The sequence below is a fragment of the Acinetobacter amyesii genome, assembly GCF_002018365.1.
Classification (GTDB): Bacteria; Pseudomonadota; Gammaproteobacteria; order Pseudomonadales; family Moraxellaceae; genus Acinetobacter; species Acinetobacter amyesii.
The window spans coordinates 1-55,479 of the sequence record NZ_MVKX01000002.1; the positions used below are offsets into that span (position 1 = coordinate 1).

Sequence of the window (55,479 nt, forward strand, 5' to 3'; positions counted from 1 at the left end):
ATCTCTTAATGATCTTCTTGTTGGTTCGTCACCAGCAAGCTAGGTCGGCTATATTACTCTTTATTTCTAAAGAGTCAACCGGTAATTCAAATTATTTTAAACTTCCTTTCTAAAACCCAACTTAATCAATTCAACCAAGTTATTGTTTTATCAGAAGTTTTAATCTTCATCACCGCCGATGGATGTGCATTCTACAGCATTTCTGATCCAACGCAACACCCTTTTTCATTTATTTTTAATTTTTCATTACGTTTGTTTGTTTATTCTACTAAATTAGCGTTTTTTACTATTTTTTGAGCATAAAAGGGACAATATTTCCATATTTATCCGTTAATTTATCTTTTTCATTCTTTTCTTGCCATTTTAAAGCTCGACAATCGACATATTCACAGTATCCACCTTCCCCACACTCGATTTCGTCGTTGATTTTGATTTGATAGGTAAAGCTTCCTGCATAGCCTGCGCCGAGTCCAAATTTAAAATCCCCACGGCTCTGCGCTTGTACATGTATTTTCAGTTTGTCATTTTGGTAAATCCATTCAAATTCACGTGGCAAATACATTTTTTGCAAATTTGGGGTTTTAACCACAGGATAAACGCGCATGACTTTAAAGAACACGGCTTGGTCTGCCATGAACACTTGCTGCTGATTTAAATCTCTTAGATATAAACGTGAACTCAAAATATTGTTATAGCGGTCTCGCGTTTGCATAAAGATGATTTGACGCTGTCGGCTAAGGTTGATTACCTGATGGGTATAAAACGCTAAAGGTAAATATGGAAACTTGCGTATTTGTGCATAAGACAAAACAGCCAACTGATTTACATCATACATCTGGCCCTGAAATTTGATTTGACCTTCACATTGGCACATCACTGACCAATATTCAGCAAGACCTAATCTTAATTTAATTAAACAAGAGGAAATATCGGTAGTTTGCACGGACAAATCTAAACTGAGTTCAGTATCTGCTCGATGGATTTGAAATACCGCTCCATCCCAACCGATCTGCTCTATATCTCTAAATTTAAAGACGGTTTCACTCAGACTACAGTCATCTTTAATGGAATAGGATTGTAACTGCCCAACCATATGACCACTCACACTGGTCATTACTGTGGCAGTATTGAGTTCGTCTTGTTGAATGGACGCAGGATTTTGAAAAGCAGGAATCTGAGGCTGCCCGAGCCAACTCATAAAGTTAAGATAATGTAAGGGCGCAGGAAGATTCGGTAGACAAAGTCCATAATGGACTGAAGGATAAGGCGTATTCGGCGCATGTAGATTTATTTTTTTATGTTGTAAATCTGGAGCTTGATTCAGTCGTCTTGATTGATCCAAGAAATCTTGAAATATCTGCATATCAAGCTCCTTTTCATTTTTTATTTCATGCTTTAACTCATGCTTCTGCCTTTTTTGCCATTAAGGTTGTGACAAAACCAGACAATGCATAAATCACTGAAATAATTAAAATACCCATTGGAATATTATACGTTACAGCAGCTAAAACAAAGACGATTATTGGTAACACCGCAAATGGAACACGGCGACGATCCACCGTTTTAAATGAATAGTATTTCACATTTGAGATCATCAATAGCCCCACTGCAATAATTACTACCGCATTAAAAATCTGAATACCTGTTTCGCGTAAGTCAAAGACCGCAGGGATATCCATGCCTACCCATACCAATGAAATAATCATAACGGCTGCGAGTGGACTTGCAACACCAATAAAGTAACGTTTATCGACGACCCCGATTTGTACGTTAAAACGTGCCAAACGGAAGGCTGCACATGCGGTGTAAACAAAACATGCTGCCAGGCCAATACGGCCTAAGTCATTTAGACTCCAGCTATACATTAAAATGGCAGGTGCAACACCAAATGCTAGCAAGTCCGACAACGAGTCAAACTGTTCACCAAATGGACTTTGCGCGCCGATAGCACGTGCGACACGCCCATCCAAACCATCAAATAATGCCGCAAGGAAAATAGCATAAATGGCTTGTTGAAACTCACCATTCATACTGGCAATAATTGAATAAAAGCCGGATAACAACGCTGCAGTTGTAATCAAGTTTGGCCACAGATAGATCCCACGACGTTTCACTTTATGCCCTTCATGGGTGTGCTCCTCTTCTTCAACTTCAAATGTAATGCCATCAAATGCATTTTCATCCTTTGAAGAAATTTCCCGCTCAGGTTTATTTGTATTTGTCATTGTTCGATCCTAACTGTGACCTTTCTTTTTCAAGTTTAAAATTATTCGCCAACCAACCAACGTACGGCTGCATGACCACCATTTTCATTCATACGAAGATGTGGGAACAACCATTGTAATGCTTCGTCCGCATCTTCAGAGAATTTCCAAGGTGGATTAATCACCAATAAACCACAACCATTTAGACCGACTGGAGTGTCATCTGGCCATACGCAAATTTCGCAAACCAACTGACGACGAATGCCAGTTTTGTACATTTTCTTTTCAAAACGTTCAATCATCGCGCGGTCTTTAATTGGATACCATACCGCAAAAACGCCTGTCGGCCATTTTTTATAAGCAGCCACCAACAATTCTACAAGCTGTGGAAAATCTTTACGTTCTAATTCGTAAGGCGGGTCAATCATGACCAAACCACGTTTTTCTTTTGGTGGAATTACACCCAGTAAACCTTCGTAAGCATCACGCTCATGCAAGCCTGCACGTTTATCAAAAATATTGTGGCGCAATTGTTGGAATACATCACGCTGCATTTCAAAAATCGTGGCTTTATCAGTTTCACGCATGCCTTCAAGTGCAAACCATGGAGAGCCTGGATAAGCGCCTTTACCAAAGTTTTCACGCATTTTTTCAACAACTTTTAAATATTGTTGAACACCTTCAGGCGCATTACGTTTAATCGAATCATCGAGCTTAACTAAACGATGAATACCATTTAAAAACTCACCAGATTTCTGTGCTTCAGAGGTCGAAAGATCATATTTACCTGCACCACCATGTGTATCTACATAGCGATAAGGTTTATCTTTTGCATTCAGTCGACTTAATAACTGAAGCAGCAAAACGTGCTTCATCACGTCGGCAAAGTTGCCTGCATGGAAATGGTGACGGTAATTCATGTTTCTTTAATTCCTGATATCAACGGACATTTTAGCATGAAAAATAGTTTCATTCCGATGCTATTCTTGCTCTAGAATACGTCACCTTTTTTTCCACAACTTTATGGATCGTATATGGAAACAGCCTTTCTCCCAAAGTCTTGGCCCGTTGATCAAATCCTCGATGATTTAGATCAACACGGGTTTAGCATTATTGATGACGCTTATCCTGCTGAATATATACATGCACTTGTTGAAGAATGTATGTCAAATTTAAATAAATTTAGGGATGCAGCCGTACAAAATGGGGTCATCAGTAAAATTAGAAGTGATCATATTTTATGGATTAACGACACCTTAGATGTCGCACAAGAACACGTTCAAGCCTTAGAACATTTATCAGAACAATTTAATCGCGCATTTTTTTCTGGCATTCACGAAGTCGAAGCACATTTTGCCTGTTATAACGCAGGTGAGTTTTATGCTCTGCACAAAGATAATCCTCAAGGTAAAAATGGACGTGTCATTTCAGCGGTTTATTATTTGCATGAACATTGGCAAGCCGACTGGGGCGGTGAATTGCGCTTACAAGATAAGAATGATGTTTGGCATATTTTAGAACCTAAACCGAATCGCATTGCTTTATTCCAAAGTGACCTGTTACACGAGGTACTCGAAGCAAAACATCAACGTTTATCGATTACGGCTTGGCTACGTAATGACAACGCGATGTGGTAATTCGAGATTCATCCTTTAAATCCCTTAAATTATCCTCATATATGAGTCATTCATAGATGAGGATGTACCCGATGCGTCAAAACAGTCATAAAATCATTCAGCGTATTGGCGAAACTGATCAATTATTCCTACAAGGCAACAGCCCTGAACTTGCCCTTGAGCGTGCTGACTTACGCCTGCAATTGGTTGGCTTAAGCAAGAACCATCAAGAACAAGTATATTTTCTGCAAGAGGCCATTGTTCTACTTGAGCAAAGCCGGATTGAATTTGAAGAAATGCCGATTGAGCTATACATCGATTTATCTGTGCATTTAGCCAAAGCCTATATGGTATTTTTTGAAATCACCCAAGAGCAGCGCTATGCCCTGATTACCCAACAAATTATGAAACCGATGTCCAAAGCTGAACATGGCGACATCTACTTCTACTTGGCCTATGCCTCTGCGGTAAAACAGGAACCTGCATTAACCCGTCATTGGTTAAATAAATACTGTAAATCTCAAGAATTCAAACTGACCACATTGCTTGAGCATCCTGCATTTAATCCTTATCGCCAAGAAGATTGGTTTGCAGAATTACGTCAAAGTAAACTGCACTAAATAAAAAAACACCTCCGAAGAGGTGTTTTTTTATTTGCGGAGAAATGAAATCTATGCCGGCTGCAGCTTATATGCATCCATATGCAACTGTTGATTCAGCTCATCAATCCAAATAGCCCAATCATCATCTTGCACTAAATGACTGATTAGAAAATCACGCTGCGCTTTATTCCAAAACGGCGCATCATGTAAATTTTCACTTGCAGCAAGCTGATGCGTACGTACGTATAACTCGATCGCAGCTGGACTGCTGGCTAACCCCAATTGAGAAAATAATAAAGCTAAGGATGGTTTATTTTGATTGAGCATCTCGCCCTCCTTATCAACTAATCTGTCATTTATTATTTAATTAACTTATATGATGGAGATAAAAAAACCTAGCGTTAAAACTAGGTTTGTTGTTTCAAATTGTATTTAGATTTTGCATGATCCGGAAAGCTTATGTTCTGTATGCAATTGTTCATTTAAAATATCCACCACCATGGCCCAGTCATCATCTTTTTTCCAATGACTGATAATGAAGTCACGCTGTGACTTCGTCCAAAATGGCGCTTCATGCAATGGAACATCCATGGTGATTTGATGCGTTTCGATAAATTGATCGATGCCTTCCGGACTTGCATCCAGCCCCAATTGTTCAAAAAATAGTTCCAACGTCGGTTGTTGATCAAACATTGCCGTTCTCCTCAAGCCAATAACATTTCTCCCATCTTTATAATTATCTGTTTATTTGACTTTGTCAGTTGCAACAGCATCTCAACGTGTTATTTTTTGTTCAAAATTTAAGCGTGGTATTTTTCGCAGGCCATAAAAAAAGCACCCCAAATGGAGTGCTTTTTTATAATTTAATTTAAAAAATTAAATTATTTAACCATGTCAGCAACTGCTGCACGTTCTTCTTCAAGCTCGTTTAGAGTGAAGTTGATACGTTCACGGCTGAATTCGTCGATTTCAAGACCTTGAACGATTTTGTATTCGCCGTTTTCAGTTGTTACAGGGAAACCGAACATTACGCCTTCAGGAATACCATAAGAACCGTCAGAAGGAATACCCATAGTTACCCATTTGCCGTTTGTGCCAAGAGCCCAATCGCGCATATGGTCGATTGCAGCGTTTGCAGCAGAAGCAGCAGAAGAAAGACCACGCGCTTCGATGATCGCAGCACCACGTTTACCAACAGTTGGAAGGAATACGTCTTTGTTCCAAGCAGCATCGTTGATTTTGTCTTTTAAGCTTTCGCCGTTTACATTTGCAAAACGGTAGTCAGCATACATTGTTGGAGAGTGGTTACCCCAAACTGTCATGTTTTCGATATCAGAAACTGCAACACCCGCTTTTTGAGCAAGTTGAGTTAACGCACGGTTGTGGTCAAGACGTAACATTGCTGTGAAGTTTTTCGCTGGAAGATCTGGAGCAGATTTCATTGCGATGTAAGCGTTAGTGTTTGCAGGGTTACCAACAACAAGAACTTTAACGTCACGGCTAGCAACTTCGTTAAGTGCTTGGCCTTGACCGATGAAGATTTCACCGTTTACTTTAAGAAGGTCAGCACGTTCCATACCAGGACCACGTGGACGTGAACCTACAAGAAGAGCGTAGTCAGCATCTTTGAATGCAACTTTAGGATCATCAGTACCGATCATACCTTCTAAAAGAGGGAATGCGCAGTCATCAAGTTCCATCATTACGCCTTTAAGCGCTTGTTGAGCTTTCTCAACTGGAATTTCTAATAATTGAAGGATAACTGGTTGGTCTTTACCCAACATTTCACCGCTTGCGATACGGAATAATAAGCTATAACCGATTTGACCAGCTGCGCCAGTAACGGCAACACGAACTGCTTGCTTCATGTAATTATCTCCAATTGAGGAAGGTCATAATGATTAAATAGCTGTTCTATCTAATCTTAATAATCATAAACGGCAAAGATTGTACTCCAATCTTTTGACGCTTGCATGTAAAAGAGAATGCTTTTCAACAAAAGTATGATAGGAAATATAAATAAAATGCCGAAAAAAGCTTAGAAAGAACCTTTAATTATGAAAGTTGCAGGACAATTTCCAACGATAGTCGTAGGGCAACTTTTGTACTGACCATTGTTTTTATAGCAAATTTTAATCTCAGTCAGTAGGCTACCACCACGGGTTTGCATACAGTTAAATTCAATACTTTGAGATACCAATCCGCTGTTCATACGCAACATTTTATTACGCAAGACATTGGCTTGAATGGATTGGGTTTCTTGGCTAGTCAATTCATCTGGAATTTTTAGCTTATCTGCATGATTAATAATGGTTCTGAAATACTGGCTGGCATTCATAGGAACACAGCCACCGGTATTGTGCCAAAGCGCCACGCGAGCATTTTCATCAGGCATAATCCGTGCAACCACTTTGGCTTGCAGCGGAGAAAGTTTAGCGGAACTATTGGTGGTGCAATCACGGGTAGAAGTTTCTGGATATAGACCCGTGATATTGAGTGAATACCCTTCCAGACATTTACGCTTTTTACTTTTTAATGGGTCATAAGCACAAACAGCAGGCACCATTTGCACATCCATCACATAGCCATTGACCACGGGTGCTGCCGAAAGCACAGACATACCAAAGCATGCACCACTGCCGATGAGCAGTGATGTCAGTATTCGATAAGCAGGTCTAATGTCCATGTTCGGCATTCATTATTTACCCATATTGCACCTAAAAACAGGCGCGTCTTGCTTTAAGGTTTATTGCGCATTCCGTAATGGAATCATTTGCATTCGTTTTTCAATCGATTGCGGCCCTTGACCTAATAAAAGGCCGTAATGGGTTGCATTGGTCATCACATGTTTTACATAGTCTCGAGTTTCCGTTAATGGAATCGATTCCGTATATTGATCTGCTGCAATCGCCTGATATTCAGGCTGCCAGCGTCGAGCACGATTTGGACCCGCATTGTAACCTGCGGTCGCTAATACTGGACTATTACTCAATTGACGTTGAATCATCGATAAATAGAAAGTGCCATAACGAATATTGGTATTCATATCCGTTAATGCAGCGGGGTTATAACTCTCCCCCATCTGACGAGCCACCAATTTTGCGGTGTCTGGCATAATTTGCATTAAACCACCGGCACCGACATGTGAACGTGCGCTAGTGACAAACCGACTTTCTTGACGCATCAAACCATAAGCCCATGCAGGGTCAATGCCGGCATTACGACTATGACTCACCACATAATTTTGATGCGGCATGGCATAACGTAAAGCATAATTATGCTGTTTGGTGGTTCGATCTGCTGCATAAATCGCCCGATCATACCAGCCCATATCGGTTGCACGTTTAGCTGCGGCAAGAATCATGCCATCATCATGCTTTAAATAGGCTTGACGCACCGCCCAGTTCCATTCACGGTTAATATAGCTGTCAGATGCATTAATATTGCGCAATGCAAAGGCACGACTGAAGTGAATATCCTGACTGAGGCGTTGTGCATCTTGTGACGAAGGCTGCACATTTGACGGAATATTGTTATAAGACTGACCAATTTTGTCACGTGCTAACAAATTATGGTAATCATCACCAACGGCGAGCTTACGATAAATGTCTTGCGCCGCACGTTTTGATGAAGCATCGCCGCGTTGTTCAGAAGCACGTGCTAACCAATATTGCCAACGGTCTTCTTGCTTTTGCGAAACGCCCATCGCATCAATTGCACGAATGACACTTTCCCATGCGCCAAAACGAATGGCTTGTCGCGCATAAATTTCAGCTTCTTCTGCGCTAAAAGGCAGTCCATAACTTAAATCAAGATAATTTAGAACTTCACGGTTGAAATTGTTTTTCATTACCGTTGTACCACCGATATACCCGACACTACGGTATAGGGCTTTTTGTACATCGGCTGGTGTGCCTTCTGCTGCACGTTTCACCGAAGAAATCGCGCCATTTAAGTCGCTATCGGCCAAGCGACCCATCGCATAAATCAGATATGCATGATCTTCAGCTGTGGCTTTGGGTGCAGACCATAAATAATTCAGTGGATTGGCTTGAATGGTGTTGAGTTGCGATAAATTAATATTCACGCCAATGGTTTGCGCTGTCGCAATTGCTTGCCCTGACTGACCCGCTCTTAACTGCCCCCACATCCGTTGATGGCGGTCATCTTGAGTCATTAAAGGACTCGACAGCATCATACGGCCCAAGCCTGTACACGAATCAGGTTGTGAGTTTGTGGTCAACCATACATCTTTAAATTCTGCATAAACCAGTGGATCGCCCGACTTGGCACGGACTTGAGCCATGGCACAGGTTTCTGCACGGTCAGCATTAGTCACATATTGCAAGACAGGCTGTGCTGTAGCGAAATCGGCTTGTTTGACTTTTTCTTCGACATAATCTGCGGCTAATTTTTCTGCCATTGCCGAGTTTGGATAGCGCTGTGCAAAATTGGTAATCGCACTTGCAGGCTGTGAAGCCAAATTGTTATTGAGCAACCAATATTCTGGGTAATAACCCAAAACGTCATTTTGCATGGATGTTTGGTATTGTTGTAACAAACCTATATTGCCTGCATTCGCCGCACGTAAAGCATCGTTAAACTGCTCATCTGCCGCCTGAGCAAACGCAGAAATTCCGGAGAGCCCCACACTCAAAGCAAGTAATTTAGCGTAATTTTTCTGTTTAAAATTATGTTTTAACATCCACTTGCCTTCTTTCATGTCATTCCGCCCGGTTACAACACATCGAACTTTATTTAGGAATTAGTTTAATAATTCTAAACTCTGCATTGTGTTCTGTTATGTAACCTTATGATTAGCCAATATTAATTTTCAAACATTTTTACTTCATAAATCAATATGGCAGAGTTGTAATTTTAGGCTGTAAGTTTCTAGTGAATTACTGCTAAAATATTGCCCATTCTTAAAATCCCCTTTTTTGACCTCCGCAGCTGCACAATTCAACTGATTGAATTGTCTGTCAGCCACGTATGGTTATTGATTTTCATAAAATTCCTTTAGGAGCCTACATGACGGTTCAAACCTTCATCCCCAATAGTGCCCAAGCTGCCCCAGATAACACTGTTACCCAGCCACAGCACACCCCAGCTCAAGATGGAGCAGTGAAAAAACTGTACATCGAAACGCAAGGGTGTCAGATGAATGAGTATGACAGTCAACGTATGGGCGACCTTTTAGGTGATTCTCACGGCTATGTGCTAACGAACGATCCAAAAGAAGCGGATATTCTCCTGATGAATACCTGCTCTATTCGTGAAAAAGCACAAGAAAAAGTATTTTCTGAGTTAGGTCGTTGGCGCAAGCTGAAAGAAAAAAATCCAGACTTGGTGATTGGTGTTGGTGGTTGTGTTGCTTCTCAGGAAGGTGACAACATTCAAAAACGCGCACCGTATGTTGATATGGTCTTTGGTCCACAAACCTTGCACCGTTTACCGCAAATGTTGGATCAGCATACTGAGCAAGTGGTCAAACCGAAAAAAGAAAAAATTCAGTTGGTGGATATTTCATTCCCTGATATTGAAAAATTCGACTTTTTACCTGAACCACGTGTAGAAGGTTTTAAAGCGTTTGTTTCTATCATGGAAGGCTGTTCTAAATACTGTTCATTCTGCGTGGTTCCCTATACCCGTGGTGAAGAAGTTTCTCGCCCACTCGATGACGTATTGGCTGAAATTGCCACTTTAGCTGAAAAAGGCGTACGTGAAATTTCATTACTCGGCCAAAACGTGAATGGCTACCGTGGTGAAACTTTTGAAGGTAAAATCTGTACCTTTGCAGACTTATTACGTTTAGTTGCTGAGATTCCGGGGATTGGCCGTATTCGTTACACCACATCACACCCGCTTGAATTTAACGATGACTTGATTCAATGCTACCGTGACTTACCGCAAATGGTTTCTCACTTGCATCTACCGGTTCAAAGTGGTTCAAACGACGTACTACAAGCCATGAAGCGCAACCACACGATTGATGTTTATATCGATAAAATTGCCAAATTACGTCAAGTTCGCCCTGATATGCATTTATCGAGCGACTTTATTATTGGCTTCCCAGGTGAAACTGACCAGAACTTCGAAGAAACGTATCAATTTATCCAAGATATGGACTTCGATCATTCATACAGTTTCATCTACTCAAAACGTCCGGGTACTCCTGCTTCAGAACTTGAAGACACCACCCCTGAAGATGTGAAAAAAGAACGTCTTGCCAAAGTTCAACAATGGATTAAGCAATCGAGTATTGAGAAAACTGATGCCATGCTGGGCACCATTCAACGTGTCTTGGTTGAGTCTGTTTCAGACAAAGATCCGAACTTGCTGATTGGTACTGCTGACAATACTCGTTTGGTCAGCTTCATTGGCGATCCTGCATGGGTTGGGCGTTTTGCAGAGATTGAAGTGACCGATATTAAAACTTTGAAGTTTGTTTATGGTGAACTCTTGAATCTTGAGCCTGACGTGGCGTAATGTAAGCTTAATCGTCAGACCAATTTAAAGGAATTCTCTTGACTGCAGCGATTCGACGTACTGTAACTTTTGCTGGTATTCCACTTGACCGTTTACAAAGCATGCTCGGTGCCTATAACGGTCATCTCAAACAAATTGAACAACGTTTAGATGTCAAAATTTCTCATCGCGCAGATGCTTTTTTTGTCGATGGGGAAATCGATGCGGTTGAGAGAGCTGAAAGTCTCCTTCACCGTCTTTATGAAGAGTCCGAAACCAATCCTCAGATTAGTGCGGACATCTTACACATGATGATTCAAGGCAGTCAGACCGACCGCGAAATTCAGGAAGACTTTTCTGAAAATGAGCACACCGGTTTAGAGAATGTTTATCTACAAACCCGTAAAGGTCGGATCAACCCACGTGGTGCCAATCAAAAACGCTACGTGCAACGTATTTTACAAAGTGATATTTCTTTCGGGATTGGACCAGCAGGTACAGGTAAAACCTATCTCGCGGTCGCCGCTGCTGTAGACATGTTAGAACGCAACGAAATTCAACGCATTTTATTGGTTCGCCCTGCGGTTGAAGCCGGTGAAAAACTGGGTTTTTTACCCGGTGACCTCAGCCAAAAAATCGACCCTTACTTACGTCCGCTATACGACGCTTTGTATGAAATGCTCGGTTTTGAAAAAGTCGCCAAACTGATAGAACGTCAAGTGATTGAAGTAGCTCCTCTGGCCTACATGCGTGGTCGTACCTTAAATCATTCTTTTGTGATTTTAGATGAAGCACAGAACACCACCCCTGAACAAATGAAAATGTTCCTCACCCGTTTAGGTTTTGGCTCTCGTGCGGTAATCACCGGCGATATTACACAGGTCGATTTACCTCGTGGTCAACAATCCGGTTTGGCACATGCCTTACGTGTGATTGAAAAAATCAAAGAAATTCATATTACTCGCTTCCACTCTCGTGACGTGGTACGTCATCAATTGGTTCAAAAAATTGTTGAAGCCTATGAGGGATGGGACAGCGAACAACATCGCCTCACAGCTGAACAACGTGCAGAACGTAAAGCACGTCAGGAAGCCTTGGTGGCGGACAATGATGCTAAAGCTGATGGGCAGCATCAAGACGAAAACATTTAAGGATTCATTTTGAAACTTAATCTCTCCTTGCAGCAAAATTTTCAGTCACCTGAATTGGTGGTGAAACGTGCGCATATCAAAAAAGTCGTGGAAACGGCTTTACGTCATATCGATACACAAAGTGATTGTGAGATCGGTATTGCATGTGTGGACAATGACGAAAGCCACAAATTGAACTTGGAATATCGTGGTAAAGACAAACCGACTAATGTGTTGTCTTTTCCAAGCGATCTCCCCGATGAAATGGCAGCAGTTTTAGACTCATTTCCGATTGGCGACTTGGTGATTTGTATTCCTGTGGTTCTTCGTGAAGCACAAGAACAAAGCAAAGCACCCCTGACCCACTTTACACATATGTTGGTACACGGCACGTTGCACCTCATGGGCTATGACCATGAAACCTCTGATGAAGATGCTGAAGAAATGGAAGCTTTGGAGATCGAGATTTTAGCCAAATTGGGGTTGGATAACCCTTATCTGGAAAGAGATTAAGAACCCAAAAAGCGAGCTACGGCTCGCTTTTTTTTCGTCATAAAAACCAAGGAAGGAAAGATATGCAATATGTCGTGATTTTTAAAGCACGCATTCGTACGCTTGATGAGCTGTATTTTTCGACTGCACAGCAGCTTAGAGACAAAGCCTTGACACACTTTAACTGTCAACATTTTGAAGCGCTGACAGAGGGTGAGCATGAAATCGCCCTTTCCTACTGGAATACATTAGAAGACATTCGAGCTTGGCAACAAGATGCACAACATCTGGTCGCGCAGCAATTGGGGAAAAACCAATGGTATGCGAGTTTTAGCGTCGAAATCTGCGAAGTTTTGCGACGCTATCACAACTGAATTTTAACGCACTTCAAACTCTGCTTCTGCAGGATCGAAGCGCCAAGTACGTACAATACGAAGTTCTGAGATGTCTTTCATTTTGGCATCAAACAAACCAAAAGGTGCCGCCTTACGCACAGAGGTTTTTGCTGCTTCATCCAATAAGCTTGAACCTGAACTTTCGATCAAACGAATGGCACGAATCCCGCCATTACTGTTCAAAATAACCATTAAGCGTACTTCACCGCGGAGCTGCTGCTGTTTTGCCGCTTCAGGATAATAACGGTTGCCATAAAACTCGACTTTTTCGCGGAATTTTTCCATATAGGCCGCAGAAACATCTTGCTTGGCTTGAATACCATCAATGGTTTTAATTTTTTGCTGACGGCTAAAGTTTTGCTGACGTTGTAAATATTGAGCTTCGATACTCGCCACCATCGCAGCCTTGGCCTGAAACTGACTATTCAACTCCTCAACGGCTTTTTTGCGACTGTTTTCTTCCGCTTGTTTTTGCCAACTCAAAGTTGTCATCAACACTTTGTCTTCAAAGCTGAGTTCTTTCTTTTGTTGCAGTTGTTCTAAAGCTTCGCTTTTTTGCTCACCGGCTTTTTGTTCGATCATCGGTGCAGGCATGTCACTCGACATCCTATGCGACTCACGGAATGTTCCCGAGCCTTGCTGATCGGCTTGCGCTAAAAAGTCTGCATGTTCAATTTTTTCCGTCGTAGGACGTAAAGAAACTGCAATTTCTTTGGTGTTATAGTCAGCCTCTTGGGGCATGGTAAATTGCATGGTTAAAAATGCCAAATGCAACACAGCAGCAAACGCCAACGCAGTTGCAAATATAGGATCTTTCCACCACTCTTTCATCAAGGGCATGAACGTTATTTTTTTCAGCATCTCATTAAACCGACAATTTGCCGCATTCCCCAAACTGCTTAAAACAGTATAAAATAAAACTCGTATTCATTTTTTGATGAAAACGAGAAATCCATCAACACATCGATAATGCACAATTAAAATCATGAAAATGGTGCAATTTATTTTGCTAAACTGCAAGATCAAAACCTTGTGTTTTTATAGAAATCGACAAGATACACATCGTCAAAAAACATAATTTGTCAGGATGCACTTCTTATGCAAACGCTAGTTTCCAATATCGCTAAACGTATACGTCAAGTGTACCAAAAAGCTGAAGGATTTATTGAAGATGAGCGTGAATTCCCAATGTCTCAAGTGTTTTTAAATGCGACGTTTCAGCGCTTTGTGACCGATAATGTGAAAATGCTCAAAGACTTGCATGCTGACCTTCATGACGACTGGCTCAGACTGTATGCCACACTCGATTATAATGGACTCCTTATTACACTTTCCGTGGACCTTAAATTGGTGCAAATGGAGCTGAATAAAAATACCCAATTGATCGTGTTTGAACAAATCAGTGATACTCAAGTCATTGAAGCCAAATATCCAAATGTGTTTTATAAAGTCGGTGTTCGTGTGGCTTTATGGTTCTACCAAAAAGTCCTCGATAAAGATCCATTAGGCATGATCTTGGAAAAGCTCAATGTGATCAAAGTTAAAGATGATTTGCTATATCTTGATCTCAATCGTTGGCTGGGCAAAAGCCGCTCGATTATTGATACCTTAAGTAAAGTTCATGTGAACCATGCCGTTTTACGTGAGGCCGAATTGGTGGTGATTGGTAATGTTAATTTAACCGCATTGTTCACCAAGATGTCGCAAGAGCGAATTGAAGACTGGGATGACTCAGACTTACAAGAAGACCAAGTAACACCTATCAAGCAAAAGGAAAGTTAAAGTTTTCCTTGCTTTAGCAAACTCGGCGCTATAAATCGCTACACAACATATACATTTAGCTGGATTTTTTGACTTCATTCTCCACAATCCAGCACCATAATAATCCTAACGGGTGAAATCACTTTCACCTTTTTTATATTGAATAGGAAAACCATACTCATGGCACATTCAGTTTTGAAAAATTTAGGTCTTGTTGCTGGGGTATCGACTACACTGCTTTTGACTGGTTTCTCAAGTCAGTCATTTGCTATGAGCCCCTTCCAAGCCAACTACCAATTTAACTACAACGGCAAAAACTTGGGTTCTGCAACACGCACCCTAAAACAATCTGGGAATAACTGGACTTATGTTTTCGCAGCAAAAGCTGGTGCGATGGCATCCGCGACTGAAACCAGTCGTTTTAGTTTAAATGGCAGCCAAATTCACTCGAACAGCTTTAGCCGTAGCAGCAAAATTTTGGTGCACAACAACACCATGAATATTAATTTTAATGCTGGTGCAAAAACCATTAACACCAAAAAAGACGATAAAGCTCGTTCATTTGCGTGGAAGTCTGGTGTGTTAGATGAACTCAATGCTGAATTGCAAATTCGTGAAGATTTAAAAAATGGTGGTTTGAAATCGAATTACTACATTGCCGATGCCAAAGAGGTTGAAGGTCGTAAGTTCGTGAAACAAGGCACTGAAAAAGTGAAAACCACTTACGGCACTTTTGATACCGTGAAAGTTGTGATGCGCCATGACAAACCAGGCCGTCAAACGACCTTCTGGTTAGCACCAAAACTGGATTACCTCCCTGTCAAAGTTTCTCACCAAGACAATAAAACCTCTTACGGTTTATTGTTAACGGGCTATAAAGGTGCAACAAATTAATTGATTTGATCAATTTCGCTTGCATTTTTCACGGTGCTTTTTAAAATACGCTTTTGCTTTAAAAAGCACCTGCCCCCTCGAGGATTCTCCCGTGCACGCTCTGGAACAGAAAATCTTAGCTGAAGGTATCGTTCTCTCTGAAGAAGTTCTGAAAGTCGATTCTTTCCTGAACCACCAAATTGACCCTGTGATGATGCAGCAAATTGGTCAAGAATTTGCCCGTCTTTTTAAAGATGCTGGCATCACAAAAATCATTACGATTGAAGCATCAGGTATTGCACCTGCAGTAATGGCTGGTCTTGAACTTGGTGTTCCTGTGATTTTTGCACGTAAATATCAATCTTTGACCTTAAAAGATGATTTGTATCGCTCAAAAGTGTTTTCTTTTACTAAACAAACTGAAAGCACTATCGCGATTTCTAAAAAGCACATCAATGCTGAAGATAAAGTTTTAGTGATTGATGACTTCTTGGCCAATGGTCAAGCGGCTTTAGGTCTTGCAGATCTTATTCATCAAGCAAGTGCTGAAGTATTGGGTATCGGTATCGTGATTGAAAAATCATTCCAACCTGGTCGTGATATTTTGCTTGAAAAAGGCTATCGCGTTGAATCATTGGCACGTGTGAAATCACTGGCGAATGGTACAGTTGAATTTGTTCGTGACTAAGTTTGCGTTCAAAAGGAAAAAGAACACATCAGGTGTTCTTTTTTTTGCTAAAAATTTGCGATTAAGGTGACATAGAGCGCACTTTTTGGCGCCTTGGTTACAAGCAGACAAAACATCTGTGCGCAAAAATCGATAAAATTCAGGAAAATCGTTGCATTTGATCGAATGGGTCAACTACTCATCTGTCAAATTACTTTATGCTGCACCATAAATTCGGCCACTTTATTTTTTTAAGGCTACGGAAAGTTATGAATACAGAAGATCAAAACATGGAACCGACAGTTAAATGTCCAAAATGTGGATCAACCCATATTGAAAAGCGTAACCATGAACAAAACTTACAAAAAATTGGTGGGGTCTTACTCAGTGGTGCAGGAACTGCTGCAGGGACTGTTGGTGGTGCGGCATCTGGCGCATCTATTGGTGCTGCGATTGGTGGTGTGACTGCAGGCCCACTTGGCGTGATTATGGGCGGAACCATCGGGACTTTTGTCGGTGCGATTAGCGTCGGTATCACTGGCGGTTTTCTAGGACACCGTTTTGGTAAAAAAGCCGGCGTGATCGTCGATCAAAATATTTTTCTCGACTACCAATGTTTAGACTGCAAACAGCGCTTTGAAGTTGAGCAACAGCCTGAAGACGCTGCAAAGACTTCGGATCAAGACTAAATTCAATGTAAAAAAGAGCGCTTCAGCGCTCTTTTTAATGGGTTATTGTTTTTCTAGCATGGTTTTCTAGCCTATTGAAATGCTATTTGAAACCATGGGTAATAGATTATTTTGAAGCATCAGTTAAAGATTTTGATTCTGCTTTGACTTGATCTTGTTTCGCCAAAAATTCTTTTTCTTCGGCTTTTTTCTCTTGCGGGAAATCCATACTGTATAAAACTGGCATTGCCGTAGACAAGGAAGATGCAGCTAATGCGGAACACAGGAAAATCATTCGAAAATTAATAATAGACATCACACACCCCAAAGAAGAAATTTAAATACAAATCATGTAATCAAAAAATAAAAATAACGCGCCTAAAGAGACAGCAATTATCGACTCAAGGCCATCACTGAGCAGGCTGTATTTAAAAACTTTCAATATGTTATTGATATCACTTATTTTTGGTATTTTAAGAATAGTTCGACAGATTTATTTTTATATTTTGGGGCGCAAATACAACATCGTAAATAAAAAGAAATCACACGTAAAAAAGCAAGAAAAGTGCAATATTTAAGCCTTTTCTTGCCCGTTCGCTACAAAGTTTGCTTTATTGCCTTTATCAAGCACGTTTAAATCAACTTTTTGACCACTTCGCCTAGGCGTTTACCCTGCTCTTCACATAAGTTTCGCTCATCTTGACTCAATGACTGATCATGGCGCGGACCACTGACATGGCTTGCACCATAGGGCGTACCACCCGTTTTAGTATTCGATAATGCAGGATGGGCATTAGTTAAACCCATAACCATCATTCCATGATGAAACAAAGGCGGCAACATGGTCAGCAAAGTACTTTCCTGTCCGCCATGCATTGAACCTGAACTGGTAAACACACACGCTGGTTTGCCATGCAATGCGCCATTGAGCCAAAGCGCTGTGGTTTGATCCCAGAAATATTTCATTTCCGACGCCATATTACCAAAGCGTGTCGGTGAACCAAGGGCTAAACCTGAACAATGGGCTAAGTCATCTAAGCTACAGTAAATATCGCCTTCGGCAGGAATACTGGGCTGCACTTCGGTCACCACGGTGGATAAATTTGGAACGGTACGTATTTTTACCGCCATCCCAGAAGCTTCAATTCCATTGGCAATCAAATGTGCCATCTCACGTGTTGAACCATATTTGCTGTAATACAGCACCAGTACATAAGCTTGCGTCATTTTTATAAATTCAATGAAAAAAGAAAACTATACGGTATTTTTCCTATTTTTTGGTTAAGCTAAGTGATGAAAATTGCATAAACATGACTAAAATAACTCGAGACTTGAAAGCATGATCGAAGCATTTTTAAAAAAACTTCCCTTTTACGACAAGAAATGGTTTCAGTTTGTTTTATTTGTCATTCGACGTTTTGAAGCCGATCGCTGCCGTGAACAAGCAGGATCATTGACCTATACCACCTTGTTTGCAGTGGTCCCCATGTTGACCGTATTTTTGGTCATCATCTCATCGATCAATGCCTTAGAGCCTGCTCGTCAACAACTTCAACAATTGATTTATAGTAATTTTCTACCGAAAACAACGATTGCTTTCGATAAAGCACTGAATGCCTTCACCGATAAATCCAGTAACCTGACTGTGATTGGTGTGCTGTTTTTATTCATTACCACAGTCATGATGCTGACCAGTATTGAGACGGTATTTAACCGCATTTGGCGGGTGCGTGAGACACGTGGCGGCATTATTGGCTTTATGCGCTATTGGACCATTATTTCATTAGGCCCGATCTTACTGGGTAGCGCATTTGTTGTGTCATCCACCTTGGCCTCTATGAATGTCCTCAGCAATAATTTTGCCGGCTATGAACTGGATGGAGCTTTTCTGCTGTGGATCCTGTCTTTTTCATTGACCATTTTAGGTTTTTTCATTCTGTATTGGACGATTCCCAACCGTAGTGTGCCGATCAAGGCAGCGCTGATCGCGGGTGTCTTTAGTGCCGTGGTATTTGAATTACTCAAAAACCTCTTTGGTTTTGTCATGTCCAATTTCACCAGTTATCAAATCGTTTACGGTGCTTTTGCTGCGGTGCCAATTTTCCTACTTTGGATATTCCTTTCATGGAATATCGTGCTGATTGGGGTAGAAATTAGTTATGCACTGACCGCCTTTAATTCTGGTAAAGACCAAAAGCGCCATCCTGTGATTATGTTGATGGATTTGCTGGAATTATTTTATAAAAAGCAAAAACTCGGTCAGAGCGTGACAGAAAAAGAAGCGCTTGAGGTTTTAGGGCGTGATGAAATCGGTCGCCTGCCGAGCTATATTTTATTATTTGAAAAGCAACACCTGATTAAACGTACTGACGATGATCATTATGTTTTGGTTCGTAATTTAACCCAAGTGGATTTCTGGAGTTTTTACAGTAAACTTCCTTACCCACTCCCTAAACGCCAAGACCTAGGTCGCGTCGATCCAAATGATGTCTGGATGGAAAAAATAGGGCCGCAACTGGTCGAATCGGATGATTATCTTGCGGCCAAACTCTCGATTCCGCTTGCGACTATTTTTGAAGAAAAATAAGCGTAAATAAAAAAAGGAGAGCCGTAGCTCTCCTTTTTTTATTTATACATGATATTAGATCGCTGTGCGCTGATGTTCCATCAATTTAGCTAACCATCGATGCAAGGTTACCGTCATCACTCCGACCATTACTAAGGCCGTCCCCAAGATAAAATTCAGTTCAATCGTTTCGTTTAAGATCAATACGCCAAAGACCAGACCAAAGATTGGGGTGAGGAATGAAAAAACGCCCAGGCCATTGGCCAGATATTTACTTAACAGCCAAAACCACAGCATCAGACTGAAAAATGAAATAATGAGCACATGAAAAATCATGCTACTGATGGACAATACGGTCCAATGCACGGTCATTTGTCCTGTCAGCCATGCTACGGGTAATAAAAACACGCAACCACCGACTAGCTGATAAAACAAGGTCTGAGTCGGAGGTGCGTCTGACAGTTTGGTGAGTCTTAATGAAATGGTGGTCAAGGCCCACATCACCCCTGCAAGTAATGCCATCGCATCGCCCAACAGGGCTTGAGTGTTGACTGTAGTGCTACTTTCACGTCCCATAAACGACAGGACAATACCTGAAAAGGCAATAAAAATACCGACCCATTGGATCACTGTGAGTTTTTCTTCAGGCAACTTCCAATGTAAACCTAGTGCCACGAATATCGGTGCGGTATAGAGCAAGACAACCGTATGTGATGCAGAGGTATAGCGCAGGGATTCTGCCACTAAAATAAATTCGGCTGAAAATAAAAACGCCAACCAGATACCCGGCAGCAAGTATTCGCGTGTATATAAATGTGTTCCCGGCTTGAGACGAATCAGTGGAAAGACCAACAGCACAGCCAAACCCGATCGGATGGCAATTTGCATGATCGGCGCAATATCAACCGCGGCCAATTTCAAAATGACCTGTTGAATCCCTAAAATCATGCACAAAATAATCATCAAACCAGAAGCTTTTGCATCTAGCGCCTTACGCTGTTCCACACTATTTACTCGACAATACGATAAGCAACACTATAGAACTGTCAGAAATAAAATATATACTTCAAAATAGACAAGTGATCTTCTTATTCAGGCAAAATTTCTCATGCGTCATAAAGCTCGTGTAGATCATACGCAGTTCCAGCAACTTCCCACCAACGATGAAATTCAAGCAGCGCTGTGGATCAGTTTTCGTGACGATCCGGCACTGTCTGTTTATCCCGTTCATGGGCATGCTTGGGGCGAGTTTGTCTATGCCTTTAATGGCGTAATGGAAGTGAACATCAATCAGATAGACTATATTACTCCACCGCCTTATGGCATCTGGCTTCCCCCACATTTAGAACATAGTGGTTTAAATCGTACCGCGGTTTCACATGGAACCTTATATGTACATGAATCTCTATGCACCTACTTACCGAAACAACCGGGGATTTTACTCAGCTCCCCCTTAGTCACCGCGATCTTCAGCCATTTGCGTCTGTTGCACCAACAAGCCGACCTCATGGAAAATACGGCCGAATATCAACGCTTACTCCATGTGATTTTAGATCAACTGCATCAAGCTAAACTGGTCAGTAGCTATTTACCGCATTCGGAACACCCTGCCCTCAAACAACTGCTTGATTATTTACATCAACATCCTGCAGATCAGAGCGCGCTTGAGCAATTGGCACAGCGGATAAACATGACGGAACGTACTTTAGCGCGTTATTGTCAAAAAGAACTTGGGATGTCCCTGCATGAATGGCGACAACGCCTCAAAGTCATGAAAGCCATGTCGATGCTCAACGCAGGTCAAACGGTCGAAAATATTGCTTTAGAACTTGGATATGCCAATGCCTCGGCGTTTATAAATATGTTTAAAAAATGGATGCTTTGCACCCCAGATCAGTTTAGAAAATCTGCCTTAAAGCCCTAAATTTGTTTAAATTTAGCTATAAGGGTCTCTATAAAGTGATTCAACAATCCGCTAAGATCAAAAAATCCACGAAGAATGATAAAGACTCCATTTCGAATGAATAAAAAAACCATTTTAGCGCTGTGTTTATCTGCCGTATTTTTAACGGCTTGTAGTTCCAAAGAACAGCGTGAATTTAAATCTGCACTCAAAACCGCTCAAACGGGTGATGCGACTGCGCAAATGAAAGTGGGTGATTTATACCTCAGTGGAACGGGCACAGAACAAAATATCGAACAAAGTGTACATTGGTACAAAGCTGCTGCGGATCAAGGCACTACGGACGCATTCGCATGGTTGATGACACAAGCCTATCAAGGCAACCCGCATGCAGATCAAGTGATTCGAAAGATGCAGCAAGATGGCAATATTTTCCTTGCACACTGGGTGCTAGACCTTGCAAAAAAGACCCATGATCCTGCTGCTGAATATACTGTTGGTTGGATGTACGACACGGGAAAAGGCTTAATTCAAGATAAGCACCAAGCGCAAATTTGGTATGAAAAAGCCGCCAAACAAAAGAACGTCGAAGCGATCAAAGTCTTAGGAAATCAACACTATTTTTCTAAACATCCTTCGTCTACACCCGACAAAGCAGCTGAATATTTAAGCTTTGCTGCAGAACAAGGGCAAGATGCTGACGCGGCGATGAAAATGGCACATTATTATCATTATGATATTCGAGATGGTGAAAAAGCGCGACAATGGTATGCCAAAGCAGGTGCATTGGGAGACACCGACTCACAGCATATGGCCGACACCTATGAAACATGGAAAGACACTGGTCCTTTACAACCAAATGAGCCACCGCCATCAAGTAGCACTGAATAAATCAATCAAAAAAAGGCTGCATTAAGCAGCCTTTTTTGTATTTCGTTCACAGTTTATTTGACAAAAGTTGTCCAGATATAGTCCTGATTTTTTCCTTTTAGGGTCATTTTCAACTGCTCACCTGACTGTAGTGCCGCGACACCTGCAGGCGTACCCGTCATGACCACATCACCCGCTTCAAGACTAAACACTTGGCTAATATCTGCCAACAAAGTACCCACATCAAAAATCAGCAATGCAGTATCACCGTTCTGGCGCAGTTCATCATTGACATGCAAGGTGTAATGCACATCTTTCCAATCTTGAACCACCTCTTGAACATCGACCCAATCCGCAAGGATGCAAGAACCATCATAAGCTTTGGCACGCTCCCAAGGCTGACCTTTTTTCTTTAAGTCATCTTGTAGATCACGCAAAGTCAGATCTAGGCCCAAAGTCACAGCTCCAACTGCTTCTAAGGCTTTGAGAGGATCAGTTTCAGCCGATAAAGGACGATCAATACGTAAACTTAATTCGCATTCATAGTGGCAACTGCCCCATACAGGATTCCATGAGATGCCTTGCTCTAATGCGGTTAATGCACTTGGCGGCTTCATAAAAAGCACAGGACGGTCAGGAATTGCATTGCCTAATTCTTTGGCATGATCTGCATAACTACGACCGACGCAAACAATTTTAGATGGACGTGACTGCATACTACTCCCTCTTTTGTTATGAATAGATTGTCTTAGTGCTGAAAAGTATTGCTAAAAATCGCTTGGTCCGCAGTATCTTTAAATGCACTTTTCGGCACAATAATCACGGTTTTATTTTTCAGCTCAAGCATATAGGTCAATTTGCCTTCAGCAAAATTTGCCACTTCAGCATAATGAAAGACATTCTTACGACCATTGGCATGAATTTCTGCATAGTCTTGAAATAAATCAATACCTTGTTCACTTTTGCCCAATTGGTATTTTACAAACTGGCGTTTAAACATCATCGGTAAAAACCAATAACGCATGATGCCTTGAAGCAGTAAAAAGAAAGCACCCAGCCCAACATAGTAGGCACCGACACCATCTACACCCAAATAAAAACCCCAGATGATAATCCCAAGGCTAATGGCTGGCGTTAAAAAACGTGTAAATTGCTTTTTGCCAAAAGTAGCTAGTGCAAAACCATCCTGTGATTCTTCTAGATTTAAAAAATAGCGCAGCGATAATGCAGGTAGATTTTCAGACATAAGCGTATGAATATTTAAAAATGAATTGCGCTAAATACTACACCACAATTCAAACTTGCTTCATGCTTTTTAATGGTCGGTTGTAACACTTCACTACTTCCCTTCCATCTAGAAATACGTTAAAAACAGCAACAAATAAAAGATTGCATACGCAGGATGTGACATGCAGATAACAAAAATAATCATGGTACTGGTGTTTCTGAGTGGACTGAGCATATCGACCAGTTGGGCCAAATTCGTTCAATGGCAACCCCAGATCCCCAGTAGTTTGGACTTATTTAATGGCAATGCCAAAGCCTTGGCAAATCTTACCGGTGATCACATCGTGATTTTTGCACATCCTTCACAGCAAATTAGTCTACCCACGATGAAAGCGGGTCAAAAAGTCGTTGGTAAATTTCAAAGTGCCGCGGTGGTTGTCCCAACCAACAGCAAAAATGTGGCGAGATTACTCAGTAATTATCCAAACTATGCAGGCTTATTTCCCACACTAAAATCTGCTGAGGTTTTGCAACAGCAAGGTTCAACCAGCCAAGTTGAATATCGCATCCACATCCCGACGCCGATTCCGGTTTTAAACTTTAAAGAAACTGTGGTGATGCAGCACCAAATTGAGCACAACAGCATTAATAGTTTGGTTCTGCAAGCACCGGTGCCCTTTGGTGCAGGAAAAATTGAATGGTTTGAGATTGACGCACAACACACCTTGATTAGTGTGACCCAATGGGGCGATTTAAATCAGCCTAAAGGTTTTTTGTTTAGCAAAATATTAAATGCCTTACCCGATGCCAAATTAGGGATTCCTGCGGGAACCAATGGTTTTTTACTCGAATCATTACAGCGCCGATTTAAAGCCTTTAGCAGCGAAACTCTCGCTGCAAATCAATTGCCTGAACTCAAATTAAATGCCTCTCAACTCGACAAAGTCACCCAATTAAGTCAAAGCTCAAAAGAACCTGTGTCCTTTATTTTGACAGCGCAACGCGTTCCCTTTGGGCAAAATTATGAATTGATGCGCTTTAGCACCAGTTTTCAATATTATGCACAAGAGCCTTCGAGCTTACAGCGCTGGATTAATGTGTCTTCGTTCAAGCACTTATTTCCAAGACAAGTCAAACACATGCAAGTGCAGAAAATTAATCCGCACCTGATGGATGCCGACTATAAAATTTCGGTGGGTTTAGGCGTGATCAATATTCCCTTTGATTTTAAAATGCGTTTTAACTACCCAGACTTACTGCAAAATCAATACACCGCGACAGGTGGGGACTTAAAGTTTGTCCGAGGTGCTATGCATATTCGCCCCTTACAACAAGGGTCATTATTACAATTGACCAGTGCGGTGAAGATTGATGACAAAGCACCGTTTTTACTTCGTGCTATGCGCAGTATGCCGTATCACGACATGTTACCGGCTTTAGGCGGAAATACGGTCTTTGCACTCAAAGTTAAACAGAAGTTAAGTTAGAACCTTGATTGATGAGCTGAATTTATTGGTTTTAGCTATATTTCAGACACAAAAAAACCGCAACATGTGCGGTTTTTTCAATCTTGATCAAGTTGGTGCGCTCAGAGAGATTCGAACTCCCGACCCCTTAGTTCGTAGCCAAGTGCTCTATCCAGCTGAGCTATGAGCGCGACGTCTTGATGAGGCTCATTATACGTGATTTTTATTTTTTGTTAAGAGCTTTTTCATATAAATTTAACCAAACGCACAGCAAATAAACAATTGCCATTTAAACACGCTAAAAATCAGCCAGATTTACTTTTTTTAATGGCTTTTACATCACAAGTTTGAAATCTACAGTTAGCTGTACTCACTTATAAATGCTCAAGATAGATAACAAATATATCGCCATCATTGAATCACGGCTTTAACTCACCCAACTTTTCTTTATCTTAGCTTTAAAAAAATGCATCGCCATGAACAACTGAAATGAGGGTTAATCTGTTGAAGAAAGCAAAATGAAATATACTGATGGTTTGTCTTATGAAATAGAACGCTTTATACAATCCAAGCAAAAGACAAAAGACAAAAGACAAAAGACAAAAGACAAAAGACAAAAGACAAAAGACAAAAGACAAAAGACAAAAGACAAAAGACAAAAGACAGGCTGCATCAAAACGATAAATCACAGGCACAAAAAAACCGCAACATGTGCGGTAATTTGTTCAAGTTGGTGCGCTCAGAGAGATTCGAACTCCCGACCCCTTAGTTCGTAGCCAAGTGCTCTATCCAGCTGAGCTATGAGCGCGTAACTTGTGTCGTCTTAAAAGACTACGTTTTCAGATTTACTTATTGGTGCGCTCAGAGAGATTCGAACTCCCGACCCCTTAGTTCGTAGCCAAGTGCTCTATCCAGCTGAGCTATGAGCGCGAATAAGTAAATCGTGGCGGTGAGAGAGGGATTCGAACCCTCGATACAGTTGCCCGTATGCATCCTTAGCAGGGATGTGGTTTCAGCCACTCACCCATCTCACCGTAACGTGCCGCCATAATACAAAGATCATGATACTACTGCAAGCACAGTCGTTATATTTTTTTCATTTTTTTACTCAATTAGATATTTTTTAAACGATTTTCAAAAAATTAGTGCAAAATTAGTTCAGCACACACTGCTGTCCCCTACATTTCAGCTTTAAACATTATAAAATATCGGCATAAAACACTTTATTGCAATCAATTGCGTGCAGTATCTGCTTGCATGACTTATGCTAATCCTAATCTTCTGATTTGAAGCCAAATACATATGAAAAACTGGGTCGACCCTGAAGCAAAAGCTGAAGCCGAACGTTATGACAATCCAATTCCAAGCCGTACTCTAATTCAAGAGACGATTGAACAGCTGAAAACTGCAATGTCGCATGCCGATCTTGTAGAACATTTTGAAATTGCCGATCAAAAAAGTATTGATGCACTGAGTCATCGTCTGATTGCGATGGTTCGAGATGGTCAGTTGATGAAAGATGGATTTAAGTTCCAGCTTGCAGCTGAGCAACCGACTCATGAAGCAACGGTTTATATCAACTCAAAAGGTTTAGGCACAGCCAATATTAGCGGTGAAGATGACCTCTTACTTCCTGAACGTGAGTTGCGTCAGGTGTTTAATGGTGACCGTGTTAAAGTCCGCCAAACGTCGGTAGACCGTAAAGGCAAGGCATGGGGCTTTATTACTGAAGTTCTACAGCATCGTGTCAAAGAAATTATTGGTAAAGTGTCTGAGTATGAAGGTGAATATTTTATTCAGCCGGCAAATCCCAATGCACACCAACCGATTACTTTAGAAAAAGAATTAATCGAGCATGCCAAAGTCAAACTCGGCGACTCTGTGCGTATTGCGATTGACAGCTACCCAACCAAAGAAGAATTTGCGACAGGTCATATTGTTCAGTCGATGGCTGATAAAACAGACACTGAAATTATTATTCCACAAACCATTTTAGAGTTTGGTTTACCTTACGAATTCCCTGAAGCGGTACAACAAGAAGCCGACAGCTTTAAAGAACCGTCAGAACAAGACCGTGAAGGTCGTGTCGATTTACGTGATTTAGCGCTTGTCACCATTGATGGTGAAGATGCCCGCGACTTCGATGATGCCGTGTATGCGGAAAAACGTCCGGGTGGTGGTTATCGCGTTGTGGTGGCAATTGCCGATGTCAGCCATTATGTACGTCCGGGTAAACCACTCGATGACGAAGCTCAAGAGCGTGGTACATCGGTGTACTTCCCTCATTTTGTATTGCCGATGTTGCCTGAAGCGCTGTCGAATGGTTTATGTTCTTTGAATCCACACCTAGACCGCTTATGTATGGTCTGTGATTTAAACTTATCTCGCGCGGGTCGTGTTACCAAGTTTGAATTCTATCCGGGTGTAATGCATTCAAAAGCTCGTTTGACCTATACCCAAGTTGCCGAATATTTTGAGGGTAATAGTCAAGCCATTCCTGAAGACCGTGATGTACGTAAATCGGTCAATACCCTATTCCAATTGTATCAAGTGTTGAAAGGCTTACGTGCTGAACGCCACGCGATGGAATTTGAAACTGTTGAAACTTATATGACCTTTGATGAGCTTGGCGGTATTAACGAAATCCTACCGCGTAGCCGTAATGATGCACACAAACTGATTGAAGAATGCATGTTGTTGGCAAACGTCGCAGCGGCAGAATATGCATTAAAAAATGAAATTCCGATGCTGTACCGTGTGCATGAGCCACCTGAGTTCTCACGTATTCAAAAGGTTCGTGATTTTGTGAAGTTACTGGGTCTGCCATTCCCTGAACAGCCGACTCAAGCTGACTATCAAGCCGTGATTGATGCGACGAAAGACCGTATTGATGCACCAAGCATTCATGCCGTTTTACTTCGTTCAATGATGCAAGCCTATTATGGCGCAAATAATGCAGGTCACTTTGGCTTGGCTTATGAAGCGTATACGCATTTCACCTCCCCAATCCGTCGTTATCCAGACTTGTTACTTCACCGTGCCATCAAAGCACAATTAAAGAAAAAACCTTACCCAATTTCTGGCGCTTCGCTGGATGATGCTGGTGAACACTTCTCTGCGACCGAGCGCCGTGCAGATGAAGCATCACGTTCTGTCACTACATGGTTGAAGTGCCATTACATGCAGCAACATTTGGGTGAAGAGTTTGTCGGTACCATCAGTGCAACTGCTGAATTTGGCCTGTTTGTAACGCTCAAGGACTTATATGTTGATGGCATGATCCACGTCAGCCAATTGGGTGATGACTTCTTTGTCTATGACCAACCAAGTCAGAGCTTAATTGGTCAATCTCGAGGTCAAGTTTTCAGTCTAGGCGATGAAGTGAAAATCAAAGTTGCTGGTGTAAATCTAGAAGAGCGCAAAATCGACTTTGAATTGATTCAACAATTGAGCCATGCAGGTCGCGCTATTCGCGCTCGTGCCCCTCGTGTTGCAAAACCCACAGCCAAAGAAGAAGTCTTTTCAGAGCGTAAAACTAACGTTGCTGAAGATGGAGAACAGCCCATACGACGCAAAAAATCGAAATCTAAGCCCAGTTCATTCGGTAAAAAGCCTGCTAAAAAATCTGCAAGCAAATCTGAAACAAAGGCTAAAGATAAAGTGAAGAAAAAATCTAAGCCGAAAAAGAAAAAATCCAATGCAAAATCATCTGCGGATTAAGGTTTAAATCAAGAGCGCTTCGGCGCTCTTTTTGATTCTTAAATTAAAATTAAATGTTTGACATTTCAACTAATATTGCTATCTTCTAGCCGTCTTTTAACGGGGGTTATTATGAAAACAATATTTACTGCACTACTAACATGTTCAATTTTATTCAGTACAGGGTGTGCAACCATGTTTAATGGTTCATCTCAAACGGTCAACATTCGCAGTAACGATGCCGATGCCAAACTCTATGTAAATGAAGAGTATATGGGTAAAAACAATGCTGTTTATACTTTTAAAAAGAAAGAAAACTATGTTTTAAAGGCTGAAAAAACTGGCTGTAAAACCACCACTGTCATTCCCACAAAAACATTTGACCCTACAACCCTTCTCGGGGTTTTAGTCGACTGGGGAATTATTTCTATTTTAGTGGTTGATGGTGCAGCAACAGGCTCATGGCAGAAATTCAATCAAACAAGTTTTGTGATTGATCCTGATTGTTAATTCATCATTAAGCCTGCATTACATGCAGGCTTTTTTATTTCATAATAAAGAATAAAAATATAAACCTTGATTTAACCCGCAACAAACCCTACATCTATAAATAACTCAGGATTTATATGAAGTAGAAAATATGACTTTAGAAAAGGCAACTTTGCCCGTTCCTCAATTTGATCAAATTACCTTAGATCAACTCAAAGAAAAAATTCAAAATGCGATTCAACACGGTCAACAATTTCTAAATGAACTGACGGTTGTTCCAGATTCTGTACAAAAACAACTGAATACTTTAGAACAGGTCGATGATCTTGAGAATAATATGAGTGAAGCATGGGGTGTGCTCTCGCATCTAAATGCTGTGATGAATAATGCTGAAACTCGTGAACTCTACCAATCTTTATTACCCGGCCTGAGTGAGTACTATACGCAGCTAGGTCAACACACAGCGTTGTATCAAACGTATCAGCATGTACATGACAACAGTGTATTTGACACGCTTCCTGCGGCACAGCAAAGCGCAATTAAACTTGCGTTACGAGACTTCAAACTTTCAGGCGTAGCCTTAGAAGGTGAAGCGAAAAAACGCTATGCAGAAATCTCTGCACGCCTTTCACAGTTATCATCAGACTTTTCCAATCACGTATTGGATGCCACCCAAGCCTACTTCAAACCCTTAACAGAAGCGCAGCTTAAAGGGTTACCTCAAGGCAGCATTGAACTTCTGAAACAATATGGTCAGCAACGAGAACTCGAACAGGCTGTAGCAACACTCGACTTCCCGTCTTATATTGCCATTATGACCTATGCCGAAGACCGCGAAGTCCGTGAAGCACTCTATAAAGCCTATACCACACGCGCTTCTGATCAGGCAGACTCTGCTGAATTTGACAATACAGCGGTCATGGAAGAAATCTTGAAGCTACGTCAGGAAATGGCAAGCCTGCTTGGTTTTAATAACTACGCCGAATTGTCTTTAGCAAGCAAAATGGCACCCGATGTGGCCTCTGTAGATCAGTTCCTGATTGAACTGGCAGAACATGCGCGTGCGCCAGCAGAGAAAGAAATCGCTGAACTGAAAGCCATTGCAGCGCAAGACGGTATCACTGAGTTACAACCGTGGGATGCCACCTTCTATTCAGAAAAACTCAAAGTTAAACAGTTTAATTTGTCACAAGAAGACCTGAAGCCCTACTTCCCTGCGCCTAAAATTATTCAAGGCTTGTTCAGCATTGTAAATCGTCTCTATGGCATCAATGTGATCGAGCGTGAAGCGCCTGTTTGGCATCCCGATGCACGTTACTTTGAACTTGAAGATCAAGGCAGCGTGATTGGCGGTTTCTACTTTGACCTGTATGCACGAAGTGGGAAACGTGGCGGAGCATGGATGAGTGGCTTCCGTTCACGCATGCAAACTGAAAATGGTCTGCAAAAACCAATTTGCTACATGGTCTGCAACTTCACTCCACCTGTCGGTGAGCAAGCTGCTTTACTTACCCATGATGAAGTAACAACGCTGTTCCACGAATTTGGTCATGGCTTACATCACATGCTCACGGAAGTCGATAATATTGCTGTCGCAGGTACACATGGCGTGGCGTGGGATGCGGTAGAATTACCAAGTCAATTCATGGAATTTTGGACTTGGGATCAAGAAAGTTTAGATTTACTCAGTGAACATGTTGAATCAAAACAAACCTTACCAGCCGATCTGCTAAAAGCACTGCAAGATGCGCGTTTCTTCCAATCAGGGATGCAAACTTTACGTCAAATTGAATTTGCCATGTTTGACTTAAATATCCATCAGGCCAACCCTGCTTTGGACGCTGCAGGCATCCAACAAACCTTAGATGATATCCGTCAAAAATATGCGGTTGCACCTACCACTTCGTACAACCGTTTCCAACATGGTTTCAGTCATATCTTCGCAGGTGGCTACGCTGCTGGTTATTATTCATACAAATGGGCAGAGGTTTTAGCGAGTGATGCCTTCGACCGATTCGAAAATGAAGGAATTTTTAATACTTCGACTGGCAAGTCGTTTAGACAATTTATTCTAGCAGTTGGCGGAAAAGATACGGCACTTGACGCATTTATCAATTTCCGCGGACGCGAGCCAAAAATAGATGCTTTGCTGCGTCATCAAGGTTGGACGAACGCATCTAAAAACGCTTAAACTAGGGACCTTAGTTAGATTCAAGGTAAGTATGATGACCATTAAACGACGCTTCATTGCAGGTGCAAAATGTCCAAAATGCCAAGCGATGGACCGGGTTGTCATGCTGACCTCTGGCGAAGACGAATGGATCGAATGCATTGATTGTGGTTACAGTGAAAATCGACCGACTCATGTCGATCAACCTGAACAACCCGCCGTGCCAGACGATATCGGTGTGATCCAATTTAAGCCACGTCAGCCTAAATAAAAATTAAGGTCAAAAATGACAGAAGATCAAAGAAATAATCCAAAACTGTTAGTTGGAATCATTGGGGGCTTAACGTTATTGATTGCTATCTTTTTTGCATATCAATGGTTAAGCAGCAGTACAGCAGATAAATCTGAACTTCAAGAAGAATTGGTCGCTGCACCGGCTAAACCGCCTGTTGCAGTCCCAGTCCAATCTGAAACTGAAGCATCAGTCCCTGCCGCAGAGACTGACACCATTAAATTGGTCGAAGAAGACATTTTAGATGCAGCTGTGCCTGAAAATGCCTCTTTAGCCAAAGAAGAAATTGCCAAATTAGATGACATTCAACAACAATTGAATAATCAGGAGCAAAGTTTAAAACAGCAACATTCAGATGCAGATGAGCTGATTAAAATGAAAGAAGAACAAATTAAATTACTCGAAGCACAGTTAGCACAACAAGCAAAATAACCGACTTCTGCTACACCATTCGTACTTATAGGCTAGAATATCATCAGATTTTCTAGCCTTTTTGTTATGTCCACTACTACACCACCACAAAATATCCCCAAAGCAATTGGCTTTCTCATGCTGTCAGCGCTGCTTTTTTCCATCATGGGGGTTTGTATACGCTATGCATCTCACACGGTAGATAATGCCACCATCGTGTTTTTTCGCAATGCGGTAGGCTTATTAATCTTTCTTCCTTTGATCCTGCAAAAAGGCAGCACGTTTTTTAGAACTGAAAAACTGTGGATGCATACCTGGCGATCAATCGTGGGCTTGGTGGCAATGTATGGCTTTTTTTATGCCATTGCACACTTAAAACTCTCCAATGCCATGGTCTTCACCTATTCCTCGCCGATCTTCATCCCCTTAATTGCATGGTTATTTTTAAAAGAAAAAATGACCCTGAGTATGCTCATTGCCGCAGTCATTGGTTTGATTGGCGTGCTCTTCGTCGCAAAGCCCGATGCAGGAATGTTCAATCAGTTATCACTCATCGGACTAACCGCAAGCTTCTTGGCAGCCATGGCATTTGTCACTGTCCGTGCCCTTACAGCAACTGAACCGCCTGAACGCATTGTGTTTTATTTCTGCTTTTTTGGCACGCTCATATCGATGATCCCGATGTTCTGGCTCTGGCGTCCTTATAGTTTAAAGGAGTTAGCTTTTCTGATTACAGCGGGACTTTTGGCCAATATCAGTCAAATTTTTATGTCCAATGCCTATAAGCTTGCTCCCGCAGGTCAAATTGGCCCCGTGAACTATATCGCGATTATTTTTGCGGGTATTTGGGGCTTTGCACTGTGGCAAGAATTGCCAGACATTTACAGCCTATTCGGCTTTGCTTTTATATTTTTAGCGATTTTGCTATGTAGTCCGATCCTACAAAATAAGTTTAAAAAGTCATAAATATCCATTCATTTACCATCAATCGCGCGTCCCCTTATTCAATAAAAAAGCACCCGAAGGTGCTTTTTTTTATAGCTTACTGCGAACTTATTGGTACCAACCAAACAGTTTCAGAATATAAGGAGCATAAGTCACGATCACCAAAGCTGGGAACAATACAAGGATCGGTAAAATCCAACGTTCATAGCGATAATAGAAATTGGTGTATTGGGCTTTTGCTTCTGCATCCGCTGCCCGCACCTCTTCATCCCCGACGGAGAGTCGTGTCAGCAAATGATTCAGCGCTACAGGTGGTGAAACATAACCGAGCTCAAAGGCAACCAAAACGATCATCCAGAAGTGAATTGGATGGATACCATTTTCGTAAGCGACTGGTGCAATCGTTGCTGCAACCAAAATCACTGCCCCGAATGGATCTGTCGTCATACCAATAATCGCCAATAACAATGCGATAAAGGCCAACGAAATATAGATATTGCCCAAATGCGTTGGTAATAATTCAACGATTTCTGTCCGTTCAATCAAACCGCCGACACTTGCCGACAAGGCCATTAAGATAATTAATGCGCCAATATGACCAACTGTTTCAGAAGAGGCAAACCAAATTGAACTACCGAAACCACGACGGTTAGCCCCATGTCCACCATGTTCACGCATGAACTCAGAACTTTGCTCATGTTGTAAGCTGAGTTGTTCATGTGCATCTACAGTTTGCGAAGTAAAACGATCTGCAAACCAACGATCAAACATAATATAAACAATCAGAATGATCGGTAGAACCACAGGTGCGGTGAATTCATCCATTTGTGTATCTAAACCGTACTTGTAGAAAGCAATGACAAGCAAGGTCAGTACGATATACGGAATCACAGGAATGAACGCTTTCAGCATGCCCGGAATAGCCACTTTCGGCGATGCCACACGGAAACGTGTTTCTGCCAAGAACAGTGAAATACCCAAGAACAAGAATGCCGTGAGCCAGAACACATAGATACCGTGATCAAATAGTTCATCTGACGTCACGTGGCGGCTATCAAGCATCGAGATCAAGATAATCAATAGACATGGACGAATGACCACACCTAAGGAACCTGACATTGCTGATACAGCGAGTGCGAACTGACGACGAGAGCCAGAGTTCCACACTTCTTTATAAATAATTGCACCGGCTGCTACAACAAAGATCCCTGAAGCACCGGTATAGGCGGTTGGAATCGCCGCGGCAATCAGAATTAACCACGTCAAGGTCTCTGGTGCTAAGTTCCATGGCCGTAAAATTCCTAAGAACAGATCCATCACGCGCGTTTGGGTCAATAACATCCCGGCCCAAATAAACAGTGCAAGGTTCAGGAAAATCCCAGAGAACTCAACCAACTGCCCAAGGTAAATCCCCTGACCCATTGGATAGTCCATAAAGAAGGTAAACGCCACACCCGTAATAATCGCCATAAAGGCATACAACGGTACACTCAACAGGGCAAAACCAATATTCCCCGGCCCCGGCTCTTTCGCAGCAGGTGGTTTAAAGAACTGATAAATACTGATGAGGGTGACAATACCAAACAGGGCTAACCACAACCAATATACCGCCAAGGTTTCTGTGGTCGATTTCACCCCAGAATTTAGGACTGAATTAAATTGGCTATACACCGAGAAGGTTAATAGGCCATTACCAATCGCCATGAATAAAGCATAGACTTTATAATCCAAGCGTGTAGTTGGCGCACGTAGACCGATATGGTGAAATTTCACTGAAGCGGTAATGGCAGATACCAAGACCATCAATAAAAGAATCAATACACGGTTTTCAGAACCAAATTTAAAGATGCCAAAGAATGTTGTTTCAATCGCACGATAAGTACGAATACTTGGATGCTCATCTAAATAAGCTTTTGCTTTGTCATAAAATTGGAATTTTTCTTCACATTGCTGTACACCTGCCATGACTGATGCACGTACATCGGATTCAGATGCTGTGCCAAAAATATCAGCAAATTCGTCAGCCGCATTGGCTTTCATTTGCGTTTGCACCATTTTTTCTACATCTGGGTGGCGGTCACAATCTGGCTTGGTCGGTTCTGCACGTAAAAATGAATACTGCATCCCAATGCTTTCATTACCATACAAACGCTCACCAGTACGCAGAAGCTGACCATGAATCATCTCCCCTGTCCCGATAATCAATGTAAGCAGAAGCAAGATCAACACGACTAGAGTCGAAATCCATTCTGTCCAGACATACCTTAACAGCCCGACGATGCCGGATCTGTTTTGTGCATCATTTTGCATGAGTCTTCCTATTTTTTATTTTGGAGCCTAGCGGGGCTAAGCATCCTTTTCCTTATCGGCTCGAGAAGTTCCTTTCCCTAACCTAACTGTTTTATTATTACGTTTAAATTTGCATCAATATTCAAAACATTAAAATGACAATATGTATTTTCTTTTCGGTTTTTTTTGTCAACCCAATCACCTAAAGTGCGCTAGCGATCCCAGAAATAATTACCAATAAGATAAAACACGGCGATGACAATGCCCCAAATCACCCCCAATAAATGGGCTTCGACTAAAACGGGGCTTCCAATTAATTCTGCTGTTCCGGTATTCCCCACAGTATTTTCCCAGACTAATTTTGCCAAAATCAGCAACAGGACAAAGGCTGCAAAATTTCGCTCCCGCTTATACATTAAATGTACGCAAGCGACTGCAACATAAGCGCCATGCAAGACACCTGATAATCCTGCATAGGCTTCAATATCGGGGAGGAAAAAATAGAAACTCAGACTGATTAAAGGGGATAAAATCAATAAAATGGCAACAAAATGCCACGTTGAAACTCGCGGAAAAATAAACGGTAAGCAGATAAACGCCAACATATTTAAAGCAAAATGAATCCAACCGACGTGAACCCAATGGGCCGTCCATAAGCGCCAAAAGTCATGAAATAAGTCATCTTGCCAGTAGATAAAATAGTCTTTAAATACCTGTAGCGAGGCACAGATCGAAACGAATACCGCAAGAAAGACAATTTTCGGAATTAAAAATTGTGTTTTCATTTTCGCTCCTCCTGTACCTCACATTTGGACTACATGCTTTATTAATTTGTTGCAGCACCACTGGTTTCAGTAGTACCACTGCTTTCAGCATCACCACTAAACAAATCATCAAGCTCGGAACTATTGGCACTTTCATCCCAGAAATGTTCCATACCATCATCACCGGTACGAACGCCTGTATGTTCAGTCCAATAACGATCTGAAATCCCTTTCACCATGCTTTCAGCCATACTGTCGATAAGCTTAAATTGTGGATTAACAGGTTTTTCATCGCTACGCGCCTGTGCAAAGGTACGTAAGGCATCACGGATTTTCGCATCATCGCCACTGGCTTGTGCAGCAACTGCATATAACGCATGTGACAGTCTTACGCCTTTTTGCTCACCAATTTGCGCGGATTGTTTTAAGGTTTGGTAGGGATCAGGTTTTCCATCTCCTGCACCCGGCAATAACGTCCAGATCACAGCGCGGGTTGCATTTGGTGCGCCCCAGAATTTTTCATTATTCAGACACACCATACCGCGTTCAACGATGGCAGCAATGTCTTTAGGAACGTTTACCGCCCCACCTGAGTTAATATCATTTGTCATGGCCTGTAAGCCACTTAACATTCCCAACATATACACTGTTTGGTCAATGTCGCTGTTCATTTTTGGACAGCCTTCACCTAGACTTTTCTTATACTTCTTTTCAAAACGATCTTGAAATAATTGATAGCCGGTATATTGACGCTGTGCCGCAAGTGCCGCCCAACGCTTTTGCTCAACACGGGCATCCTGTGCTTCGGTCACTTGGTTGGCTTTAGATGCACGTAAATAGCGTAACTCTGCGTCCAAGGCTTTTTGTTCTGCACAAATCCCTGCTGCTGAATACATCAACACAGCCACACGTGTTGGGTCTGCGCCCATATCTTTGGTGGCCATAATTGCTGGAGTTAATGAATTACCTGAATTACACACCATTTCAGCATCTTCCATGGCTAAAATTGGTGGCACAATATGTTTTTCGGTAAATCCGAGTGCAACATTAGCACCGGTTTTTACAACCTGCGAACAACCCGCGAATAATGTACTTGTTATTGCTACAACTGCCACACCCTGGCATATTTTTTGGACGCTCGACATTTTCCTGTCCTCTATAATTGTGTTTATGTCCATCACGACAAACATATCAGAAGCAAAAAATGAATAAAAGAGTATTTGCTCTAATTTGAACGACACACTGTGCCACGAATCACGCTGAATGCAATTGACTGATTTTTTAGAAAGACTAAATTTTAGGCAAAAAAAAGTAGCATAGCGACGGTTCGGCACATGCTACTTATTAACTGTGAAAGCGTTTGACTGCTTATTTTTGAGTTAACTGTTCCTTCAGCACTGTTCCTAGTCGTCCTATAACAATTGCTAACACAATCGCTATTACCAGAAACATCCAAGTTGGCATCATCATGATGATTTCCTTTAACGGCTGTTGGTAAGGCTAATATATAGGCAGAGAATCACCGCACAGCTTAAAATTGTCTGACAATTTAAATATTTTGCCAATAAAATCCAATCCTGTCAGACAAGATTATTTTACCTACAAGATAAGATAATGAAATATTTACATTTTATTGAATTTTAAAAATACAGGCTGTCTAACAATTAGATCATTTTGGCCAATACTTTGAGTGATTTCCACTGTTTCAATGACAATTGATCCCGCCAAATAATCACCGGTTTTGCACGCGCATGCATAAAATACACCACGATATACATTTGATGATCCAAAATATGGCTAATTTGAACGCGTTGCACCGGACGGTTGAGTCGTTGCAAAGACCAATCAGTTCCATCCAAATAATCTAGACTGGTGACGTGTAAATGCTTACGGAAAAACAGAACATAAACCACTAGCCCGATGAGGAAAAATATCCCCCAAAGCATGGGTGTTAGTAACTGATAAAGCAGCGTCATCAATACCGCAAAAATAAAAAACTGAAACGCATGCGATAAAAAACTGCGTTTCAGTTTGAATTGCCGATTATCCATGAACGTAGTGTTTTAATTTTTGAATAAACGTTTTTAATTCAGGACGTGGTGGTTCACTGACTTCCATAAACCAATCCAACAAATCTGGATCTTCTGCAGCAACGAGTTCTGCAAACATGTCTTTTTCAGCTGCATCGGCTTGTAAATAGTAATTTTTGACGTAGGGATCAAAATAAACATCAATCTCTTTTAAACCACGACGTGCGCGGTAGATCACTTTACGCTCTTCTAAGCTGATTTCATCAGTCATTGTCTTCCCCAATCGTTGAACCCGCCTAGTGTAACCCATCCACCCCATTGAAGTGGAGTGTTTTCAAAGATTGACCGAATGCTTCATCGCATTTCCTGCTTTTGAATGTTCTGCACATTGCAGTCACTCGCTGCATCTTATAAGTTGAGACAAAGCCATAAAAATGAATAGGATATTCAAAATGCAATCTGGAGCGATTCGCCCACTCAATAACATGCTGCCACGTCAATTATTTAATGCAGAACATGATGCATTTCGTGAAACAGTACGAAAATTTTATGAAAAAGAAGTTGTACCCAATATCGAAAAATATGAAAAACAACAACATGTTGACCGTGACTTATGGAATAAAGCTGGTGCCATGGGCTTGCTTTGCCCGACCATGCCCGAAGCTTACGGTGGCTATGGTGTAGACCGACTCTATAGCATGATTCTGATTGAAGAGCAGGCCTATGCTATGGACTCCTCTACCGGCTTTTCACTGCACTCAGACATCGTGGCCAATTATATTCATAACTTTGGCAATGAAGAACAAAAGCTGCATTGGCTGCCGAAAATGGCATCTGGCGAAACCGTGACTGCCATTGCAATGACCGAACCGGGCACAGGTTCAGACCTACAAGCCGTACGCACGACAGCTACAGAAGATGGTGATGACTATATTATTAATGGGTCAAAAATCTTTATCACCAATGGCTATTTATGTGACATGGCGATTGTGGTCTGTAAAACAGGCAATAGTGAAAAAGGTTCAGCCAATTTATCGCTAATTATCGTCGAGGCAGATCGCGTCGGTTTTAGTAAAGGCAAACCTTTAAACAAAATTGGCATGAAAGGTCAGGATACCTGTGAACTGTTCTTTGACAATGTCCGCGTCCCTAAAAGCAACTTACTCGGCATGCAAGGTATGGGCTTTATGATGCTGATGAAGGAATTGGCATGGGAGCGCATGTTGGTTGCGATTATTTGCCAAGCCGGTGCAGAAGCAGCCTTTGCACACACTGTTCAATACACCAAAGAGCGTAAGGCATTTGGCAAAACGGTATCAAGTTTTCAAAACACCCGTTTTAAATTGGCAGAACTACGCACTGAAATCGATTTTTGTCGAGCTTATCTAGATCGCTGTATGGAACTACAACTTGATGAACAGCTCGGTATTGATGCTGCAGCCGCTGCTAAATACAAAATTTCAGAGATGTTTTCCAAAGTCGTGGATGAATGTCTGCAGTTGCATGGTGGCTATGGCTATATGCTTGAATATCCAATTGCACGGGCTTATATCGATAACCGCGCCAATCGTATCTATGCCGGTACCAATGAAATTATGAAAGAGCTAATTTCCCGCTCTTTATAACAACAAAGCCCATCATCAGATGGGCTTTTTACATTCTTTCGATATCAACTTAAATCATTCATGAAATCACAGATCAGTGCGGTGACCAATGCGGGTTGCTCTTTGTGCGGCATGTGATGAAGCCCATCCAAAATCTCTAGCTCCGCATCACCTTGAATCCCAGAAAAAAGTTTCTGAGCTTGTGCTGTCGTCCCGTATTCATCCAGTTCTCCATGAATAACCAAGCTCGGACACTGTACTTTTCCAACATAATGCTGGAGGTTCCATTGACGAAAACTTGGTGAAAGCCATGTTTCAGTCCAAGCATCCAAAACCCATTGAGCTTTATTCCCATGGTATTTAGCCAAACGTTCAAGCTGTCCCGGCTGCGCAAACCCTATTTTGGCTTCACGTATACCCGATAATGTCAGTTCTTCCACTTCATACTGTGCGGCTATGGTAATCAGACCTCGACATTGTTCAGCATATTCACTGGCAATCACGACAGACATTCCCCCACCGACACTATGTCCCATCACGATAAACTGTTGAATGGAATAATGTTGAAGAAGCGCCTTAAAGCCTTGCTGTGCTTCAGCATAGACAAAATCATTACTTAATAGATGAGGATTCGCTGATGATCGGCCAAAACCCAACCGATCATAGGCTATTACCGTTCTGCCAGACTCAGCAGCCAATTGCGCAGGAAAATCACGCCACAAATTCACACTCCCCAGTGAATCATGCATCAATATAATCGGGGCCAAAGTTGCAGCTTTATCTGCAGTTTCAGGCTACCAAACTTTGGTATATAGCTCAAAATTGTTTACTTTTATAAATTCTGAATGTACTTGAATATTCACATTAACCCTGTGTGCTTTTCCTTATTTTCAACATGATATATTTTTCAACAAATAATGCGCATCAAATAAAACCCTAAAGTCACACATCTAAAGCAAAAAAAAAGAGCATGATGCTCCTTTTTCTATAACTGACTTAAGAAACTAATCTGGGTTTAGCCGCTAGTTGATCAGACTTTTTTTCAAATTTCAGCACTCCATCTTCAAATGAAGCATGCTTTAATTCTTTACGATCTGCTAAATAGTTATTGCTGACTTTCCACGGTGCATGTTTACCCTGTTTTGGCATCACATCTACTGCACGTGCAATATAGCCTGAAGTCAAACTTCCCATCACGGTATCTTCTAACAACTCGGTCGCATCACCTTGTGGAATCACTTGGTTGTAACCATTTTGATCCATATAGTTAATCAATTTACAAATGTATTCAGAAGCAATATCGACTTTTAATGTCCATGAAGCATTAATATAGCCAATAATCATCGCCATATTTGGTACATCACTGACCATCACGCCACGGTACAGCATATGCTTAGAGGTATTCAGTGGCTGACCATCGATTGTGGCACTGATGCCGCCTAGAATTTGAATGTTGAGTCCTGTAGCTGAAATCACCACGTCCGCTTCTAAATGTTTACCTGATTTCAATTGAATGCCATTTTCAGTAAAACTTTCAATTTGATCGGTTTCAACAGATGCACGGCCTTCGCGTAAAATTTTAAACAAATCACCATCTGGCACCACACAAAGGCGCTGATCCCAAGGATTATAATCTGGGGTAAAGTGCTTCATATCCACTTTACCTTTCAACTGCAACTCAATTGATTTTAATAAAAATTTACGGAGTAATTTAGGTTGCTTTTGTGCAACAGCATAAACAGCCCGTTGGACACCGATATTTCGTGCACGGGTAAGTTTATAAGCAACATCTTCAGGTAATACTTTACGCATTTTGTCGTAAATGATGTCAATAGAAGGCACTGAGGCAATATAGGTCGGAGAGCGCTGTAGCATAGTCACATGCCCTGCACCGCCTTTTGCCATAGCTGGTACAAGGGTAATTGCTGTTGCGCCACTACCAATAATCACCACTTTTTTGCCTGCATAATTAAAATTTTCAGGCCAATGCTGTGGATGAATAAAAGTACCTTTGAAATTTTCCTGCCCTGCGAACTCAGGTTGGAAACCTTGGTCATAATTATAATAACCCGTACAGCCAAAGACGAAATTTGCAACCCAGGTTTGTTGTTTCTTCTTCGCATCTTCAATAACAACAGACCATTTACGAGTTTGTGAATCGTAGTTCGCACTCACAACGCGGTGCTGAAAATGAATTTTTTCTTTAATCTTATATTCATCAATCACTTCAGAAAGATAGCCTTTAATCGAAGGCCCGTCTGCAAGCACACTAGATTTTTTCCACGGCTTAAAATTAAAGCCAAAAGTTGACATGTCCGAATCAGAACGAATACCCGGATATTTAAAAAGATCCCATGTACCACCGAAACTTTCACGACGTTCAATAATTTCAAATGAACGATTTGGACAATTTTTTGAAAGATGCGCAGCCAAACCTACACCGGAGATCCCTGCACCTACAATGAGAATATCAACTTGTTTTTCCATGTTGTTCTTTTAACCTATCTTAGATTTATATTTATTAAATCACATTTTTGACAATGCACAATGTCAAGTTTAAGCAAAAGGCGATTTATTTTTATCTTTTAAGGACAAATTGAATTATTGTCTAACAATATACAGCCAACACAAAACTGCAGGCATTAAAAAAGGTCGGTTAAAAACCGACCTTTTTTAGAACAACGTACGCTGCTCTTCACGAAATTAGTTAACTTCGCGATCTACTAGCTCAACGTAAGCCATTGGTGCAGCATCACCTGCACGGAAGCCCGCTTTAAGAACACGTAGATAACCGCCGTTACGTTCTTTGTAACGAGGGCCAAGAACGGTAAATAATTTACCAACAGTTGCAGCTGAACGAGTACGAGCAAACGCTAAACGACGGTTTGCTACAGAATCGACTTTAGCTAAAGTGATTAAAGGCTCAGCAACACGACGTAATTCTTTTGCTTTAGGAACAGTAGTTTTAATTAACTCGTGTTCGAACAAAGAATTAGCCATGTTTTGGAACATCGCTTTACGATGACTGCTTGTACGGCCTAATTTCACACCACTATTACGATGACGCATGGTGATAGTCCTACTTAATTAACGGCTACGATAAGCAAAGCGATCGTCCATGCGGAGGCTAGCCGGTGGCCAGTTCTCTAAACGCATGCCCAATTGCAAGCCTTTCGATGCCAGAACATCTTTAATCTCAGTCAACGATTTTTTACCTAAGTTAGGAGTTTTAAGCAACTCAACTTCAGTACGTTGAACAAGATCGCCAATGTAGTAAATATTTTCTGCTTTCAAACAGTTAGCAGAACGAACAGTAAGCTCTAGATCATCTACTGGACGAAGCAAAATCGGATCAACTTCTTCACGAGGCTCTTGAGCAACTGGTGCTTGATCTTTCTGAAGATCAACAAAAATTGCAATTTGTTGTTGCAAGATTGTTGCCGCTTTGCGGATTGCTTCTTCAGGATCAACAGTACCGTTGGTTTCAAGATCAATGATCAATTTATCAAGGTCAGTACGTTGTTCTACACGAGCGTTTTCCACTGTGTAAGACACACGTTTGATTGGGCTGTAAGAAGCATCTAATTGTAAACGACCCACTGGGCGAGTTTCGCCTTCAGGGAAGCGTGAATCAGAAGTCTCATAACCACGACCTTGAGAAACTTTCAGGCGCATTTTTAATGAGCCAGAAGCACTTAAAGTACCGATCAAGTGTTCAGGGTTAACCACTTCAACATTGTGTGGTAAACGAAGGTCAGCAGCTGTAACGTCGCCAGGACCTTGTTTTTCCAATGTCAGATAAGCTTCATTTTGATCGAACAGCTTAATAGACAATCCTTTTAGGTTCAGCAAGAGCTCGACGATGTCCTGCTGCAAGCCTTCCAAAGTACTGTACTCGTGCTCGACACCTTCAATCTCTACTTCAACCACGGCTGCGCCAGGTAAAGAAGACAAAAGGATACGACGTAAAGCATTACCAAGAGTATGACCAAAGCCACGCTCTAATGGTTCTAGAATAACTTTTGCCGAGGTCCCGCTTGCCGCTTCGACCTTGATCGCTTGCGGAGTTAGAAACTCATTTGCAGTACGCGTCATTATTGCTACCTCAAGGATTATTTAGAATACAATTCTACAATCAAGCTTTCGTTGATTTCAGCAGGTAAATCAGAACGATCTGGTGCAGCTTTGAACGTACCTTCCAATTTAGAATGATCAATTTCAATCCAAGCTGGAATGCCACGTTGAGTCGCTAACTCAACTGCGTTTTTGATACGCAATTGTTGTTTAGCACCTTCGTGAACTGCAACAACGTCACCAGCTTTAACTTGGATAGACGCGATGTTAACACGACGACCATTTAAAGTGATTGAACGGTGAGATACAAGCTGACGAGCTTCTGCACGTGTAGAACCAAAACCCATGCGATAAACAACGTTATCTAGACGGCTTTCAAGAAGTTTCAACAAGTTTTCACCTGTTGCGCCTTTAACACGAGCAGCTTCTTTGTAGTAGTTACTAAATTGACGCTCTAAAACACCGTACATACGACGTACTTTTTGTTTTTCACGTAATTGTAGTGAGTACTCAGATTGTTTGCCGCCACGAGCGCCACCATGTTGGCCAGGTGCTTTAGCAGCTTTTTTTGTTTTGACGTCAAATGGTTTAACGCCAGATTTTAATTGCAGGTCTGTCCCTTCGCGGCGAGAGAGTTTGCATTTTGGACCAATATAACGAGCCATGAATGTTTCTCCTTACACGCGACGTTTTTTAGGTGGACGGCAACCGTTGTGCGGGATTGGCGTCACATCGGTAATGCTGTTAATTTTATAACCCACTGCACCTAAAGCACGAACCGCAGATTCACGACCTGGACCAGGACCTTTTACAAGGACGTCCAAGTTTTTCAAACCGTAATCTAAAGCAGCTTTACCAGCAACTTCAGCAGCTACCTGAGCAGCAAACGGAGTTGATTTACGTGATCCACGGAAGCCTTGTCCACCAGAGGTAGCCCAAGCCAGTGCATTACCTTGACGATCGGTAATAGTCACAATGGTGTTATTAAAAGAAGCGTGAATGTGTGCAACACCTTCAGAGACGGTACGAGTGACCTTCTTGCGTGTGCGAGTATCTTTAGCCATCTTTTAGCTTCCAGAAATCTTATTTCTTAATAGGTTTGCGCGGACCTTTACGGGTACGTGCGTTAGTTTTGGTGCGTTGACCACGGACAGGCAAGCTGCGACGATGACGAAGACCGCGGTAGCAGCCTAAATCCATTAAACGTTTAATGTTCATGGAAATTTCGCGACGTAAATCACCTTCGGTAGGAACCTTAGTAACTTCTGCACGAATCGCATCAAGCTGAGCGTCATCTAATTCACGAATTTTAGTTGTTGGTGCAATACCAGCAGCAGCTAAGATAGCTTTTGCAGTGTGGCGACCAATACCAAAAATGTACGTTAGAGAGATAACAGCATGCTTGTTATCCGGAATGTTTACACCGGCAATACGAGCCATTCAATTTTCTCCAAAAAGGCAGTTAAGATAATCAACCGCCCGACAAAATCTTTGAGGGGCGGATAATAACCTAATTAGCCTACTGAAATCAACAGGTCTTGATCAGATTAACCTTGACGCTGCTTATGACGAGGTTCTGCGCTGCAAATTACGCGAATAACCCCATTACGACGGATAACTTTACAGCTACCACAAATTTTCTTTACAGAAGCTTGAACTTTCATAATGAAACCTCTAAGTGCGCTTATCCTTTCGGATGAGCAGTCGTTTTACGCATTAACGATTGATTGTCATATTGATGCGATGTGAGATGAGCTTGGAGCTGAGCCATAAAGTCCATCACCACTACCACTACGATCAGTAAAGACGTACCACCTAAGCTAAATGGAATACCAAATGAGCTTTGTAGAATCATCGGCATTAAACAGATGATTGTGATATAAACCGCGCCAATAAAAGTCAAACGATTCAAAATATGATCTAAATAGCGTGCAGTTTGCTCACCAGGACGAATACCCGGTACATAAGCACCACTACGTTTTAAATTCTCTGACACTTCTTTCGGGCTAAATACTAGCGCAGTATAGAAGTAACAGAAGAAGATAATTAATGCACCAAATAGCACCAAATACATCGGTTGACCCGGCGACAATACGAGTGCCAAATCTTGTAGGCCACGTTTAATCACACCAGCATTTGGATCTGCACTGCCAACCCATTGACCTAAGCTCGCTGGGAACAATAGCAATGAGCTCGCAAAAATTGCAGGAATCACACCCGCCATATTAATTTTTAATGGCAAATGTGTTTGCTGAGCGGTAAATACACGACGACCTTGTTGTTTTTGAGCATAGTTTACCGGAATACGACGCTGCGCCTTCTCAATAAACACAATTGCTGCTAACACTGCAATAGACAGCAATGCAAAGATTGCAAGACCAATTAAACTTGATTGGCCATTATCTACTGAGGTTAAAGATTGCAGAACCAAGTTCGGCAAACCAGCAACGATACCAGCGAAGATGATCATGGAAATACCATTCCCTACTCCACGCTCAGTAATTTGCTCACCTAACCACATCAGGAACATTGTACCTGCAACCAAAGAAGTTACAGCAGGAACGTAAAAAGCAAGTCCACTAGTCAAAGTAATATTTTGACTAATCAGACCTGCACACATCCCAACGGCTTGCACAAGTGCAAGAAACAATGTGCCTTGTCGCGTATATTGATTGATCTTACGCTTACCTTGTTCGCCTTCTTTCTTTAAAGCTTCCAGCGAAGGAACAACCGTAGACATTAACTGCACGATAATCGATGCAGAGATATACGGCATAATCCCAAGAGCAAGAATTGACATACGCTCTAATGCACCACCTGAGAACATGTTAAACAAACCAAGGATCGTACCTTGGTTTGCATTAAACAGATTCTCTAGTGCGGCATTGTTAATGCCCGGTACTGGAATATGTGCTCCCAGTCGAAAAACCAACAACGCCCCGATGAGGAACATCATACGGCGAATAATTTCACGATATTTCACATGAAAAGGTTGGCCTTTCATCATGTTAACATGACCTGTCGAACTAGGAGTCATAGACACTGGGGATTACTCCTCGACTTTACCGCCAGCAGCTTCAACAGCAGCTTTAGCGCCTTTAGTCAATGCAACACCTTGAACAGTGAACGCACGAGTAATTTCACCAGAAAGTACGATACGTGCACGTAACATATCTTTACGTACAACGTTAGCAGCTTTTAAAGTCTCAAGAGACACGATGTCGCCTTCAACTTTAGCAAGTTCTGATAAACGTACTTCAGCAGTTTTCAAAGCCATTTGGCTAGTGAAACCGAATTTAGGTAAACGACGATATAACGCAGTTTGACCACCTTCGAAACCAGGACGTGTACCACCGCTCTTACGTGAGTTTTGACCTTTGACACCACGGCCACCAGTCTTACCAACGCCAGAACCGATACCACGGCCTAAACGAAGGTTGTCACGCTTAGCACCTTCTGCAGGTGCAATTGTATTTAAACGCAGAGTCATGGCTTATTCCTCTACACTAACCATATAGTAAACTTGGTTGATCATACCACGGTTAGAAGGCGTATCTTGCACTTCAACTGTATGACCAATACGACGCAGACCTAAACCTTTAAGGCTAAGCTTGTGATTTTTCAAGCGGTGCGATGAAGATTTAGTCTGGGTAACTTTAATCGTTTTCATGATTGATTACCCTTGAATTTGTGCTACTGATAAACCACGTTTCGCAGCAACTTTCTCAGGAGAAGTCATATCACGCAAACCGTTAAAAGTTGCGTTTACTACGTTAGCAGCGTTAGTAGAACCATAACACTTAGTTAATACGTTACGTACACCTACAGCTTCTAAAACTGCACGCATAGCGCCACCAGCAATTACACCAGTACCTTCAGAAGCAGGTTGCATGTAAACGCGGCTTGCACCGTGACGAGCATTGATAGGGTGCTGAACAGTACCGTCAACAAGGTCAACAGTAATCATGTTGCGACGAGCAGCTTCAAGTGCTTTAGAAATAGCAGCTGGAACTTCACGTGCTTTACCACGACCAAAACCTACGCGACCATTACCATCACCCACAACAGTTAATGCTGTGAAAGAGAAGATACGACCACCCTTAACAACTTTGGCTACACGATCAACGGCAACCAGCTTTTCAACAAGACCTTCGTTTTGTTCAACTTTAGCCATGATTAGAACTCCAAGCCGTTTTCACGAGCAGCATCAGCCAAGGCTTTGATACGACCATGATATTTGAAACCAGAACGGTCAAATGCAACTTTAGTTACACCAGCCGCTTTAGCACGTTCTGCAATTAAAGCACCAACTTTCTGAGCCGATTCAACGTTACCAGTAGTACCAGCACGTAGAGTAGCGTCTAAAGTAGAAGCTTGCGCTAATACTTTTCCACCATCTGCAGAGATAACTTGAGCATAGATGTGACGCGGAGTGCGGTTTACACACAAACGAGTCGCACCCAATGCACGGATGTGCAAGCGTGTGCTTTTCGCACGACGCAAACGGGATTGTTTCTTTTCGTTCATAAGAACCTCGCGCCTTATTTCTTCTTAGCTTCTTTACGAAGTACAACTTCGTCAGAATAACGAACACCTTTACCTTTATAAGGCTCTGGCGGACGGTAACCACGGATTTCTGCAGCAACTTGACCTAATTTAGCTTTATCAGCTGATTTAAGTACAATTTCAGTTGCAGTAGGAGTTTCTGCAGTTACACCTTCAGGAAGGTTGTAGTCGATCGGGTGAGAGAAACCAAGGTTAAGGTTAACAATGTTACCTTTAACCGCAGCTTTATAACCAACACCGATAAGCTGTAACTTACGTTCGAAACCTTCGTTAACACCTTTTACAAGGTTGTTAAGCACAGCGCGAGCAGTACCAGCTTGCATCCAAGCATCTTTAGATTCAGCTTTAGGAGCAATAACTAGAGTACCGTCTTCCTGTTTTAGCTCGACCAGCGCATGCAGGTTGAAAGACAATGTACCTTTGCTGCCTTTCACTTCGACCTGCCGGCCGTTCTGAGTAACTGTAACACCGTTAGGTACAGTTACTGGGGCTTTAGCCACACGAGACATGAGGAATCACCTATTAAGAAACAAAAGCAATAACTTCACCACCGATACCTGCAGCACGTGCAGCGCGATCAGTCATGATGCCTTTGCTTGTAGAAACAATTGCAATACCTAAACCTTGCTTAACGCTAGGAAGTGCATCTTTACCGCGATATTGACGTAGACCAGGACGGCTTACGCGTTTCACAGTATCGATAACTGGTTTGCCTTCGAAATATTTTAAAGTAATCGTTAAAGTCGCTTTGCCTTCATTGTCAGCAACAGCTACATCAGCGATATAACCTTCTTGTTGAAGTACGTTAGCAATCGCAACTTTCAACTTTGAGTTTGGCATAGAAACAGTTTGTTTCTTTGCCATTTGTGCGTTACGAACACGTGTTAGCATGTCGGCAACGGTATCTTGCATACTCATTTATAGTGCTCCTTACCAGCTTGCCTTAACAACGCCCGGTACATCACCTTGCATTACTGTTTCACGTAATTTGTTACGGCTTAAACCGAACTTACGGAAGTAACCATGAGGACGACCAGTTAAACCACAACGGTTACGTAGACGTACTGGAGACGCATTACGTGGTAATGCTTGAAATTTCATCATCGCTTCGAAACGTTCTTCGTCTGATGCATTTACGTTTGCGATAATTGCTTTTAATTCAGCACGTTTCGCAGCGTATTTAGCAACAGTAGCTTCGCGTTTCAATTCGCGATTAATCATACCTTTCTTAGCCATATCGACCTCTTATTTGAACGGGAAGCCGAATGCACGCATAAGCGCACGGCCTTCGTCATCGGTGCGAGCAGTCGTAGTGATGGTAATGTCCATACCACGAATACGATCAATCTTATCAAAATCGATTTCAGGGAACATGATTTGTTCCTTAAGACCCATTGAGTAGTTACCACGACCATCGAATGATTTCGCAGAGAAACCACGGAAGTCACGGATACGAGGGATCGCGATAGAGATCAAACGGTCTAAGAATTCGTACATACGTTCGCCGCGTAAAGTAACTTTACAGCCGATCGGCCAACCATCACGGATTTTGAAACCAGCGATAGATTTACGAGCTAAAGTAAGTACTGGTTTTTGACCAGCAATTGCTTGCATATCAGAAAGAGCGCCATCTAACAATTTCTTGTCAGCTGATGCAGCACCAACACCCATGTTGATGGTGATTTTTGTAATGCGAGGAATATCCATCACATTCTTAACGCCCAATGTTTCTTTTAATTGAGCCTTAAGTTCGTCGTTGTAACGCGTTTTAAGTCTGGCCATTGCCTAGTCAACCTATTACTTCGCTACCGCCACTGATTCACCATTAGATTTGAATACGCGAGTTTTCACGCCTTCAATCACTTGGTAACCAACACGGTCAGCCTTTTGGGTTGTAGCATTAAAAATTGCCACGTTAGAGATATGAAGCTCAGCTTCTTGAGTTACGATGCCGCCTTCAGCGCCAGTAGCTCGGTTAGGCTTTTGATGCTTCGTTACCAAGTTAAGGCCTTCAACCTTAACACGGTCATTTGAAACAGACAAAACAGTACCTTGTTTGCCTTTTTCTTTACCTGCGATCACAATTACTTGATCGCCCTTTTTAATCTTAGCCATGAGTGCCTCTTATAGAACTTCAGGAGCCAATGAAATAATTTTCATGAACTGTTCAGTACGAAGTTCACGAGTCACTGGTCCGAAAATACGAGTTGCAATCGGCGCTTTGTTGTTGTTCAAAATAACAGCTGCGTTATCGTCGAAACGAATAACTGAACCATCTGCACGACGGATGCCGAATTTTGTACGTACAACTACAGCATTCATCACGTCACCTTTTTTAACACGTGCGCGTGGAATAGCTTCTTTTACAGTAACTTTAATAATGTCGCCAACAGAAGCATAACGACGATGTGAACCACCAAGTACTTTAATACATTGTACGCGGCGAGCACCACTGTTGTCTGCTACGTCGAGCATACTTTCGGTTTGAATCATTGCCCTACTCCAAAACCGAGCATCACCGGTCGCAATTTCGAAAGGCTCAAAGAGTACTCGAAATTGACCGATGATGCAAGAACGTTTAATTACTCAGCAGCAGCTTCAACAACTTCAACTAAAGTCCAAGACTTAGTTTTAGAAATTGGGCGGCTTTCTTTGATGCTTACTACGTCGCCAACTTTAGCAACATTGTTTTCATCATGAGCGTGTAATTTAGTTGAACGGCGGATTGATTTGCCATACAACGGGTGTTGAACGCGGCGTTCGATAAGAACAACGATAGACTTGTCCATCTTGTCGCTAACTACTTTACCGGTTAACGTGCGAACTGTTTGTTCACTCATTGTCCGTTCCCCTGTTTTTCGGTTAGGAGTGTCTTAATACGAGCAATAGTTTTACGAGTAAGCGCAACTTCGTGCGATTTACCCAATTGACCAGTTGCTTTCGCCATACGAAGACGGAATTGGTTAAGCTGTTGCTCATCAAGCAAAGCTGTCAACTCTTCTACCGACTTTTCACGTAGATCATTAGTTTTCATTACATTACCGTCCGAGTCACGATAGTGGTTTTAAACGGAAGTTTTGCAGCAGCAAGCGTAAATGCTTCGCGAGCAAGTTCTTCGTTAACACCATCAATTTCGTACAAGACTTTACCTGGTTTGATTTGGCAAACCCAGTATTCCACAGAACCTTTACCTTTACCCATACGAACTTCTAATGGTTTTTCAGTAATTGGTTTGTCTGGGAAAACACGGATAAAGATCTTACCACCACGTTTAATACGACGGCTGATTGTACGACGCGCTGCTTCAATTTGACGTGCAGTCATTTGACCACGTTCAATTGATTTAAGTGCAATAGTACCAAAAGATACTGAGCTACCGCGATGTGCTAGACCAGTGTTACGGCCTTTTTGCACTTTACGGAATTTAGTACGTTTAGGTTGTAACATGGATTATTCTCCTTTTTCAGCAGAACGATCATTGCGACGACCACGACGCTCTTGACCTTCACCACGACCACGACCACGTTTAGCTGGACGTTCTTCAGCTGGAGCTGGGTTCATGACTTGTTTCATGCCGCCCAAGATCTCACCACGGAAGATCCATACTTTAACGCCGATCGTACCGTAAGTAGTCTCAGCACGCATAGTAGCATAGTCGATGTCAGCACGAAGAGTATGAAGAGGTACACGACCTTCACGATACCATTCAGTACGAGCAATCTCAGCACCACCTAGACGGCCTGAAACTTCTACTTTGATACCTTTAGCACCAGCACGCATAGAGTTTTGAACCGCACGCTTCATAGCACGACGGAACATTACACGTTTTTCTAATTGAGAAGCGATTGCTTCAGCAACTAAACGAGCGTCTAAATCTGGGCGATCGATTTCGTTGATACTTACTTGCGCAGGAACACCCATAATGGCTGTTAATTCGCGTTGTAATTTCTCAATGTCTTCGCCTTTTTTACCGATCACGATACCAGGACGTGCAGTGCTAATAGTTACTTTAGCTGCGCCTGTAGGGCGTTCGATAAGAATATTGCTTACCATCGCATTCTTAAGTTTTTTAGTTAAAAACTCACGAACTTGAAGATCTTTTAGCAAATATTCAGCATATTGTTTCGGATTCGCATACCAGTTAGCGTTATGACGTTTCACAACACCTAGGCGGATACCGATTGGATGAACCTTCTGACCCATATCAAACCCCTACCTTAACGGTAATGTGACAAGTACGCTTAGTAATACGATCTGCACGGCCTTTAGCACGTGGCAAAATACGTTTCAGGCTCATGCCTTCATCAACGTAGATCGTAGAAACTTTAAGGTCGTCTACATCTAAACTGTTATTGTGTTCAGCGTTTGCAATCGCAGATTCCAATGCTTTTTTAACTAGAACTGCAGCTTTTTTGTTGCTGAAGTTTAAGATATTTAAAGCATGCGCAACAGATTTGCCGCGAATTAGGTCTGCAACCAAACGTGCTTTTTGTGCCGAGATAGCGGCACCGCGTAATTTAGCAGTTACTTCCATCATAGCACCTATTAACGTTTAGACTTCTTGTCAACACCGTGACCACGATAGGTACGAGTTGGCGCGAATTCACCTAATTTATGACCAACCATATGCTCAGATACGATCACTGGAACATGGTTACGGCCATTGTGTACAGAAATTGTTAGACCAACAAAATCCGGTAAGATCATCGAACGACGCGACCAAGTTTTGATCGGCTTACGGTTATTAGCCGCGATAGCCGCTTCAACCTTAGCGAACAAGTGCGCATCGACGAATGGGCCTTTTTTCAGAGAACGAGGCATTGTCAGATTCCTTTACTTGTTACTTAACGCGACGGTCGCGAATGATCATCTTAGTCGTACGCTTGTTGGTACGTGTTTTGTACCCTTTAGCTTTTTGACCCCATGGACTTACAGGTTGAATACCTTTGTTACGTCCTTCACCACCACCATGTGGATGGTCTACTGGGTTCATCGCCATACCACGTACGGTAGGACGAACGCCACGCCAGCGTGATGCACCTGCTTTACCAAGTGAACGAAGGTTGCTTTCTGAGTTAGAAACTTCACCTAACACAGCACGGCATTCAACGTGTACTTTACGCATTTCGCCTGAACGAAGACGAATGATAGCGTAAGAACCGTCACGACCCAACAATTGAGCAGATGTACCAGCAGAACGTACTAATTGTGCGCCTTTACCGATTTTAAGCTCGATGTTGTGAAGAGTAGAACCGATAGGCATGTTGCGAAGTGGCAAGCAGTTACCTGGACGGATTGGAGCATCGTTACCAGATTGAACTTGATCACCAGCGCGAAGGCCTTTAGGTGCAATAATATAGCGACGTTCACCGTCAGCATATTTCAATAAAGCAATATGAGCTGTACGGTTTGGATCGTATTCAATACGCTCAACTACAGCAGGGATGCTGTCTTTGTTACGTTTGAAGTCTACGATACGGTAGTGCTGTTTATGACCACCACCAACGTGACGAGTTGTAATGTGACCGTTGTTATTACGACCGCCAGTACGTTTTTTAGCTTCAACCAACGGAGCATATGGCGCGCCTTTGTGAAGGTGGTTATGAACCACTTTCTCTACAAAGCGACGTCCTGGAGACGTTGGCTTACATTTTTGAATCGGCATAATTTTCGTCCTTATTCCGCTGCGTTTTCAGCGGTATCGCCCAAGTCAGCCATTTCAACATCTTGGCCAGCTTTCAGGGTGACGTATGCTTTTTTAACATCAGAACGACGTCCTAATGTTTTACCAAAGCGTTTAGTCTTACCTTTAGTGATCGTTGTGTTAACTTTAACAACTTGAACACCAAATAGTTGCTCAACAGCTTTTTTGATTTCAAGTTTGTTTGCATCTAGTGCAACTTTGAACACTTGAACACCAGCAGTTTCGCCTAAAACTTGTGCTTTTTCTGAGAATACAGGTCCTTGTAGGACTTGATAGATACGTTCGTTGTTCATCCGAGTTCTACCTCAATTTTCTTAGCAGCAGCAACAGACATAACAACTTTATCGAACGCGATCAAGCTAACAGGATCGATTGCAGCAGCATCAACCACATCAACGTGTGGAATGTTGCGAGCAGCAAGATACAAGTTCTCATCAACAGCATCTGTAACGATTAATGCACGAGGTGCATTCAAGTCGTTAAGTTTTGCAAGCAATTCTTTAGTTTTTGGAGCTGCAACAGCAATCTCTTCAACTAAAACAAGGCGATCTTGACGAACAAGCTCAGCCAGGATGCATTGCATAGCACCGCGATACATTTTACGGTTTACTTTTTGAGACCAGTCTTGTGGACGAGCAGCAAAAGTTTTACCACCGCCAACCCAGATTGGGCTACGAATAGAACCAGCACGAGCGCGGCCAGTACCTTTTTGACGGAAAGGCTTTTTACCACCGCCAGAAACGTCAGCACGTGATTTTTGCGCTTTAGAACCTTGACGACCACCAGCTAAGTAAGCTGTAACAACTTGGTGTACAAGAGCTTCGTTAAAATCACGACCAAACGCAACTTCAGATAACTCAACAGCAGAGCCGGAAACAGTATTTAAATTCACGTTATTTCCCCTCAGGCCTTGATAGTAGGACGAACAGTAACGTCGCCACCAGTAGCACCAGGAACCGCGCCTTTAACAACTAGAACTGAACGTTCTGCGTCGATAGCAACGATTTCAAGACCCTGTGTAGTTACACGTTCAGCACCTAAGTGACCAGGCATTTTTTTGCCTTTGAACACGCGACCAGGAGTCTGGTTTTGACCTGTAGAACCGATAACACGGTGAGATACAGAGTTACCATGTGTAGCGTCTTGAGTACGGAAGTTCCAACGCTTAACACCACCTTGGAAACCTTTACCTTTAGATGTACCAGTAACGTCAACGATTTGACCCACTGTGAACACATCTACACCGATAGTTCCGCCAACTTCACGACCTTCAAGATCAGCTTCTGTAGCGCGGAATTCTTGAACTAGACGACCAGCAGCAACACCAGCTTTCGCAAAGTGACCTTTCTGAGCGTTAGTTACGCGAGATTCGCGACGTTCACCAGTAGTGATTTGAATCGCTTGATAACCATCAGTTTCAAGCGTTTTGATTTGTGTGATGCGGTTAGGATCAACCTCAATCACTGTTACAGGTACAGAAACACCAGCATCTGTAAAGATACGTGTCATACCGCACTTGCGACCGACTAAACCA

General features: G+C 42.1%; 68 protein-coding genes, 4 tRNA genes and 1 pseudogene (1 of these 73 only partly in view). 21 read left to right on the forward strand and 52 right to left on the reverse strand.

What is annotated here, in order from left to right:
- Window positions 1-286: 286 nt before the first annotated feature.
- From B1202_RS03540 to B1202_RS03550, 3 genes are read right to left on the reverse strand one after another with little or no spacing between them, the layout of a single operon-like run.
- Window positions 287-1,363 carry a DUF6670 family protein gene (locus B1202_RS03540; RefSeq protein ID WP_078189230.1) on the reverse strand — a complete coding sequence of 359 codons (1,077 nt, stop codon included), beginning with the start codon at window positions 1,361-1,363 and terminating at the stop codon, window positions 287-289.
- 37 nt (window positions 1,364-1,400) lie between these two features.
- A complete protein-coding gene (pssA, locus tag B1202_RS03545) occupies window positions 1,401-2,225 on the reverse strand; it encodes a CDP-diacylglycerol--serine O-phosphatidyltransferase (protein ID WP_078189231.1) in 825 nt (274 codons plus the stop codon).
- Between the two features lie 41 nt (window positions 2,226-2,266).
- Complete coding sequence (locus B1202_RS03550) at window positions 2,267-3,124, reverse strand: 23S rRNA (adenine(2030)-N(6))-methyltransferase RlmJ (RefSeq protein ID WP_078189232.1); 858 nt, start codon at window positions 3,122-3,124, stop codon at window positions 2,267-2,269.
- Between the two features lie 114 nt (window positions 3,125-3,238).
- On the opposite strand from B1202_RS03550, the gene B1202_RS03555 reads away from it, so the two are divergent.
- Both B1202_RS03555 and B1202_RS03560 read left to right on the forward strand, forming a co-directional pair.
- Window positions 3,239-3,841 carry a 2OG-Fe(II) oxygenase gene (locus B1202_RS03555; protein WP_078189233.1) on the forward strand — a complete coding sequence of 201 codons (603 nt, stop codon included), beginning with the start codon at window positions 3,239-3,241 and terminating at the stop codon, window positions 3,839-3,841.
- A 71-nt stretch (window positions 3,842-3,912) separates the two neighbouring features.
- A complete protein-coding gene (locus B1202_RS03560; RefSeq protein WP_078189538.1) occupies window positions 3,913-4,440 on the forward strand; it encodes a hypothetical protein in 528 nt (175 codons plus the stop codon).
- 51 nt (window positions 4,441-4,491) lie between these two features.
- Here B1202_RS03560 and B1202_RS03565 read toward each other — a convergent pair whose 3' ends face one another.
- The 5 genes from B1202_RS03565 to B1202_RS03585 form a co-directional block, all read right to left on the reverse strand.
- Window positions 4,492-4,749: a DUF2789 family protein gene (locus B1202_RS03565; RefSeq protein WP_078189234.1), complete on the reverse strand. Its 258-nt coding sequence runs from the start codon at window positions 4,747-4,749 to the stop codon at window positions 4,492-4,494.
- 105 nt (window positions 4,750-4,854) lie between these two features.
- Window positions 4,855-5,115, reverse strand: a complete 261-nt coding sequence (locus B1202_RS03570) for a DUF2789 family protein (protein WP_078189235.1) — start codon at window positions 5,113-5,115, stop codon at window positions 4,855-4,857.
- Window positions 5,116-5,303: 188 nt separating this feature from the next.
- Window positions 5,304-6,290 carry a malate dehydrogenase gene (locus tag B1202_RS03575; RefSeq protein ID WP_078189236.1) on the reverse strand — a complete coding sequence of 329 codons (987 nt, stop codon included), beginning with the start codon at window positions 6,288-6,290 and terminating at the stop codon, window positions 5,304-5,306.
- 170 nt (window positions 6,291-6,460) lie between these two features.
- The gene (locus tag B1202_RS03580; protein ID WP_171262588.1) at window positions 6,461-7,042 is read right to left on the reverse strand and encodes a ribonuclease I; all 582 of its coding nucleotides are present in this window, start codon (window positions 7,040-7,042) and stop codon (window positions 6,461-6,463) included.
- Window positions 7,043-7,168: 126 nt separating this feature from the next.
- Window positions 7,169-9,145, reverse strand: coding sequence for a lytic transglycosylase domain-containing protein (locus B1202_RS03585; protein WP_078189238.1), 1,977 nt, complete (start codon window positions 9,143-9,145; stop codon window positions 7,169-7,171).
- A 308-nt stretch (window positions 9,146-9,453) separates the two neighbouring features.
- On the opposite strand from B1202_RS03585, the gene miaB reads away from it, so the two are divergent.
- From miaB to B1202_RS03605, 4 genes are all read left to right on the forward strand, one after another.
- Window positions 9,454-10,911, forward strand: a complete 1,458-nt coding sequence (miaB, locus tag B1202_RS03590; protein WP_078189239.1) for a tRNA (N6-isopentenyl adenosine(37)-C2)-methylthiotransferase MiaB — start codon at window positions 9,454-9,456, stop codon at window positions 10,909-10,911.
- Window positions 10,912-10,949: 38 nt separating this feature from the next.
- The gene (locus B1202_RS03595; protein ID WP_078189240.1) at window positions 10,950-12,041 is read left to right on the forward strand and encodes a PhoH family protein; all 1,092 of its coding nucleotides are present in this window, start codon (window positions 10,950-10,952) and stop codon (window positions 12,039-12,041) included.
- Window positions 12,042-12,050: 9 nt separating this feature from the next.
- A complete protein-coding gene (gene ybeY / locus B1202_RS03600) occupies window positions 12,051-12,533 on the forward strand; it encodes an rRNA maturation RNase YbeY (RefSeq protein ID WP_078189241.1) in 483 nt (160 codons plus the stop codon).
- 62 nt (window positions 12,534-12,595) lie between these two features.
- Entirely contained in the window at window positions 12,596-12,886 is a 291-nt protein-coding gene (locus tag B1202_RS03605) for an antibiotic biosynthesis monooxygenase family protein (RefSeq protein ID WP_078189242.1), read from the forward strand.
- A gap of 3 nt (window positions 12,887-12,889) precedes the next feature.
- Here the strand turns inward: B1202_RS03605 and B1202_RS03610 are convergent, their stop codons facing one another.
- Window positions 12,890-13,747, reverse strand: a complete 858-nt coding sequence (locus B1202_RS03610; RefSeq protein ID WP_213033255.1) for an energy transducer TonB — start codon at window positions 13,745-13,747, stop codon at window positions 12,890-12,892.
- 258 nt (window positions 13,748-14,005) lie between these two features.
- Between B1202_RS03610 and B1202_RS03615 the strand changes: the two genes are divergently transcribed.
- The 4 genes from B1202_RS03615 (at window position 14,006) to B1202_RS03630 (ending at window position 16,897) form a co-directional block, all read left to right on the forward strand.
- Window positions 14,006-14,689: a hypothetical protein gene (locus B1202_RS03615; protein ID WP_078189244.1), complete on the forward strand. Its 684-nt coding sequence runs from the start codon at window positions 14,006-14,008 to the stop codon at window positions 14,687-14,689.
- 159 nt (window positions 14,690-14,848) lie between these two features.
- Window positions 14,849-15,562 carry a DUF3108 domain-containing protein gene (locus tag B1202_RS03620; RefSeq protein ID WP_078189245.1) on the forward strand — a complete coding sequence of 238 codons (714 nt, stop codon included), beginning with the start codon at window positions 14,849-14,851 and terminating at the stop codon, window positions 15,560-15,562.
- 91 nt (window positions 15,563-15,653) lie between these two features.
- A complete protein-coding gene (locus B1202_RS03625) occupies window positions 15,654-16,229 on the forward strand; it encodes a xanthine phosphoribosyltransferase (protein ID WP_078189246.1) in 576 nt (191 codons plus the stop codon).
- A 269-nt stretch (window positions 16,230-16,498) separates the two neighbouring features.
- Window positions 16,499-16,897 carry a hypothetical protein gene (locus B1202_RS03630; protein ID WP_143221573.1) on the forward strand — a complete coding sequence of 133 codons (399 nt, stop codon included), beginning with the start codon at window positions 16,499-16,501 and terminating at the stop codon, window positions 16,895-16,897.
- A 106-nt stretch (window positions 16,898-17,003) separates the two neighbouring features.
- On the opposite strand, the gene B1202_RS03635 is transcribed toward B1202_RS03630, so the two are convergent.
- Both B1202_RS03635 and wrbA read right to left on the reverse strand, forming a co-directional pair.
- Window positions 17,004-17,192, reverse strand: a complete 189-nt coding sequence (locus B1202_RS03635; RefSeq protein ID WP_078189248.1) for a hypothetical protein — start codon at window positions 17,190-17,192, stop codon at window positions 17,004-17,006.
- A gap of 317 nt (window positions 17,193-17,509) precedes the next feature.
- Window positions 17,510-18,103, reverse strand: coding sequence for an NAD(P)H:quinone oxidoreductase (gene wrbA, locus B1202_RS03640; protein ID WP_078189249.1), 594 nt, complete (start codon window positions 18,101-18,103; stop codon window positions 17,510-17,512).
- 112 nt (window positions 18,104-18,215) lie between these two features.
- On the opposite strand from wrbA, the gene B1202_RS03645 reads away from it, so the two are divergent.
- On the forward strand, window positions 18,216-19,463 hold the full coding sequence (locus tag B1202_RS03645; protein WP_078189250.1) for a YihY family inner membrane protein: 1,248 nt from the start codon (window positions 18,216-18,218) through the stop codon (window positions 19,461-19,463).
- A gap of 54 nt (window positions 19,464-19,517) precedes the next feature.
- Here B1202_RS03645 and B1202_RS03650 read toward each other — a convergent pair whose 3' ends face one another.
- Window positions 19,518-20,447 carry a DMT family transporter gene (locus B1202_RS03650; protein WP_228145128.1) on the reverse strand — a complete coding sequence of 310 codons (930 nt, stop codon included), beginning with the start codon at window positions 20,445-20,447 and terminating at the stop codon, window positions 19,518-19,520.
- 103 nt (window positions 20,448-20,550) lie between these two features.
- Here B1202_RS03650 and B1202_RS03655 point away from each other — a divergent pair, with 103 nt between their 5' ends.
- Both B1202_RS03655 and B1202_RS03660 read left to right on the forward strand, forming a co-directional pair.
- Complete coding sequence (locus tag B1202_RS03655) at window positions 20,551-21,366, forward strand: AraC family transcriptional regulator (RefSeq protein WP_078189251.1); 816 nt, start codon at window positions 20,551-20,553, stop codon at window positions 21,364-21,366.
- A gap of 96 nt (window positions 21,367-21,462) precedes the next feature.
- Window positions 21,463-22,236: a tetratricopeptide repeat protein gene (locus B1202_RS03660; RefSeq protein ID WP_171262582.1), complete on the forward strand. Its 774-nt coding sequence runs from the start codon at window positions 21,463-21,465 to the stop codon at window positions 22,234-22,236.
- Window positions 22,237-22,289: 53 nt separating this feature from the next.
- Here B1202_RS03660 and B1202_RS03665 read toward each other — a convergent pair whose 3' ends face one another.
- Both B1202_RS03665 and B1202_RS03670 read right to left on the reverse strand, forming a co-directional pair.
- A complete protein-coding gene (locus B1202_RS03665; protein ID WP_078189253.1) occupies window positions 22,290-22,931 on the reverse strand; it encodes a fumarylacetoacetate hydrolase family protein in 642 nt (213 codons plus the stop codon).
- Between the two features lie 32 nt (window positions 22,932-22,963).
- Window positions 22,964-23,461: a YcxB family protein gene (locus B1202_RS03670; protein ID WP_078189254.1), complete on the reverse strand. Its 498-nt coding sequence runs from the start codon at window positions 23,459-23,461 to the stop codon at window positions 22,964-22,966.
- 163 nt (window positions 23,462-23,624) lie between these two features.
- On the opposite strand from B1202_RS03670, the gene B1202_RS03675 reads away from it, so the two are divergent.
- Window positions 23,625-24,929 carry a hypothetical protein gene (locus B1202_RS03675; RefSeq protein ID WP_078189255.1) on the forward strand — a complete coding sequence of 435 codons (1,305 nt, stop codon included), beginning with the start codon at window positions 23,625-23,627 and terminating at the stop codon, window positions 24,927-24,929.
- Between the two features lie 93 nt (window positions 24,930-25,022).
- Here the strand turns inward: B1202_RS03675 and B1202_RS03680 are convergent.
- The 4 genes from B1202_RS03680 to B1202_RS03695 all read right to left on the reverse strand — a co-directional run bounded on the left by B1202_RS03680 (window position 25,023) and on the right by B1202_RS03695 (window position 25,942).
- Window positions 25,023-25,099 (reverse strand) — tRNA-Arg (locus tag B1202_RS03680).
- Between the two features lie 540 nt (window positions 25,100-25,639).
- Window positions 25,640-25,716: transfer RNA gene (locus B1202_RS03685), tRNA-Arg, on the reverse strand.
- 45 nt (window positions 25,717-25,761) lie between these two features.
- Window positions 25,762-25,838: transfer RNA gene (locus B1202_RS03690), tRNA-Arg, on the reverse strand.
- Between the two features lie 14 nt (window positions 25,839-25,852).
- A tRNA-Ser gene (locus B1202_RS03695) sits at window positions 25,853-25,942 on the reverse strand.
- A 268-nt stretch (window positions 25,943-26,210) separates the two neighbouring features.
- On the opposite strand from B1202_RS03695, the gene rnr reads away from it, so the two are divergent.
- The 6 genes from rnr to B1202_RS03725 all read left to right on the forward strand — a co-directional run bounded on the left by rnr (window position 26,211) and on the right by B1202_RS03725 (window position 32,935).
- Window positions 26,211-28,628 (forward strand): ribonuclease R, encoded by a 2,418-nt coding sequence (rnr, locus tag B1202_RS03700; RefSeq protein WP_078189256.1) that lies wholly within the window; start codon window positions 26,211-26,213, stop codon window positions 28,626-28,628.
- Window positions 28,629-28,802: 174 nt separating this feature from the next.
- Entirely contained in the window at window positions 28,803-29,117 is a 315-nt protein-coding gene (locus B1202_RS03705; RefSeq protein WP_228145129.1) for a hypothetical protein, read from the forward strand.
- 130 nt (window positions 29,118-29,247) lie between these two features.
- Entirely contained in the window at window positions 29,248-31,287 is a 2,040-nt protein-coding gene (locus B1202_RS03710; protein WP_078189257.1) for a M3 family metallopeptidase, read from the forward strand.
- Between the two features lie 40 nt (window positions 31,288-31,327).
- Window positions 31,328-31,537 (forward strand): YheV family putative zinc ribbon protein, encoded by a 210-nt coding sequence (locus B1202_RS03715; RefSeq protein ID WP_171256675.1) that lies wholly within the window; start codon window positions 31,328-31,330, stop codon window positions 31,535-31,537.
- 15 nt (window positions 31,538-31,552) lie between these two features.
- Window positions 31,553-31,990 (forward strand): hypothetical protein, encoded by a 438-nt coding sequence (locus B1202_RS03720; protein ID WP_078189258.1) that lies wholly within the window; start codon window positions 31,553-31,555, stop codon window positions 31,988-31,990.
- 66 nt (window positions 31,991-32,056) lie between these two features.
- Complete coding sequence (locus tag B1202_RS03725) at window positions 32,057-32,935, forward strand: DMT family transporter (RefSeq protein ID WP_078189259.1); 879 nt, start codon at window positions 32,057-32,059, stop codon at window positions 32,933-32,935.
- An 87-nt stretch (window positions 32,936-33,022) separates the two neighbouring features.
- Here the strand turns inward: B1202_RS03725 and B1202_RS03730 are convergent, their stop codons facing one another.
- The 5 genes from B1202_RS03730 to B1202_RS03750 all read right to left on the reverse strand — a co-directional run bounded on the left by B1202_RS03730 (window position 33,023) and on the right by B1202_RS03750 (window position 38,268).
- Window positions 33,023-35,224, reverse strand: a complete 2,202-nt coding sequence (locus B1202_RS03730) for a TRAP transporter large permease subunit (RefSeq protein ID WP_078189260.1) — start codon at window positions 35,222-35,224, stop codon at window positions 33,023-33,025.
- A gap of 191 nt (window positions 35,225-35,415) precedes the next feature.
- Window positions 35,416-35,988 (reverse strand): rhombosortase, encoded by a 573-nt coding sequence (gene rrtA, locus B1202_RS03735; RefSeq protein ID WP_078189261.1) that lies wholly within the window; start codon window positions 35,986-35,988, stop codon window positions 35,416-35,418.
- Between the two features lie 41 nt (window positions 35,989-36,029).
- The gene (locus B1202_RS03740; protein WP_078189262.1) at window positions 36,030-37,112 is read right to left on the reverse strand and encodes a hypothetical protein; all 1,083 of its coding nucleotides are present in this window, start codon (window positions 37,110-37,112) and stop codon (window positions 36,030-36,032) included.
- A 519-nt stretch (window positions 37,113-37,631) separates the two neighbouring features.
- Window positions 37,632-38,018 carry a hypothetical protein gene (locus tag B1202_RS03745; protein ID WP_078189263.1) on the reverse strand — a complete coding sequence of 129 codons (387 nt, stop codon included), beginning with the start codon at window positions 38,016-38,018 and terminating at the stop codon, window positions 37,632-37,634.
- Entirely contained in the window at window positions 38,011-38,268 is a 258-nt protein-coding gene (locus tag B1202_RS03750) for a succinate dehydrogenase assembly factor 2 (protein WP_078189264.1), read from the reverse strand. The genes B1202_RS03745 and B1202_RS03750 overlap by 8 nt, the downstream gene beginning before the upstream one ends.
- A 181-nt stretch (window positions 38,269-38,449) precedes the next feature.
- Here B1202_RS03750 and B1202_RS03755 point away from each other — a divergent pair, with 181 nt between their 5' ends.
- Window positions 38,450-39,622: an acyl-CoA dehydrogenase family protein gene (locus B1202_RS03755; RefSeq protein WP_078189265.1), complete on the forward strand. Its 1,173-nt coding sequence runs from the start codon at window positions 38,450-38,452 to the stop codon at window positions 39,620-39,622.
- A 44-nt stretch (window positions 39,623-39,666) separates the two neighbouring features.
- Here B1202_RS03755 and B1202_RS03760 read toward each other — a convergent pair whose 3' ends face one another.
- From B1202_RS03760 to rplC, 29 genes and pseudogenes are all read right to left on the reverse strand, one after another.
- Complete coding sequence (locus B1202_RS03760; RefSeq protein WP_078189266.1) at window positions 39,667-40,350, reverse strand: alpha/beta fold hydrolase; 684 nt, start codon at window positions 40,348-40,350, stop codon at window positions 39,667-39,669.
- A gap of 247 nt (window positions 40,351-40,597) precedes the next feature.
- Window positions 40,598-42,088, reverse strand: a complete 1,491-nt coding sequence (locus B1202_RS03765; protein ID WP_078189267.1) for a flavin-containing monooxygenase — start codon at window positions 42,086-42,088, stop codon at window positions 40,598-40,600.
- Between the two features lie 216 nt (window positions 42,089-42,304).
- The gene (gene rplQ, locus B1202_RS03770; protein ID WP_005012953.1) at window positions 42,305-42,670 is read right to left on the reverse strand and encodes a 50S ribosomal protein L17; all 366 of its coding nucleotides are present in this window, start codon (window positions 42,668-42,670) and stop codon (window positions 42,305-42,307) included.
- 18 nt (window positions 42,671-42,688) lie between these two features.
- Entirely contained in the window at window positions 42,689-43,696 is a 1,008-nt protein-coding gene (locus B1202_RS03775; RefSeq protein WP_004650465.1) for a DNA-directed RNA polymerase subunit alpha, read from the reverse strand.
- A gap of 17 nt (window positions 43,697-43,713) precedes the next feature.
- The gene (gene rpsD / locus B1202_RS03780; protein WP_078189268.1) at window positions 43,714-44,340 is read right to left on the reverse strand and encodes a 30S ribosomal protein S4; all 627 of its coding nucleotides are present in this window, start codon (window positions 44,338-44,340) and stop codon (window positions 43,714-43,716) included.
- A 12-nt stretch (window positions 44,341-44,352) separates the two neighbouring features.
- On the reverse strand, window positions 44,353-44,739 hold the full coding sequence (gene rpsK / locus B1202_RS03785; protein WP_001040166.1) for a 30S ribosomal protein S11: 387 nt from the start codon (window positions 44,737-44,739) through the stop codon (window positions 44,353-44,355).
- A gap of 19 nt (window positions 44,740-44,758) precedes the next feature.
- Window positions 44,759-45,115 carry a 30S ribosomal protein S13 gene (gene rpsM / locus B1202_RS03790; RefSeq protein WP_078189269.1) on the reverse strand — a complete coding sequence of 119 codons (357 nt, stop codon included), beginning with the start codon at window positions 45,113-45,115 and terminating at the stop codon, window positions 44,759-44,761.
- Window positions 45,116-45,222: 107 nt separating this feature from the next.
- Window positions 45,223-45,339: a 50S ribosomal protein L36 gene (gene rpmJ / locus B1202_RS03795; protein ID WP_000867907.1), complete on the reverse strand. Its 117-nt coding sequence runs from the start codon at window positions 45,337-45,339 to the stop codon at window positions 45,223-45,225.
- A gap of 20 nt (window positions 45,340-45,359) precedes the next feature.
- Window positions 45,360-46,679 (reverse strand): preprotein translocase subunit SecY, encoded by a 1,320-nt coding sequence (gene secY / locus B1202_RS03800; RefSeq protein ID WP_171262591.1) that lies wholly within the window; start codon window positions 46,677-46,679, stop codon window positions 45,360-45,362.
- A 45-nt stretch (window positions 46,680-46,724) separates the two neighbouring features.
- A complete protein-coding gene (gene rplO / locus B1202_RS03805; protein ID WP_078189271.1) occupies window positions 46,725-47,165 on the reverse strand; it encodes a 50S ribosomal protein L15 in 441 nt (146 codons plus the stop codon).
- Between the two features lie 3 nt (window positions 47,166-47,168).
- Complete coding sequence (gene rpmD, locus B1202_RS03810) at window positions 47,169-47,345, reverse strand: 50S ribosomal protein L30 (protein WP_005012961.1); 177 nt, start codon at window positions 47,343-47,345, stop codon at window positions 47,169-47,171.
- A gap of 6 nt (window positions 47,346-47,351) precedes the next feature.
- Entirely contained in the window at window positions 47,352-47,849 is a 498-nt protein-coding gene (rpsE, locus tag B1202_RS03815) for a 30S ribosomal protein S5 (RefSeq protein WP_067762902.1), read from the reverse strand.
- Window positions 47,850-47,851: 2 nt separating this feature from the next.
- The gene (rplR, locus tag B1202_RS03820) at window positions 47,852-48,202 is read right to left on the reverse strand and encodes a 50S ribosomal protein L18 (RefSeq protein WP_067762903.1); all 351 of its coding nucleotides are present in this window, start codon (window positions 48,200-48,202) and stop codon (window positions 47,852-47,854) included.
- A gap of 14 nt (window positions 48,203-48,216) precedes the next feature.
- Window positions 48,217-48,750: a 50S ribosomal protein L6 gene (gene rplF, locus B1202_RS03825; RefSeq protein WP_078189272.1), complete on the reverse strand. Its 534-nt coding sequence runs from the start codon at window positions 48,748-48,750 to the stop codon at window positions 48,217-48,219.
- A 13-nt stretch (window positions 48,751-48,763) separates the two neighbouring features.
- The gene (gene rpsH / locus B1202_RS03830) at window positions 48,764-49,159 is read right to left on the reverse strand and encodes a 30S ribosomal protein S8 (protein WP_078189273.1); all 396 of its coding nucleotides are present in this window, start codon (window positions 49,157-49,159) and stop codon (window positions 48,764-48,766) included.
- A 12-nt stretch (window positions 49,160-49,171) separates the two neighbouring features.
- The gene (gene rpsN / locus B1202_RS03835; RefSeq protein WP_067762906.1) at window positions 49,172-49,477 is read right to left on the reverse strand and encodes a 30S ribosomal protein S14; all 306 of its coding nucleotides are present in this window, start codon (window positions 49,475-49,477) and stop codon (window positions 49,172-49,174) included.
- Between the two features lie 9 nt (window positions 49,478-49,486).
- Window positions 49,487-50,023 (reverse strand): 50S ribosomal protein L5, encoded by a 537-nt coding sequence (gene rplE, locus B1202_RS03840; RefSeq protein ID WP_067762907.1) that lies wholly within the window; start codon window positions 50,021-50,023, stop codon window positions 49,487-49,489.
- Between the two features lie 15 nt (window positions 50,024-50,038).
- Window positions 50,039-50,356: a 50S ribosomal protein L24 gene (rplX, locus tag B1202_RS03845; RefSeq protein WP_078189274.1), complete on the reverse strand. Its 318-nt coding sequence runs from the start codon at window positions 50,354-50,356 to the stop codon at window positions 50,039-50,041.
- Window positions 50,357-50,365: 9 nt separating this feature from the next.
- Window positions 50,366-50,734: a 50S ribosomal protein L14 gene (gene rplN, locus B1202_RS03850; protein ID WP_005012978.1), complete on the reverse strand. Its 369-nt coding sequence runs from the start codon at window positions 50,732-50,734 to the stop codon at window positions 50,366-50,368.
- An 89-nt stretch (window positions 50,735-50,823) separates the two neighbouring features.
- Window positions 50,824-51,081, reverse strand: a complete 258-nt coding sequence (rpsQ, locus tag B1202_RS03855) for a 30S ribosomal protein S17 (protein WP_078189275.1) — start codon at window positions 51,079-51,081, stop codon at window positions 50,824-50,826.
- Window positions 51,078-51,275, reverse strand: a complete 198-nt coding sequence (gene rpmC, locus B1202_RS03860) for a 50S ribosomal protein L29 (RefSeq protein ID WP_005012982.1) — start codon at window positions 51,273-51,275, stop codon at window positions 51,078-51,080. Before rpmC ends, rpsQ begins: the two co-directional genes overlap by 4 nt.
- Window positions 51,275-51,688, reverse strand: coding sequence for a 50S ribosomal protein L16 (gene rplP / locus B1202_RS03865; RefSeq protein ID WP_078189276.1), 414 nt, complete (start codon window positions 51,686-51,688; stop codon window positions 51,275-51,277). The genes rpmC and rplP overlap by 1 nt, the downstream gene beginning before the upstream one ends.
- A pseudogene (gene rpsC, locus B1202_RS03870) lies at window positions 51,628-52,444 on the reverse strand (30S ribosomal protein S3). Before rpsC ends, rplP begins: the two are co-directional and overlap by 61 nt.
- 1 nt (window position 52,445) lies before the next feature.
- Window positions 52,446-52,775 carry a 50S ribosomal protein L22 gene (gene rplV / locus B1202_RS03875; protein WP_035265103.1) on the reverse strand — a complete coding sequence of 110 codons (330 nt, stop codon included), beginning with the start codon at window positions 52,773-52,775 and terminating at the stop codon, window positions 52,446-52,448.
- Between the two features lie 11 nt (window positions 52,776-52,786).
- A complete protein-coding gene (rpsS, locus tag B1202_RS03880) occupies window positions 52,787-53,062 on the reverse strand; it encodes a 30S ribosomal protein S19 (protein ID WP_004281508.1) in 276 nt (91 codons plus the stop codon).
- A 19-nt stretch (window positions 53,063-53,081) separates the two neighbouring features.
- A complete protein-coding gene (gene rplB, locus B1202_RS03885; RefSeq protein ID WP_078189278.1) occupies window positions 53,082-53,906 on the reverse strand; it encodes a 50S ribosomal protein L2 in 825 nt (274 codons plus the stop codon).
- Window positions 53,907-53,917: 11 nt separating this feature from the next.
- Window positions 53,918-54,238 (reverse strand): 50S ribosomal protein L23, encoded by a 321-nt coding sequence (gene rplW / locus B1202_RS03890; protein ID WP_005012992.1) that lies wholly within the window; start codon window positions 54,236-54,238, stop codon window positions 53,918-53,920.
- Window positions 54,235-54,837 (reverse strand): 50S ribosomal protein L4, encoded by a 603-nt coding sequence (rplD, locus tag B1202_RS03895; protein WP_078189279.1) that lies wholly within the window; start codon window positions 54,835-54,837, stop codon window positions 54,235-54,237. Before rplD ends, rplW begins: the two co-directional genes overlap by 4 nt.
- A gap of 11 nt (window positions 54,838-54,848) precedes the next feature.
- On the reverse strand, window positions 54,849-55,479 hold the 3' portion of the coding sequence (gene rplC, locus B1202_RS03900; RefSeq protein WP_078189280.1) for a 50S ribosomal protein L3. It continues 8 nt past the right edge of the window; only the last 631 of its 639 coding nucleotides appear in the window; its start codon lies off the right edge, out of view; its stop codon occupies window positions 54,849-54,851.

Coding starts and splice junctions, on each gene's coding strand:
- B1202_RS03765 (WP_078189267.1), bottom strand. CDS start 42,088: ATGGAAAAACAAGTTGATATTCTCATTGTAGGTGCAGGGATCTCCGGT.
- B1202_RS03630 (WP_143221573.1), top strand. CDS start 16,499: ATGGAACCGACAGTTAAATGTCCAAAATGTGGATCAACCCATATTGAA.
- rpsS (WP_004281508.1), bottom strand. CDS start 53,062: ATGCCTCGTTCTCTGAAAAAAGGCCCATTCGTCGATGCGCACTTGTTC.
- B1202_RS03615 (WP_078189244.1), top strand. CDS start 14,006: ATGCAAACGCTAGTTTCCAATATCGCTAAACGTATACGTCAAGTGTAC.
- B1202_RS03555 (WP_078189233.1), top strand. CDS start 3,239: ATGGAAACAGCCTTTCTCCCAAAGTCTTGGCCCGTTGATCAAATCCTC.
- B1202_RS03660 (WP_171262582.1), top strand. CDS start 21,463: ATGAATAAAAAAACCATTTTAGCGCTGTGTTTATCTGCCGTATTTTTA.
- B1202_RS03705 (WP_228145129.1), top strand. CDS start 28,803: ATGTTTAATGGTTCATCTCAAACGGTCAACATTCGCAGTAACGATGCC.
- rplP (WP_078189276.1), bottom strand. CDS start 51,688: ATGTTACAACCTAAACGTACTAAATTCCGTAAAGTGCAAAAAGGCCGT.
- rpsD (WP_078189268.1), bottom strand. CDS start 44,340: ATGGCTCGTTATATTGGTCCAAAATGCAAACTCTCTCGCCGCGAAGGG.
- miaB (WP_078189239.1), top strand. CDS start 9,454: ATGACGGTTCAAACCTTCATCCCCAATAGTGCCCAAGCTGCCCCAGAT.
- B1202_RS03610 (WP_213033255.1), bottom strand. CDS start 13,747: ATGCCCTTGATGAAAGAGTGGTGGAAAGATCCTATATTTGCAACTGCG.
- B1202_RS03575 (WP_078189236.1), bottom strand. CDS start 6,290: ATGAAGCAAGCAGTTCGTGTTGCCGTTACTGGCGCAGCTGGTCAAATC.
- B1202_RS03635 (WP_078189248.1), bottom strand. CDS start 17,192: ATGTCTATTATTAATTTTCGAATGATTTTCCTGTGTTCCGCATTAGCT.
- pssA (WP_078189231.1), bottom strand. CDS start 2,225: ATGACAAATACAAATAAACCTGAGCGGGAAATTTCTTCAAAGGATGAA.
- B1202_RS03745 (WP_078189263.1), bottom strand. CDS start 38,018: ATGGATAATCGGCAATTCAAACTGAAACGCAGTTTTTTATCGCATGCG.
- rplQ (WP_005012953.1), bottom strand. CDS start 42,670: ATGCGTCATCGTAATAGTGGTGTGAAATTAGGCCGTACAAGCAGTCAT.
- B1202_RS03750 (WP_078189264.1), bottom strand. CDS start 38,268: ATGACTGATGAAATCAGCTTAGAAGAGCGTAAAGTGATCTACCGCGCA.
- rplF (WP_078189272.1), bottom strand. CDS start 48,750: ATGTCTCGTGTGGCTAAAGCCCCAGTAACTGTACCTAACGGTGTTACA.
- B1202_RS03775 (WP_004650465.1), bottom strand. CDS start 43,696: ATGACGCGTACTGCAAATGAGTTTCTAACTCCGCAAGCGATCAAGGTC.
- wrbA (WP_078189249.1), bottom strand. CDS start 18,103: ATGACGCAAGCTTATGTACTGGTGCTGTATTACAGCAAATATGGTTCA.
- B1202_RS03720 (WP_078189258.1), top strand. CDS start 31,553: ATGACAGAAGATCAAAGAAATAATCCAAAACTGTTAGTTGGAATCATT.
- B1202_RS03620 (WP_078189245.1), top strand. CDS start 14,849: ATGGCACATTCAGTTTTGAAAAATTTAGGTCTTGTTGCTGGGGTATCG.
- B1202_RS03540 (WP_078189230.1), bottom strand. CDS start 1,363: ATGCAGATATTTCAAGATTTCTTGGATCAATCAAGACGACTGAATCAA.
- rpsE (WP_067762902.1), bottom strand. CDS start 47,849: ATGGCTAAAGTTGAACAAAACGAAGGTCTTGTTGAAAAGCTGGTTGCC.
- secY (WP_171262591.1), bottom strand. CDS start 46,679: ATGAAAGGCCAACCTTTTCATGTGAAATATCGTGAAATTATTCGCCGT.
- B1202_RS03665 (WP_078189253.1), bottom strand. CDS start 22,931: ATGCAGTCACGTCCATCTAAAATTGTTTGCGTCGGTCGTAGTTATGCA.
- rpsK (WP_001040166.1), bottom strand. CDS start 44,739: ATGGCTAAAGATACTCGCACACGCAAGAAGGTCACTCGTACCGTCTCT.
- rplN (WP_005012978.1), bottom strand. CDS start 50,734: ATGATTCAAACCGAAAGTATGCTCGACGTAGCAGACAACAGTGGTGCT.
- rplE (WP_067762907.1), bottom strand. CDS start 50,023: ATGGCCAGACTTAAAACGCGTTACAACGACGAACTTAAGGCTCAATTA.
- B1202_RS03565 (WP_078189234.1), bottom strand. CDS start 4,749: ATGCTCAATCAAAATAAACCATCCTTAGCTTTATTATTTTCTCAATTG.
- B1202_RS03655 (WP_078189251.1), top strand. CDS start 20,551: ATGCGTCATAAAGCTCGTGTAGATCATACGCAGTTCCAGCAACTTCCC.
- rplX (WP_078189274.1), bottom strand. CDS start 50,356: ATGGCTAAGATTAAAAAGGGCGATCAAGTAATTGTGATCGCAGGTAAA.
- rplW (WP_005012992.1), bottom strand. CDS start 54,238: ATGAACAACGAACGTATCTATCAAGTCCTACAAGGACCTGTATTCTCA.
- rnr (WP_078189256.1), top strand. CDS start 26,211: ATGAAAAACTGGGTCGACCCTGAAGCAAAAGCTGAAGCCGAACGTTAT.
- rpmJ (WP_000867907.1), bottom strand. CDS start 45,339: ATGAAAGTTCAAGCTTCTGTAAAGAAAATTTGTGGTAGCTGTAAAGTT.
- B1202_RS03645 (WP_078189250.1), top strand. CDS start 18,216: ATGATCGAAGCATTTTTAAAAAAACTTCCCTTTTACGACAAGAAATGG.
- rrtA (WP_078189261.1), bottom strand. CDS start 35,988: ATGAAAACACAATTTTTAATTCCGAAAATTGTCTTTCTTGCGGTATTC.
- B1202_RS03675 (WP_078189255.1), top strand. CDS start 23,625: ATGCAGATAACAAAAATAATCATGGTACTGGTGTTTCTGAGTGGACTG.
- rplV (WP_035265103.1), bottom strand. CDS start 52,775: ATGGAAGTAACTGCTAAATTACGCGGTGCCGCTATCTCGGCACAAAAA.
- B1202_RS03760 (WP_078189266.1), bottom strand. CDS start 40,350: ATGCATGATTCACTGGGGAGTGTGAATTTGTGGCGTGATTTTCCTGCG.
- B1202_RS03670 (WP_078189254.1), bottom strand. CDS start 23,461: ATGTCTGAAAATCTACCTGCATTATCGCTGCGCTATTTTTTAAATCTA.
- rpmC (WP_005012982.1), bottom strand. CDS start 51,275: ATGAAAACTAATGATCTACGTGAAAAGTCGGTAGAAGAGTTGACAGCT.
- rpsM (WP_078189269.1), bottom strand. CDS start 45,115: ATGGCTCGTATTGCCGGTGTAAACATTCCGGATAACAAGCATGCTGTT.
- B1202_RS03725 (WP_078189259.1), top strand. CDS start 32,057: ATGTCCACTACTACACCACCACAAAATATCCCCAAAGCAATTGGCTTT.
- B1202_RS03560 (WP_078189538.1), top strand. CDS start 3,913: ATGCGTCAAAACAGTCATAAAATCATTCAGCGTATTGGCGAAACTGAT.
- rpsQ (WP_078189275.1), bottom strand. CDS start 51,081: ATGAGTGAACAAACAGTTCGCACGTTAACCGGTAAAGTAGTTAGCGAC.
- rplR (WP_067762903.1), bottom strand. CDS start 48,202: ATGAACGAAAAGAAACAATCCCGTTTGCGTCGTGCGAAAAGCACACGC.
- rplO (WP_078189271.1), bottom strand. CDS start 47,165: ATGACTCTGCGTTTAAATACAATTGCACCTGCAGAAGGTGCTAAGCGT.
- rpmD (WP_005012961.1), bottom strand. CDS start 47,345: ATGAAAACGATTAAAGTTACCCAGACTAAATCTTCATCGCACCGCTTG.
- B1202_RS03570 (WP_078189235.1), bottom strand. CDS start 5,115: ATGTTTGATCAACAACCGACGTTGGAACTATTTTTTGAACAATTGGGG.
- B1202_RS03740 (WP_078189262.1), bottom strand. CDS start 37,112: ATGTCGAGCGTCCAAAAAATATGCCAGGGTGTGGCAGTTGTAGCAATA.
- rplB (WP_078189278.1), bottom strand. CDS start 53,906: ATGCCGATTCAAAAATGTAAGCCAACGTCTCCAGGACGTCGCTTTGTA.
- rpsN (WP_067762906.1), bottom strand. CDS start 49,477: ATGGCTAAGAAAGGTATGATTAATCGCGAATTGAAACGCGAAGCTACT.
- B1202_RS03585 (WP_078189238.1), bottom strand. CDS start 9,145: ATGAAAGAAGGCAAGTGGATGTTAAAACATAATTTTAAACAGAAAAAT.
- rpsH (WP_078189273.1), bottom strand. CDS start 49,159: ATGAGTATGCAAGATACCGTTGCCGACATGCTAACACGTGTTCGTAAC.
- B1202_RS03755 (WP_078189265.1), top strand. CDS start 38,450: ATGCAATCTGGAGCGATTCGCCCACTCAATAACATGCTGCCACGTCAA.
- B1202_RS03550 (WP_078189232.1), bottom strand. CDS start 3,124: ATGAATTACCGTCACCATTTCCATGCAGGCAACTTTGCCGACGTGATG.
- B1202_RS03605 (WP_078189242.1), top strand. CDS start 12,596: ATGCAATATGTCGTGATTTTTAAAGCACGCATTCGTACGCTTGATGAG.
- B1202_RS03580 (WP_171262588.1), bottom strand. CDS start 7,042: ATGTCTGTGCTTTCGGCAGCACCCGTGGTCAATGGCTATGTGATGGAT.
- B1202_RS03730 (WP_078189260.1), bottom strand. CDS start 35,224: ATGCAAAATGATGCACAAAACAGATCCGGCATCGTCGGGCTGTTAAGG.
- B1202_RS03710 (WP_078189257.1), top strand. CDS start 29,248: ATGACTTTAGAAAAGGCAACTTTGCCCGTTCCTCAATTTGATCAAATT.